The 54,470-nt window shown below is 65.5% G+C and carries 62 protein-coding genes, 2 tRNA genes and 1 pseudogene (1 of these 65 cut by a window edge); 25 read left to right on the top strand and 40 right to left on the bottom strand.

From position 1 onward, the window contains the following. The 3 genes in view from ACFQB0_RS04355 to ACFQB0_RS04345 are tightly spaced (at most 46 nt apart) and all read left to right on the top strand, a layout consistent with a single transcriptional unit that may run on beyond the window. Positions 1-197, top strand: the 3' end of a protein-coding gene (locus ACFQB0_RS04355) for a mechanosensitive ion channel family protein (protein WP_386728028.1). The gene continues 832 nt to the left of window position 1, outside the view; the window shows 197 of its 1,029 coding nt (coding positions 833-1,029); its start codon lies off the left edge, out of view; it ends in the stop codon at positions 195-197. Continuing rightward, positions 198-653, top strand: a complete 456-nt coding sequence (locus ACFQB0_RS04350; RefSeq protein WP_386728025.1) for a globin — start codon at positions 198-200, stop codon at positions 651-653. It abuts the gene before it with no gap. A 46-nt stretch (positions 654-699) separates the two neighbouring features. Beyond that, a complete protein-coding gene (locus ACFQB0_RS04345; protein ID WP_386728023.1) occupies positions 700-2,370 on the top strand; it encodes an FAD-binding dehydrogenase in 1,671 nt (556 codons plus the stop codon). Between the two features lie 27 nt (positions 2,371-2,397). On the opposite strand, the gene ACFQB0_RS04340 is transcribed toward ACFQB0_RS04345, so the two are convergent. Further along, positions 2,398-3,075, bottom strand: coding sequence for a hypothetical protein (locus ACFQB0_RS04340; RefSeq protein WP_386728020.1), 678 nt, complete (start codon positions 3,073-3,075; stop codon positions 2,398-2,400). An 81-nt stretch (positions 3,076-3,156) separates the two neighbouring features. Here ACFQB0_RS04340 and ACFQB0_RS04335 point away from each other — a divergent pair, with 81 nt between their 5' ends. Continuing rightward, complete coding sequence (locus tag ACFQB0_RS04335; protein ID WP_386728019.1) at positions 3,157-4,032, top strand: acyl-CoA thioesterase; 876 nt, start codon at positions 3,157-3,159, stop codon at positions 4,030-4,032. Positions 4,033-4,300: 268 nt separating this feature from the next. Here the strand turns inward: ACFQB0_RS04335 and ACFQB0_RS04330 are convergent. Both ACFQB0_RS04330 and ACFQB0_RS04325 read right to left on the bottom strand, forming a co-directional pair. Beyond that, positions 4,301-4,411 (bottom strand): annotated as a pseudogene (locus ACFQB0_RS04330) (AAA family ATPase); the annotation flags it as partial. 21 nt (positions 4,412-4,432) lie between these two features. Continuing rightward, positions 4,433-5,269: an arginase family protein gene (locus tag ACFQB0_RS04325; protein WP_386728016.1), complete on the bottom strand. Its 837-nt coding sequence runs from the start codon at positions 5,267-5,269 to the stop codon at positions 4,433-4,435. Between the two features lie 69 nt (positions 5,270-5,338). Between ACFQB0_RS04325 and ACFQB0_RS04320 the strand changes: the two genes are divergently transcribed. Continuing rightward, positions 5,339-5,845, top strand: a complete 507-nt coding sequence (locus ACFQB0_RS04320; protein ID WP_386728014.1) for an Lrp/AsnC family transcriptional regulator — start codon at positions 5,339-5,341, stop codon at positions 5,843-5,845. 251 nt (positions 5,846-6,096) lie between these two features. Here ACFQB0_RS04320 and ACFQB0_RS04315 read toward each other — a convergent pair whose 3' ends face one another. The 5 genes from ACFQB0_RS04315 to msrA all read right to left on the bottom strand — a co-directional run bounded on the left by ACFQB0_RS04315 (position 6,097) and on the right by msrA (position 10,087). Continuing rightward, complete coding sequence (locus tag ACFQB0_RS04315) at positions 6,097-6,576, bottom strand: acyl-CoA thioesterase (RefSeq protein ID WP_386728011.1); 480 nt, start codon at positions 6,574-6,576, stop codon at positions 6,097-6,099. Between the two features lie 21 nt (positions 6,577-6,597). After that, positions 6,598-8,280, bottom strand: coding sequence for an energy-dependent translational throttle protein EttA (gene ettA, locus ACFQB0_RS04310; RefSeq protein ID WP_386728009.1), 1,683 nt, complete (start codon positions 8,278-8,280; stop codon positions 6,598-6,600). Positions 8,281-8,285: 5 nt separating this feature from the next. Next, the gene (locus ACFQB0_RS04305; RefSeq protein WP_386728007.1) at positions 8,286-8,768 is read right to left on the bottom strand and encodes a DUF6993 domain-containing protein; all 483 of its coding nucleotides are present in this window, start codon (positions 8,766-8,768) and stop codon (positions 8,286-8,288) included. A 35-nt stretch (positions 8,769-8,803) separates the two neighbouring features. Beyond that, entirely contained in the window at positions 8,804-9,340 is a 537-nt protein-coding gene (locus ACFQB0_RS04300) for a single-stranded DNA-binding protein (protein ID WP_386728004.1), read from the bottom strand. A gap of 222 nt (positions 9,341-9,562) precedes the next feature. Next, positions 9,563-10,087 (bottom strand): peptide-methionine (S)-S-oxide reductase MsrA, encoded by a 525-nt coding sequence (msrA, locus tag ACFQB0_RS04295; protein WP_386728001.1) that lies wholly within the window; start codon positions 10,085-10,087, stop codon positions 9,563-9,565. 17 nt (positions 10,088-10,104) lie between these two features. Between msrA and ACFQB0_RS04290 the strand changes: the two genes are divergently transcribed. From ACFQB0_RS04290 to ACFQB0_RS04275, 4 genes are all read left to right on the top strand, one after another. After that, entirely contained in the window at positions 10,105-11,112 is a 1,008-nt protein-coding gene (locus ACFQB0_RS04290) for an aldo/keto reductase (protein ID WP_386727998.1), read from the top strand. Positions 11,113-11,116: 4 nt separating this feature from the next. Beyond that, positions 11,117-12,070 carry an EamA family transporter gene (locus tag ACFQB0_RS04285; RefSeq protein ID WP_386727996.1) on the top strand — a complete coding sequence of 318 codons (954 nt, stop codon included), beginning with the start codon at positions 11,117-11,119 and terminating at the stop codon, positions 12,068-12,070. Positions 12,071-12,147: 77 nt separating this feature from the next. Beyond that, positions 12,148-12,405 (top strand): hypothetical protein, encoded by a 258-nt coding sequence (locus tag ACFQB0_RS04280; protein WP_386727995.1) that lies wholly within the window; start codon positions 12,148-12,150, stop codon positions 12,403-12,405. 75 nt (positions 12,406-12,480) lie between these two features. After that, the gene (locus tag ACFQB0_RS04275; RefSeq protein ID WP_386727993.1) at positions 12,481-13,212 is read left to right on the top strand and encodes a hypothetical protein; all 732 of its coding nucleotides are present in this window, start codon (positions 12,481-12,483) and stop codon (positions 13,210-13,212) included. 9 nt (positions 13,213-13,221) lie between these two features. Here ACFQB0_RS04275 and nadE read toward each other — a convergent pair whose 3' ends face one another. Beyond that, the gene (nadE, locus tag ACFQB0_RS04270; protein ID WP_386727991.1) at positions 13,222-14,043 is read right to left on the bottom strand and encodes an ammonia-dependent NAD(+) synthetase; all 822 of its coding nucleotides are present in this window, start codon (positions 14,041-14,043) and stop codon (positions 13,222-13,224) included. 299 nt (positions 14,044-14,342) lie between these two features. On the opposite strand from nadE, the gene ACFQB0_RS04265 reads away from it, so the two are divergent. Further along, positions 14,343-14,729, top strand: a complete 387-nt coding sequence (locus ACFQB0_RS04265) for a hypothetical protein (protein ID WP_386727988.1) — start codon at positions 14,343-14,345, stop codon at positions 14,727-14,729. Between the two features lie 9 nt (positions 14,730-14,738). On the opposite strand, the gene ACFQB0_RS04260 is transcribed toward ACFQB0_RS04265, so the two are convergent. After that, entirely contained in the window at positions 14,739-15,503 is a 765-nt protein-coding gene (locus ACFQB0_RS04260; protein ID WP_386727985.1) for a hypothetical protein, read from the bottom strand. Positions 15,504-15,752: 249 nt separating this feature from the next. Between ACFQB0_RS04260 and ACFQB0_RS04255 the strand changes: the two genes are divergently transcribed. Together ACFQB0_RS04255 and ACFQB0_RS04250 are read left to right on the top strand one after the other, a co-directional pair. Next, complete coding sequence (locus tag ACFQB0_RS04255) at positions 15,753-16,259, top strand: arabinofuranosidase catalytic domain-containing protein (RefSeq protein WP_386727983.1); 507 nt, start codon at positions 15,753-15,755, stop codon at positions 16,257-16,259. A 144-nt stretch (positions 16,260-16,403) separates the two neighbouring features. Next, complete coding sequence (locus tag ACFQB0_RS04250) at positions 16,404-16,544, top strand: hypothetical protein (protein WP_386727980.1); 141 nt, start codon at positions 16,404-16,406, stop codon at positions 16,542-16,544. Positions 16,545-16,634: 90 nt separating this feature from the next. Here ACFQB0_RS04250 and ACFQB0_RS04245 read toward each other — a convergent pair whose 3' ends face one another. The 5 genes from ACFQB0_RS04245 to ACFQB0_RS04225 form a co-directional block, all read right to left on the bottom strand. Next, on the bottom strand, positions 16,635-17,816 hold the full coding sequence (locus ACFQB0_RS04245) for a Gfo/Idh/MocA family protein (RefSeq protein ID WP_386727978.1): 1,182 nt from the start codon (positions 17,814-17,816) through the stop codon (positions 16,635-16,637). A 69-nt stretch (positions 17,817-17,885) separates the two neighbouring features. After that, on the bottom strand, positions 17,886-19,388 hold the full coding sequence (locus ACFQB0_RS04240; RefSeq protein ID WP_386727975.1) for a glycoside hydrolase family 36 protein: 1,503 nt from the start codon (positions 19,386-19,388) through the stop codon (positions 17,886-17,888). 75 nt (positions 19,389-19,463) lie between these two features. Then, positions 19,464-20,804, bottom strand: coding sequence for an ABC transporter substrate-binding protein (locus ACFQB0_RS04235; RefSeq protein WP_386727972.1), 1,341 nt, complete (start codon positions 20,802-20,804; stop codon positions 19,464-19,466). Positions 20,805-20,863: 59 nt separating this feature from the next. Further along, entirely contained in the window at positions 20,864-21,817 is a 954-nt protein-coding gene (locus ACFQB0_RS04230) for a carbohydrate ABC transporter permease (protein WP_386727970.1), read from the bottom strand. Positions 21,818-21,826: 9 nt separating this feature from the next. After that, on the bottom strand, positions 21,827-22,753 hold the full coding sequence (locus ACFQB0_RS04225) for a carbohydrate ABC transporter permease (RefSeq protein ID WP_386727967.1): 927 nt from the start codon (positions 22,751-22,753) through the stop codon (positions 21,827-21,829). A gap of 163 nt (positions 22,754-22,916) precedes the next feature. Between ACFQB0_RS04225 and ACFQB0_RS04220 the strand changes: the two genes are divergently transcribed. Then, positions 22,917-24,119, top strand: coding sequence for an ROK family transcriptional regulator (locus ACFQB0_RS04220; RefSeq protein ID WP_386727966.1), 1,203 nt, complete (start codon positions 22,917-22,919; stop codon positions 24,117-24,119). A 47-nt stretch (positions 24,120-24,166) separates the two neighbouring features. Here ACFQB0_RS04220 and ACFQB0_RS04215 read toward each other — a convergent pair whose 3' ends face one another. Then, positions 24,167-24,757: a nucleoside hydrolase gene (locus ACFQB0_RS04215; RefSeq protein WP_386727963.1), complete on the bottom strand. Its 591-nt coding sequence runs from the start codon at positions 24,755-24,757 to the stop codon at positions 24,167-24,169. A gap of 2 nt (positions 24,758-24,759) precedes the next feature. Then, the gene (locus ACFQB0_RS04210) at positions 24,760-25,812 is read right to left on the bottom strand and encodes a sulfatase family protein (protein WP_386727960.1); all 1,053 of its coding nucleotides are present in this window, start codon (positions 25,810-25,812) and stop codon (positions 24,760-24,762) included. A 187-nt stretch (positions 25,813-25,999) separates the two neighbouring features. Between ACFQB0_RS04210 and ACFQB0_RS04205 the strand changes: the two genes are divergently transcribed. Then, positions 26,000-26,722, top strand: a complete 723-nt coding sequence (locus tag ACFQB0_RS04205; RefSeq protein WP_386729645.1) for a DNA methyltransferase — start codon at positions 26,000-26,002, stop codon at positions 26,720-26,722. A 42-nt stretch (positions 26,723-26,764) separates the two neighbouring features. On the opposite strand, the gene ACFQB0_RS04200 is transcribed toward ACFQB0_RS04205, so the two are convergent. Then, a tRNA-Arg gene (locus tag ACFQB0_RS04200) sits at positions 26,765-26,837 on the bottom strand. A gap of 40 nt (positions 26,838-26,877) precedes the next feature. Then, entirely contained in the window at positions 26,878-27,138 is a 261-nt protein-coding gene (locus ACFQB0_RS04195; protein WP_386727957.1) for a thioredoxin family protein, read from the bottom strand. 234 nt (positions 27,139-27,372) lie between these two features. Between ACFQB0_RS04195 and ACFQB0_RS04190 the strand changes: the two genes are divergently transcribed. The 4 genes from ACFQB0_RS04190 to ACFQB0_RS04175 all read left to right on the top strand — a co-directional run bounded on the left by ACFQB0_RS04190 (position 27,373) and on the right by ACFQB0_RS04175 (position 30,113). After that, positions 27,373-27,996 (top strand): LysE family translocator, encoded by a 624-nt coding sequence (locus ACFQB0_RS04190; RefSeq protein ID WP_386727954.1) that lies wholly within the window; start codon positions 27,373-27,375, stop codon positions 27,994-27,996. A gap of 553 nt (positions 27,997-28,549) precedes the next feature. Next, positions 28,550-29,359 carry an SGNH/GDSL hydrolase family protein gene (locus ACFQB0_RS04185; RefSeq protein ID WP_386727952.1) on the top strand — a complete coding sequence of 270 codons (810 nt, stop codon included), beginning with the start codon at positions 28,550-28,552 and terminating at the stop codon, positions 29,357-29,359. A 9-nt stretch (positions 29,360-29,368) separates the two neighbouring features. Continuing rightward, positions 29,369-29,989, top strand: a complete 621-nt coding sequence (orn, locus tag ACFQB0_RS04180) for an oligoribonuclease (protein WP_386727949.1) — start codon at positions 29,369-29,371, stop codon at positions 29,987-29,989. A gap of 48 nt (positions 29,990-30,037) precedes the next feature. Beyond that, positions 30,038-30,113, top strand: a tRNA-His gene (locus ACFQB0_RS04175). Here the strand turns inward: ACFQB0_RS04175 and ACFQB0_RS04170 are convergent. Beyond that, entirely contained in the window at positions 30,092-30,709 is a 618-nt protein-coding gene (locus tag ACFQB0_RS04170) for a hypothetical protein (RefSeq protein ID WP_386727947.1), read from the bottom strand. The genes ACFQB0_RS04175 and ACFQB0_RS04170 overlap by 22 nt on opposite strands. 101 nt (positions 30,710-30,810) lie before the next feature. Here ACFQB0_RS04170 and ACFQB0_RS04165 point away from each other — a divergent pair, with 101 nt between their 5' ends. Next, positions 30,811-31,602 carry a hypothetical protein gene (locus tag ACFQB0_RS04165; RefSeq protein ID WP_386727944.1) on the top strand — a complete coding sequence of 264 codons (792 nt, stop codon included), beginning with the start codon at positions 30,811-30,813 and terminating at the stop codon, positions 31,600-31,602. A 37-nt stretch (positions 31,603-31,639) separates the two neighbouring features. Here the strand turns inward: ACFQB0_RS04165 and ACFQB0_RS04160 are convergent, their stop codons facing one another. The 5 genes from ACFQB0_RS04160 to ACFQB0_RS04140 all read right to left on the bottom strand — a co-directional run bounded on the left by ACFQB0_RS04160 (position 31,640) and on the right by ACFQB0_RS04140 (position 35,118). Further along, on the bottom strand, positions 31,640-32,512 hold the full coding sequence (locus ACFQB0_RS04160) for an alpha/beta hydrolase (protein ID WP_386727941.1): 873 nt from the start codon (positions 32,510-32,512) through the stop codon (positions 31,640-31,642). A gap of 117 nt (positions 32,513-32,629) precedes the next feature. After that, positions 32,630-33,739 carry a PucR family transcriptional regulator gene (locus tag ACFQB0_RS04155; protein WP_386727939.1) on the bottom strand — a complete coding sequence of 370 codons (1,110 nt, stop codon included), beginning with the start codon at positions 33,737-33,739 and terminating at the stop codon, positions 32,630-32,632. A gap of 158 nt (positions 33,740-33,897) precedes the next feature. Beyond that, positions 33,898-34,185 carry a helix-turn-helix domain-containing protein gene (locus ACFQB0_RS04150; RefSeq protein ID WP_386727936.1) on the bottom strand — a complete coding sequence of 96 codons (288 nt, stop codon included), beginning with the start codon at positions 34,183-34,185 and terminating at the stop codon, positions 33,898-33,900. A 262-nt stretch (positions 34,186-34,447) separates the two neighbouring features. Then, positions 34,448-34,804 carry a DMT family transporter gene (locus ACFQB0_RS04145; RefSeq protein WP_386727933.1) on the bottom strand — a complete coding sequence of 119 codons (357 nt, stop codon included), beginning with the start codon at positions 34,802-34,804 and terminating at the stop codon, positions 34,448-34,450. Then, positions 34,804-35,118, bottom strand: a complete 315-nt coding sequence (locus ACFQB0_RS04140) for a DMT family transporter (protein ID WP_386727930.1) — start codon at positions 35,116-35,118, stop codon at positions 34,804-34,806. Before ACFQB0_RS04140 ends, ACFQB0_RS04145 begins: the two co-directional genes overlap by 1 nt. 117 nt (positions 35,119-35,235) lie before the next feature. On the opposite strand from ACFQB0_RS04140, the gene ACFQB0_RS04135 reads away from it, so the two are divergent. Further along, on the top strand, positions 35,236-35,562 hold the full coding sequence (locus tag ACFQB0_RS04135; RefSeq protein WP_386727927.1) for an antibiotic biosynthesis monooxygenase family protein: 327 nt from the start codon (positions 35,236-35,238) through the stop codon (positions 35,560-35,562). 282 nt (positions 35,563-35,844) lie between these two features. Here ACFQB0_RS04135 and ACFQB0_RS04130 read toward each other — a convergent pair whose 3' ends face one another. From ACFQB0_RS04130 to ACFQB0_RS04115, 4 genes are read right to left on the bottom strand one after another with little or no spacing between them, the layout of a single operon-like run. Then, positions 35,845-36,744 carry a dihydrodipicolinate synthase family protein gene (locus ACFQB0_RS04130; protein WP_386729642.1) on the bottom strand — a complete coding sequence of 300 codons (900 nt, stop codon included), beginning with the start codon at positions 36,742-36,744 and terminating at the stop codon, positions 35,845-35,847. A 5-nt stretch (positions 36,745-36,749) separates the two neighbouring features. Further along, on the bottom strand, positions 36,750-37,982 hold the full coding sequence (locus tag ACFQB0_RS04125; RefSeq protein WP_386727924.1) for a trans-sulfuration enzyme family protein: 1,233 nt from the start codon (positions 37,980-37,982) through the stop codon (positions 36,750-36,752). Positions 37,983-37,994: 12 nt separating this feature from the next. Further along, a complete protein-coding gene (locus ACFQB0_RS04120) occupies positions 37,995-38,714 on the bottom strand; it encodes a B3/B4 domain-containing protein (protein ID WP_386727921.1) in 720 nt (239 codons plus the stop codon). Next, a complete protein-coding gene (locus ACFQB0_RS04115; protein ID WP_386727919.1) occupies positions 38,698-39,306 on the bottom strand; it encodes a helix-turn-helix domain-containing protein in 609 nt (202 codons plus the stop codon). Before ACFQB0_RS04115 ends, ACFQB0_RS04120 begins: the two co-directional genes overlap by 17 nt. A 276-nt stretch (positions 39,307-39,582) precedes the next feature. Between ACFQB0_RS04115 and ACFQB0_RS04110 the strand changes: the two genes are divergently transcribed. After that, complete coding sequence (locus ACFQB0_RS04110; protein ID WP_386729639.1) at positions 39,583-39,939, top strand: metallopeptidase family protein; 357 nt, start codon at positions 39,583-39,585, stop codon at positions 39,937-39,939. Between the two features lie 64 nt (positions 39,940-40,003). Beyond that, positions 40,004-41,242: a D-alanyl-D-alanine carboxypeptidase family protein gene (locus ACFQB0_RS04105; RefSeq protein WP_386727916.1), complete on the top strand. Its 1,239-nt coding sequence runs from the start codon at positions 40,004-40,006 to the stop codon at positions 41,240-41,242. A 42-nt stretch (positions 41,243-41,284) separates the two neighbouring features. Here ACFQB0_RS04105 and ACFQB0_RS04100 read toward each other — a convergent pair whose 3' ends face one another. From ACFQB0_RS04100 to ACFQB0_RS04080, 5 genes are read right to left on the bottom strand one after another with little or no spacing between them, the layout of a single operon-like run. Next, the gene (locus ACFQB0_RS04100; RefSeq protein WP_386727913.1) at positions 41,285-41,545 is read right to left on the bottom strand and encodes a hypothetical protein; all 261 of its coding nucleotides are present in this window, start codon (positions 41,543-41,545) and stop codon (positions 41,285-41,287) included. Between the two features lie 9 nt (positions 41,546-41,554). After that, positions 41,555-42,175, bottom strand: coding sequence for an ATP-binding protein (locus ACFQB0_RS04095; RefSeq protein WP_386727911.1), 621 nt, complete (start codon positions 42,173-42,175; stop codon positions 41,555-41,557). Then, positions 42,162-42,944, bottom strand: a complete 783-nt coding sequence (locus ACFQB0_RS04090; RefSeq protein ID WP_386727909.1) for an energy-coupling factor transporter transmembrane component T family protein — start codon at positions 42,942-42,944, stop codon at positions 42,162-42,164. Before ACFQB0_RS04090 ends, ACFQB0_RS04095 begins: the two co-directional genes overlap by 14 nt. Then, a complete protein-coding gene (locus tag ACFQB0_RS04085; RefSeq protein WP_386727907.1) occupies positions 42,941-44,449 on the bottom strand; it encodes an ABC transporter ATP-binding protein in 1,509 nt (502 codons plus the stop codon). Before ACFQB0_RS04085 ends, ACFQB0_RS04090 begins: the two co-directional genes overlap by 4 nt. Before the next feature lie 8 nt (positions 44,450-44,457). After that, positions 44,458-45,096 carry an ECF transporter S component gene (locus ACFQB0_RS04080; protein ID WP_386727904.1) on the bottom strand — a complete coding sequence of 213 codons (639 nt, stop codon included), beginning with the start codon at positions 45,094-45,096 and terminating at the stop codon, positions 44,458-44,460. A gap of 134 nt (positions 45,097-45,230) precedes the next feature. Here ACFQB0_RS04080 and ACFQB0_RS04075 point away from each other — a divergent pair, with 134 nt between their 5' ends. Then, entirely contained in the window at positions 45,231-45,464 is a 234-nt protein-coding gene (locus ACFQB0_RS04075) for a hypothetical protein (protein WP_386727901.1), read from the top strand. A gap of 36 nt (positions 45,465-45,500) precedes the next feature. Here the strand turns inward: ACFQB0_RS04075 and ACFQB0_RS04070 are convergent, their stop codons facing one another. Beyond that, on the bottom strand, positions 45,501-45,830 hold the full coding sequence (locus ACFQB0_RS04070; protein WP_386727898.1) for a hypothetical protein: 330 nt from the start codon (positions 45,828-45,830) through the stop codon (positions 45,501-45,503). 166 nt (positions 45,831-45,996) lie between these two features. Between ACFQB0_RS04070 and ACFQB0_RS04065 the strand changes: the two genes are divergently transcribed. After that, on the top strand, positions 45,997-46,350 hold the full coding sequence (locus ACFQB0_RS04065; RefSeq protein ID WP_386727896.1) for a YciI family protein: 354 nt from the start codon (positions 45,997-45,999) through the stop codon (positions 46,348-46,350). 105 nt (positions 46,351-46,455) lie between these two features. On the opposite strand, the gene ACFQB0_RS04060 is transcribed toward ACFQB0_RS04065, so the two are convergent. Next, on the bottom strand, positions 46,456-47,691 hold the full coding sequence (locus ACFQB0_RS04060) for a DNA polymerase IV (protein ID WP_386727893.1): 1,236 nt from the start codon (positions 47,689-47,691) through the stop codon (positions 46,456-46,458). Between the two features lie 153 nt (positions 47,692-47,844). Between ACFQB0_RS04060 and ACFQB0_RS04055 the strand changes: the two genes are divergently transcribed. Beyond that, positions 47,845-49,161, top strand: coding sequence for an acyltransferase family protein (locus ACFQB0_RS04055; protein ID WP_386727891.1), 1,317 nt, complete (start codon positions 47,845-47,847; stop codon positions 49,159-49,161). A 3-nt stretch (positions 49,162-49,164) separates the two neighbouring features. Here the strand turns inward: ACFQB0_RS04055 and gatB are convergent, their stop codons facing one another. Genes gatB through ACFQB0_RS04035 form a run of 4 tightly spaced genes read right to left on the bottom strand, consistent with a single transcriptional unit; the run spans position 49,165 to position 54,353 of the window. Further along, entirely contained in the window at positions 49,165-50,685 is a 1,521-nt protein-coding gene (gatB, locus tag ACFQB0_RS04050) for an Asp-tRNA(Asn)/Glu-tRNA(Gln) amidotransferase subunit GatB (protein ID WP_386727889.1), read from the bottom strand. Beyond that, positions 50,685-52,226 carry an Asp-tRNA(Asn)/Glu-tRNA(Gln) amidotransferase subunit GatA gene (gene gatA / locus ACFQB0_RS04045; protein WP_386727887.1) on the bottom strand — a complete coding sequence of 514 codons (1,542 nt, stop codon included), beginning with the start codon at positions 52,224-52,226 and terminating at the stop codon, positions 50,685-50,687. Before gatA ends, gatB begins: the two co-directional genes overlap by 1 nt. Next, complete coding sequence (gatC, locus tag ACFQB0_RS04040) at positions 52,223-52,522, bottom strand: Asp-tRNA(Asn)/Glu-tRNA(Gln) amidotransferase subunit GatC (RefSeq protein WP_386727885.1); 300 nt, start codon at positions 52,520-52,522, stop codon at positions 52,223-52,225. The genes gatA and gatC overlap by 4 nt, the downstream gene beginning before the upstream one ends. Positions 52,523-52,562: 40 nt before the next feature. Then, positions 52,563-54,353: an alkaline phosphatase family protein gene (locus tag ACFQB0_RS04035; RefSeq protein WP_386727882.1), complete on the bottom strand. Its 1,791-nt coding sequence runs from the start codon at positions 54,351-54,353 to the stop codon at positions 52,563-52,565. Positions 54,354-54,470: the final 117 nt, after the last annotated feature.

Below are 54,470 nucleotides of genomic sequence, written 5' to 3'. Positions count from 1 at the left end.
TGCGCACCCGGCTCAAGAAGACCCTCGATGTCTTCGGCGTCCAGCTCCCTTCGCTCAACACGATCGTGCTGAGCGGTTTCGAGGGCGCCTCGAGCATCAGGGGTGCGCGTCCCCCGCGAACCAAACCCGTCTCCGTGGTGGAGAACACCGCTCCGCGCGCGCCGCGCAAGCCGACCAAGAAGGATCCGGAGGCTTAGATGCCGTCAGCGCCCGAGCCGCCCCCCGGTCAGACGATTCCGGTACGCCTCCTGACGAGCGAGACCGCTGCCACCACCACCTCGACGTTCTACGATCAGGTCGGCGGGCGAGCGACCTTCGAGAAACTCGTCGCCGAGTTCTACCGCGGCGTCGCCGACGATCCCGTGCTGAGGCCGATGTATCCGGAGGAGGATCTCGGTCCGGCCGCCGAACGGCTCGCCCTCTTTCTCGAGCAGTACTGGGGCGGTCCCGGCACGTACAGTGAGCGGCGCGGCCACCCGCGGCTGCGCATGCGGCACCTGCCATTCCGGGTCAACCCGAATGCCCGCGACCGCTGGCTCGCGCATATGCGAAGCGCTGTGGACTCGCTCGAGCTGTCGCCGTTGCACGAGGCCACCCTGTGGGACTATCTCGAGCGCGCAGCCCACGCCATGGTCAACACCTTCGACGAGTAAGCGGAAGACCGCCTCCCACCGCACGATCGAGGAAGGAGTCGCCATCATGACGGCAGTAAAGGCATTCGGAACTGATGCAGCAGACGCGATCGTCGTCGGGGCAGGCCTCTCTGGACTCGTCACCGCCGCAGAGCTCGTCGACGCGGGCAAGCGCGTGCTGATCGTCGATCAGGAGCCGGAGGCCTCGCTCGGCGGTCAGGCGTGGTGGAGCCTCGGCGGCCTCTTCCTCATCGACTCGCCGGAGCAACGACGTATGGGCATCAGGGACTCGCTCGAGCTGGCGACACAGGATTGGTTCGGTTCGGCCGGTTTCGACCGCGACGAGGACGCCTGGCCCAGACGCTGGGCCGAGGCGTACCTGGACTTCGCGGCCGGCGAGAAGCGCGCTTGGCTGCACGAGAAGGGCGTGCGCTTCTTCCCTGTCGTCGGCTGGGCGGAACGCGGCGGCTACACCGCAAGCGGGCACGGCAATTCCGTCCCGCGCTTCCACATCGCCTGGGGAACGGGGCCGGGCATCCTGGACCCCTTCATAGCCCACATGCGCGAGGGGGTGCAGAGGGGCCTCATCATCGCGAGACACCGTCACCGTGTCGACGAACTTATCGTCGAGGACGGAGCGGTCGTCGGCGTCCGGGGGCAGGTACTGGAACGCAGCGGAGCCGGGCGAGGCGAGGCGAGCGGTCGCGAGATCGTCGGAGACTTCGAGTTCCGTGCCGGCGCAGTGGTCGTCGCGAGCGGCGGCATCGGCGGCAACCACGACCTCGTACGCAAACACTGGCCCCAGCGCCTGGGAACGCCTCCGAAGACGATGCTGTCCGGTGTTCCGGCCCACGTGGACGGGGCTATGCTCGGTGTCGCCGAGACGGCCGGGGCCCACCTCATCAACGGCGATCGAATGTGGCACTACACCGAGGGGATCACGAACTGGGCACCCGTGTGGGACAAACACGGCATCCGCATCCTGCCCGGCCCGTCGTCGCTCTGGTTCGACGCGGCGGGCAAACGCCTTCCGGTACCGTTCTTCCCCGGATTCGACACCCTCGGAACACTCGAGCACATCGTCGCGACGGGCTACGACCACAGCTGGTTCGTACTGACCCAGAAGATCATCGAGAAGGAGTTCGCTCTCTCCGGCAGCGAGCAGAATCCCGACCTCATGGGGAAGGACCTGGGGCTGCTCGCGAAACGGGTCGTCCTGGGCGCGCCGGGGCCGGTCGAGGCATTCATGCAGAAGGGCGTCGACTTTGTCGTGGCGGAGACCCTGCCCGAGTTGCTCATCGGCATGCAGCGCCTCGCCCCGGAAGTCGAGCTCGACACGGCCCGCGTCGAACGGGAGATCGTGGCCCGCGACCGCGAGATGGACAACGACTTCGCGAAGGACCTCCAGGTCACCGCGTTACGCGGCGCGCGCAACTATCGCGGCGACAAGCTGATCCGGGTCGCGAGCCCGCACAAGATCCTCGATCCCAAGGCTGGTCCGCTCATCGCGGTGAAACTGCACATCCTCACCCGCAAGAGCCTCGGCGGCGTCGAGACGAACCTCGGCAGCCAGGCGCTCGACGCGAATGGCGAGCCGATCCCGGGGCTCTACGCGGTCGGTGAGGCCAGCGGCTTCGGGGGAGGTGGCGTGCACGGCTACCGATCGCTCGAGGGAACCTTCCTGGGCGGATGTCTCTTCTCCGGTCGACAAGCCGGGCGAGCGGTGTCCGCGCTCTAGCTTTCGGGTGCTCTGCCCCGACCAGCCCTACGCGCGCAACGTCCACGGCTTGCGTCGCACCAGCACGTGCCCCCGGCGCGTCGTCAACCGCGTCCAGGGTCCCGTCTCGAACAGCGACACGACGTCGTCGGCTGCGAGGAAACCGAGGCTGAACGCCGCGAACGCCGCTCCGGCGGGAACATAGTCGAGGCCTTCCACCGGTCGGCCCCACACCTCGGAGCGCACGCGCTGCACGAGTTGCTCGCCGGTTCCTGTGGGAATGCTCGCGGCGATCTCCTCGATCCCGTTCCTGGCCGCGGACTCCAGCGTCGCGGCATCCGTCGACCCCTGAGCATGCCAGCCGCCGCGCGGCGGCGAGATCCCCGCCCAGGTGACGGTGCTCACCTCGTGCGGAAGCGAGACGACGACAACGCCGACATCCGACTGCGGTTGTGACTCGACGCGGGCAAGGCGGTCCAGCAGCGAACGGCTCGGAACCACGGCGTCGAACGCTGCGGCATCGGCGAGGGCGAAGGTGCGTAGCCCCAGCACGGTCGGGCTTTCGTCGAGCAGGCCGCGCGGATAGAGGATCGCCGTGTAGGCGGCGAGCACTCCCGACCCTGCGATCAGTCGCACCGAGCCGTCCTCGACTCGGCCGGCACGGGAAAGATAGGTTTGGAGGTCGCCGACGGCGAGGCGGTCCACGAGAGAAAATGACTGGCTCATCTGCTGTCTAAACTACCTAAAGGAAGCGGTGGATTCCTACCGTTCTGACCCCCACTCCGGGCGCTTCACGATGGAGGCAGCATGAACGGGCCGATCGACGGGTTGCTGAGCACCCTGAGCCTCACCGACACAGGCGCACGCACGAGTGAGGACATCTTCACCGGTCCGTCGCAGTGGATGCCGCTCGGCCGGGTCTTCGGAGGGCAAGTGCTCGCGCAGTCGCTCACGGCGGCGATGAGGACGGTACCGGACGAACGCACGGTGCATTCGATGCACGGGTACTTCCTGCGTCCGGGTGACGTGAACCACCCCATCACCTTCTCGGTGGATCGCATCCACGACGGCCGCTCGTTCTCGACACGACGCACTCAGGCCTACCAGAACGGCCTGCCGATCCTCTCGATGATCGCCTCGTTCCAGGATGAAGACGAGGGTCTCGAACATCAGATCGAGATGCCGGCCGAGCTACCCGATCCGGAATCGCTGCCGACCACAGCCGATGTGCTTGGCCACGTCGAACACGATGTAGCGCGGTATTGGTCCGCCGAGCGGGCCTTCGACGTACGACACATGCCGTCACCGATCTACCTTCGTGTCGACGGCGATCACACAGCCCACCAGGCGGTGTGGATGCGGGCGATCGGCCGTCTGCCCGACGATGAGAACCTACACAGGGCCGCTCTCGCCTACGCAAGCGACTACTCCATTCTCGAGCCGGCCATGCGTCGCCACGGCATCGCCTGGTCGAGTCGGGGTCTCAAAGTCGCGAGCCTGGACCACGCGATGTGGTGGCACCGTTTCGGACGCGTCGACGAGTGGCTGTTGTACGTGCAGGACTCGCCGAGTTCCTCCGGAGGTCGTGGACTCTCCCGGGGCAGCATCTTCTCGCGCGAGGGAGCGCTGCTCGCGACGGTCGCCCAGGAGGGCATGATCCGGATGCCGAGGACCGACGCATAGCGACTGCCCACCGCTCATCTCGGCGGCGACCGCTTTCCCGATCGGGAGTGCTCTGAGCGGCTTCCGGTCGATGGAACCGATCACGTTAGTGCTGTCGCTTGGAACGAGTTCCGCGACGAGCTCAGCCCAGCTTGGGCGGCTGCGGGTGTGAACGTCACTTCGAAGACCAAGCCATGATCGATCCTTCCCTCGGGTATCGGCGAATCCGCAGGGACGAACCTGTGGAGTTTGACGCTTTCTGGCGGTGTTCTGTGATCGTTATGTGTCGCTAATTGCCGATGACAAGGATGCTGGCAGCAGCCTCGATGACGTCGTCGGTGATGATGTCGATCTGGTTGATTCTGAGTACCCGTTTGATTTGGGGGAAGAGTCGTTCGAGGAACTCCGCCAGGAGGGACCCTCAGGTCCGTGGGTCCTTGTGTTCGATGCTTTGGATCAGTGCTTCGAGCGCGCCGGTGATGAGCTGTGCGTCCTGGCGAGAACTGGACTGGTTCAGAACACTCGATTCGAGTTCTCCGATCTCCAGGCCGACGACCTCGCTTTGAGCGAGGACCTGAGCGCACGCTTGTAGTTGCGCGAGCGTCATGCCGTTGGCAATGCTGTAATCGGTGGGCACGATGCCCGGGTCCAGGACGTCGCAATCGATATGCACGTAAACGGGCCGCCCGGCCACGGCCCGGCGAAGCTCCTCTGCCATGCCGGGGCCGACGCGAACGAGTTCGACGCGGCCTTCCTCGAGGAGTTGGAGCTCGAATGGGTCGATGTCGCGCACTCCGACAAGGATGGTGTTGTTGTCAGAGAGTCCTTCTCCGAGACCGGAGGCCCAGAGCCCGAGAGGCCCGGAGAGAGCAAGGCCGCCGAGGTAGCCAGTCTCCGTGGAGTCGGGCGTGTTTAGGTCGGCGTGGGCATCTAACCAGACCACGACGGCATCCGGGCGATGGCGTGCGACGACTGGCAAAGTGGCGAGAGCGACGGCGCAACGACTGATAGCGGCGACTGGAGTCACCCGGTTGCCGAGCTGCGCGTCGTAGTGCAAGGCCATACTTTGCAGCGCGGGGCCAGCCTCCGCTAACTCCGCGACCCAATCCATCGGGCTCGACGGGCTCGGCTCACCAATCACTATGGGTTGTAGTCCGAGGCGCTCACCCAGCACCGCTGCCAGCACGGGTGACGCAGCCATCGCGCGGTCATTGTGATCGCCGGCACGTCCGGCGAAATGGGTCAACGTAGTCGTCACTGTGGGGTTCCCTCGTTGCTGAGTATGACTTCCTGCGGGTTGCAGTGACAACAACGCTAGGAACTGGCAATGTGGTCGTACAACAAGCGATGTGCTGTTCTTTTGGAACTTATCAAACAGTTTGCTGAGCCAGATTGGGCCTATTGCATGATTGATGACCTTGACCGTCGACTCATCTCACTCCTTCGAACGCAATCGAGGATGCCGGTCGCGGCGTTAGCCCGGGAACTGAGCGTTAATCGGTCGACAGTCGCGGCGCGGATCGAGAGCTTGACGACCTCGGGCGTGATCGAAGCGTTCACGATCCGACTCAGTGACGAAATTGATCGCGATGCGATTGGAGCCCTCACCCTGATCACCAGCGCTCCGAATCGTGGACAGGACGTCGTCAGGGCTGTACGAGGTTTTCCTGAGGTTGAGCGTTTGCACTCGACGCTTGGCACCTGGGACCTGGCTGCTCAGCTGCGCACATCCTCATTGACTGAATTCGATGCCGTCCTTGAGCGCATCAGAGCTGTACCTGGTGTCACGAACACCGACACCATCTTGCTCATGAATTCCCTTACTGGTCATTGAGATGTCAGGTGAGCGATCGGCTTGCGTCGAGTGACCTCGCCACAAAGCAATGACAGAACCCCGCCAGTAAGCGATCAACCTCACAGACGAACCTGAGCCCCTGGGCGCCTCCACCGAAAACGATCCCTTTCGAGACATCAAGAGACTCGGTTCCCACGCGCATCATCAGTGCACCCGTCAGGGTCTCGCCGATCGAACCTGTGGTGTACGCGTTGCCTGTGTTGAAGGTGCCGATGAAGCTCGGTCTTCGTTCAGCCCCGTTTGGCGAACTGCACCGGCTCGTCGATGTAGGGCGTCCAGGCCTCGCGCTCCTCGTCGTTGATGCGGCGGGGTCGCTCGGTGACGGCGTCGACGAGCACGATGGTCGTGCTCGCACGCGAATACAGGATCTCCGGTTCGACTCCGGCGGGGCTTCGGACCTCGTAGCAGACCTCGAGGCTCGCACCACCGAGGCGGCCGAGCCACAACTGCACGTCGAGAGGCTGGCGCTGATAGGGAATCGGTGCGAGGTATTCGATTTCCTGGCGGGCGATGAGAGTGAGCGTGGCCGCTCCCGGTCTCCCGTCGAGGACGGCGGTGCTCGCACCGACGGCGCTCTCCCCCGCATCCTCGGCCACCCAGAACGCCTGGATGCGCGCCTCTTCGAGGAGCCGCAGCATCTCGGCGTTGTTGACGTGACCGTAGGCGTCGAGATCCGACCAGCGCAGTCGGATCGGCACATGCAGCCTCATCGGGACATCTCCAGGCTCGGGCTAGTCGCGGGTGAGCTTGCGATAGGCGGAACGATGCGGCTTGGCGGCGTCAGGACCGAGTCGTTCGATCTTGTTCTCCTCGTAGGACTCGAAGTTGCCCTCGAACCAGTACCAGTTGGCCGGATCGTCCTCGGTGCCTTCATAGGCGAGGATGTGCGTGGCGATCCGGTCGAGGAACCACCGGTCGTGGGTGATCACCACGGCGCAGCCGGGGAACTCGAGCAATGCGTTCTCGAGGCTGGAGAGGGTCTCGACGTCGAGGTCGTTGGTCGGCTCGTCGAGCAGCAGCAGGTTGCCGCCCTGTTTGAGAGTGAGCGCGAGATTGAGACGGTTGCGCTCACCGCCCGAGAGCACACCGGCCTTCTTCTGCTGGTCCGGCCCCTTGAACCCGAACTGGGACACGTAGGCACGCGAGGGGATCTCGGTCTTGCCGACAACGATGTAGTCGAGGCCGTCGGAGACCACCTCCCACAGGTTCTTGTTAGGGTCGATGCCACCACGGCTCTGGTCGACGTAGGAGATGTCGACGGTCTCTCCGACCTTGAGCTCTCCTCCGTCGAGGGGTTCGAGGCCGACGATGGTCTTGAACAGCGTGGTCTTGCCCACTCCGTTGGGACCGATGATGCCGACGATGCCGTTCCTGGGCAGCGTGAAGCTCAGGTCTTCGATCAGGATGCGCTCGCCGAAGCCTTTCTTGAGTCTCTCGGCGTCGATGACCTGGGAGCCGAGGCGCGGTCCGACCGGGATCACGATCTCCTCGAAGTCGAGCTTTCTCGTGCGCTCGGCCTCGGTGACCATCTCCTCGTAGCGCGCGAGGCGAGCCTTCGACTTCGCCTGGCGGCCTTTGGCGTTGCTGCGCACCCAGTCGAGTTCTTCTGAGAGTCGTTTGGCGAGCTTCGCGTCCTTCTTGCCCTGCACCGCGAGGCGCTCGCGCTTCTTCTCGAGGTAGGTCGAGTAGTTGCCCTCATAGGGATAGAGACGTCCGCGGTCCACTTCGGCGATCCACTCGGCCACGTGATCGAGGAAGTACCGGTCGTGGGTGACGGCGAGGACGGCGCCGTGATACTTGCCCAGGTGCTGCTCAAGCCAGAGCACGCTCTCGGCGTCGAGGTGGTTGGTCGGCTCGTCGAGCAGAAGAAGATCGGGCTTCTGCAGCAGGAGCTTGCAGAGCGCGACACGGCGTTTCTCGCCACCGGACAACACGCTGACCTCGGAGTCGCCCGGCGGACAGCGCAGCGCGTCCATAGCCTGTTCGAGCTGCGAATCGAGATCCCAGGCATCGGCGTGGTCGATCTCTTCCTGCAGCACCCCCATCTCCGCGAGCAGGGTGTCGAAGTCGGCATCGGGCTCGGCCATGGCGGCGGAGATCTCGTTGAAGCGATCGAGCTTCGCCCTGACCTCGCCGACGCCCTCCTGCACGTTCTCGAGAACCGTCTTGGACTCGTCGAGCACCGGCTCCTGCATGAGGATGCCCACCGTATAGCCCGGCGAGAGCTTGGCCTCTCCGTTGCTCGGGGTGTCGAGGCCCGCCATGATCTTGAGGATGGTCGACTTTCCGGCGCCGTTCGGCCCGACGACGCCGATCTTGGCACCGGGCAGGAACGCCATGGTGACGTCGTCGAGGATGAGCTTGTCGCCCACGGCCTTGCGGGCGCGGACCATCGAGTAAATATATTCGGCCATATCGTCTACCAGTCTATGGGCCGCGTGGCGCCGACCAGGCAGGTTCCGGTACCGAGCATCGCCGCGACCTGACTGTGGTAGCCGCCGCTCGCCGGGCCGGTCTGCCCGATGAGGCATTCCCCCGTGAAACGCACGGCCCATTGCACGGAATCGGCCGCGAGGCCGACCGAGGTCTGATCGAGTGTGACCTCCATGTCAGCCTTCGTGAAGCCCGCAGCCACGAGGGCGTCGACGAAGTTCCGTCCGGTGGCCGCGGGGTTCTGCTCGAGTACCGCCGTGTTGACGAAGTCGAAATAGCTCAGGTTGTCGGAGGCGCCAAGCTCCGCTTGCAACACCGGATCCGAAGCCGGTGTCACCGACGGCGTCTGGGTCGGCGACGGACTCGCGTTCGACGGCCCGGGCGTACGCGCCTGCGCGGTGCATCCCGTCAGCAGCAGGGCTCCGATGCCCAGCGCGCCCAGTGTCGCCGCGAACGAGCTCCGATTCATCAATGACCCCTTTCCCCGCGCCCAAACGGTCGCGGCTATGAGTCTACGTCGGCGAGCCTCAACGCTTCCTGCGGCAGGAACTCCCGTGCCCCGTCCACGGATTCGGCACCTCCCGCCGCATCCGGACCAGCCGTCGCCCAGGCATCGAGAGGGTCGACGGTGCTCGGCTCGTGGCCGGTCGCGTCGGCATCATCCGCGGGAGAGGAGGACGCCGCAACGACCACGCGAGTGAAGGCCGCGGTGCCCCAGGCCAGGTCGGGGCCGAGCGCCTCGGCCTCCACCTCGACTGTGGTGCCGTTTCGTTCCCCGCTGTCCCAGGCGCGAATCTTGAGTTTGCCCGTGGCGACGATGCGATCACCCTTCTTGACCGAGGCGATGGCGTTGTAGGCGAGTTGGCGGAAGGCGCTGATCGTGTACCAGTTGGTCTCGCCGTCGACCCATGCGTTCTTGGCCCTGCTGAAATGTCGCTGGCTCGATGCGAGCCGGAACGAGGTGATGGCAAGCCCGCCGCCTGTCACGAAATGTTTCGGATCTGTCGCGACCAGTCCGGTCACGGTGATGGTGTCGCTCATACAGGCCTCCCAATGCTGCAGTCGATGCCACGGATGTGGCGAACACGCGGTCACGGTCCGACACTCGTGCCAGTCACGCCGACACCGTGACCGCGCTGCACCGAGTGTGCACGGACTTCCCCGAGCGTCGGCGCCAGCCATCCGAATCTGGGAGTAAGACCCGTCGGGTCCCCCTTGTGCAGGACGGACGAACAGGCGCTCAGTCCATGGAGACGGAACCGGTCAGGTGACGATGTAGTCCGAATAGCTCTTGCGGATCTTGTTGACCTTGGGCAGGGCGACGGCCATGCAATAGCCCTGACCCGGATTCTTGGCGAAGAAGTCCTGATGGTACTCCTCGGCCCGGTAGAAGGCGCCGAGCGGCTCGATCGACGTGACGATCTCGCCGTCCCACCACTCGGATGCCCGATCGCGTGCTGCCTCGAACAGCTCCTTCTGAGCATCGTCGGCGTAGAACATCGCTGAACGGTACTGCGTGCCGACATCGGCACCCTGCCTATCGAGCTGGGTCGGGTCGTGCAGGGTGAAGAACACGTCGAGGATGACGCTCGACGGGATCGCCTCGGGGTCGAATTCGACCGCGACAGCCTCGGCGTGGCCAGTGCGACCCGTGCAGACCTGCTCGTAGCTCGGCGCGACGACCGCGCCGCCGGTATACCCGGAGACGACGTCGGAAACCCCTCTGAGCACGCGGTAGACCGCATCCAGGCACCAGAAGCAACCACCGGCCACGACAAAGGTTTCCACAGCTCTAGAGTAATCGCATGACCTTCGCTGCCGCTGAGAATCGCTACGACTCCATGGACTACCGTCGCACCGGTCGGAGCGGCCTTCTCCTGCCGGCCGTCTCGCTCGGGCTCTGGCACAATTTCGGCCACGAACGCGGCATCGACACCCAGCGGGCGATCCTGCGCCGCGCCTTCGACCTCGGCGTCACCCATTTCGACCTCGCGAACAACTACGGTCCGCCTCCCGGCTCAGCCGAGACCAATTTCGGCCGCATCCTCGCCGAGGACTTCCGCCCCTATCGCGATGAGATGATCGTGTCGAGCAAGGCGGGATTCGACATGTGGCCAGGCCCGTACGGCGAGTGGGGATCCCGCAAGTACATGCTCGCCTCGCTCGATCAGAGCCTCGGCCGGATGGGACTCGACTACGTCGACATCTTCTACTCCCACCGTCCCGATCCGAGCACGCCCGTCGAGGAGACGATGGGTGCCCTGGCGACAGCCGTGCAGCAGGGCAAGGCCCTCTACGTCGGCATCTCCAACTACGATCCAGAGCAGACCGTCGCCGCCGTCGCAGCGCTCGCCGAGCACAAGATCCCGCTGCTCATCCATCAACCGCGGTATTCGATGTTCGATCGGCACATCGAAGAGGGCTTGTTCCCGGTTCTCGACGATCTCGGCGTCGGCAGCATCGTCTTCTCTCCGCTCGCGCAGGGACTGCTGACGGATCGCTACCTCGACGGCACGATTCCGGCCGGGTCCCGCGCCGCCACGAGCCGGTTCCTCCCGCCCGATCGCGTCAGCGCGAGCTACCTCGAACGGGCCCGGGCGCTCGAGAAGATCGCGGTCGGACGCGGCCAGACCCTCGCCCAGCTGGCCCTGAGCTGGGTGCTGCGGCAGCCGACCGTGACAAGCGCCCTCGTCGGCGCGAGCAGCGTCGCGCAGCTCGAGCAGAACGTGGCCACTCTGAACGCCCCGGAGCTGACCCCGACCGAGATCGACGCGATCGAACCGCACGCCGTGCACGGCACCGGACTGGATTGACGGATTGGGCTATCTCTATGCCTTCCTGGCCGCGATCCTGTTCGGCACTAACGGCTCCGTCACGAAAGTCGTCATCGAGGCGGGGATCACCCCGGCTCAGCTGACGCTCTCGCGCGTGGCGTCCGTGACGCTCATCGCCGGAATCTGGCTGCTCGTGGCGAACCGAGCGGCATTCCGCATCTCGAAGCGTCAGCTCGGCATCATGGCCGTGCTCGGCGTCGTGGGCGTGGCCTTGCTGCAGTGGACGTACGCCGTCGCCGTAAGCCTGCTGCCCGTCGGCATCGCCCTGCTGCTCGAATATCTCGCCATCCTCGCCGTCGCGGTGATCGCCCGCATCGTCTTCAAGGAACACGTGAAAGCCAGGCTCTGGGTGGCTATCACCCTCGTGCTCATCGGCCTCGCGGTCGTCGCTCAGATCGGGCAGAGCACCTTGTCCTCGATGGGCGTCCTGTTCGCGGTCACGGCGGCGGCGACCCTGACCGTCTACTTCGTGGTCGGCGAACGGCAGGTCACGGCTTCCTCACCCATGACGGTCGCATTCTGGTCCATGGCATTCGCGACGGCGTTCTGGCTCGTCTTCAGCGGTTGGTGGCAGCTCGACCCGACGCTGCTGACGTCGCCGATCTCGCTCGGCGGCACCCTCTCGAACGTCGTGATGCCGCTCTGGGTTCCTGTGCTCTGGAATGCGGTGCTGGGCTCGTTCGCCCCCTTCCTGCTCTCGTTCCTCGCGCTCAAACACCTCACGGCGACCGCTGCCGGGATCACCTCCTCGTCCGAGGTGCTCTTCGCGTTCGGCGTCGCGTGGTTGTGGCTGGGCGAGGGGCTCGACGCCTCGCAGGCCGGAGGCGTCGCCCTCGTGACCGTCGGCATCGTGCTCGCTCAGACAGCGCGCGTGAACAAGGTGCTCGACCCGGATCTGGCCATGCAACAACTCGCGAAAATCGAGAAGCTGCCCTAGCCGCCCCGACTGTCGGTGGTCGGGCCTACCCTGGAGCCAAGACATCAGGGCCGGCTGAGACACGTAAGGAGCAGCATGTGACCATCGCACCTCTCACACCGATCCGACGCACGAGCGGCCTCGGCATCGCGACACCAGGGCTCGCCTTCGTCGCCGTGCGCGACGCACTCTGGCGCGTAGTCGCCACCAGCGGGGTCGTACTCGGCCACATCGAGCGCATCACGACTCCGGCCGGCGACCGCTTCGCCGCGCGGCTTGCACTCGGTGGCGGCACCCGCGCCATGCCGCTCGGCGAGTTCTGGAACGCCGCGGACGCCGCGGACTGCTTCGTCTGATCCGTTTTTCGCCGAGTTCTGGCGCGCCGGATGAACTCCCGAGCCGAGACGCCCTTCAGAGGTAAAGTGCGGCACATGCAGTGGTTGAATGACTTCATAGAGTGGATTTCCTCATCGGGCGCCCGTCCAGTCGTCTTCTCGGCCGCGGTGATCGTCGTCGCGATCATCGCATCGGGCCTGCTCGCCGCCTGGATCGCGCGCGGTGCCACCCGGCACCTCATCAAGCAACGAGATCGCGAGATCAAAGCGGCGACCATCGCCGCCCTCATCGACGCCGCGACGGAAGCCTCCGTCTGGAACTCGCTCACCCCGCAGGAGCAAGTGCTCTCGGATCGCGCTGTCGGCCAGGCTGACATCCAGGTGCGGATGCTCCCGATCCGGGGTGCCGCAACCGCTGCGAACTGGGCCGCTCACCAGCTTCACGAGTTCAAGCGCTCGTCCGCGACGTTCGGCTACCAGCTCGACCCCGCAGTCGCCGAGTTCCGCGATCGCCTCGTCGAGTGGCAACGCAAGCCCTCTCGTGCACGCAAGATCTTCCAGAACGATCTCGAGCGGTGGAAGCTGCAGAGCAACGAGCGGGAGACGTCGCTCCTCGCCGAGCAGGACGCCTGGGTGGCGCAGCAACACCACGAGCAGTTCGTCGACTCTCCGGCGATCGCCCCGATCGCGCCCGTGTCGCTCGGCGGCACCGCGCCCCTCCGTGGCGCCCCGTCGACGGAGACGCAGAGGCTGCTCGACGACGTCGACGCGATCGAGGCACGCCGTCAGACGACGACCGGCTCGACTGAGACAATCACGACGCCGTAGCTGCGGCGTTCAACGCCACCACCCGTCGAACATCGTCACGGGCACCTGACGTTTGTGCTCGGTCGCAAGGTACCGTTTCTCGATCGCCTCCGCCGTCTCTTGCGCGATGTCATTGCCTTCCAGGTAGTTGTCGATGTCGGCGTAGACTAGCCCCAGGTTCGCCTCGTCCGTCTGCCCAGGATCCTCGTCGAGCAGATCCGCCGTCGGATCCTTGAGGAAGAGCCGTTCCGGCGCGCCGAGCTGCCGCAACAACTGTTTGCCCTGACGCTTGGTGAGGCCGGTGAGCGGCAGGATGTCGGCGCCGCCGTCTCCGTACTTGGTGAAGAAACCTGTGACGGCCTCTGCGGCGTGGTCGGTTCCGACGACGAGATAACCGCTCTGCCCCGCGATCGCGTACTGGGCGATCATCCGCGCGCGCGCCTTGACATTGCCCTTGGCGAAGTCGGACATCTCCGCACCGACTGCATCGGCATACTCCGCCTCGAGTCCGTCGACGCCGCGCTGGATGTTGAAAGTCATGAGCTTCTGAGGGCGGATGAACCGCAACGCGAGCTGCGCGTCGTCCTCGTCATGCTGCGCCGCGTATGGCAGCCGCACCGCGACGAAGTCGGCTTGCGTGCCCGCCTCGGCGAGTTCATCGACCGCCAGCTGGCACAGCCTGCCCGCGAGGGAGGAGTCCTGTCCACCGCTGATACCGAGGACGAAGCCGCGCGCACCGGTCCTGAGCAGATAGTCCTTGAGGAAGTCGACGCGGCGGTGCACCTCGGCGGCCGCATCGATCGAGGGGGAAACGTGCAATTCGGCGATGATTCGCGCCTGGAGGTCTCGCATCCCTCGAATCTATCGTGCCTCCGGCCCACCTACACGACCGGTGTTCCGGGGATCGCTATGCTGGCGATGTTACCGATGTTACCGCCGAGGACGCCACGATCCCTGATGGGTATTGGTGCGCTGGTATGCCAGCCAGACGAGCGGCTACGACGAGCGAGTCCGAAGTTCCAATACCATCCATTTGGCTGCATGTCGGAACTTCGGACATCGGGTGCCCCATACTAGACAACGTTCGAAAGTCGTCCCGTGCCCTGAACGCCTTGATTTCTCGGGCAAAGGCCGGGATCGAACTGGACCGTGTGCCGGGCACCTACACCCAGATTACTGACCCACGAGGACGTGTGGTCGCCGCGATTGAGAAGGTTCAAAACCCGGTCACCCCGCAGATGGCTGTCGACATGGTCGCCCGCTACGAGGCTGGTGCCTCGATACGCGAGGTCGCTGCAGCGTTCAACGTGCATCGCGAGACGGCGGCTCGTCACCTGCGATCGGCGGGAGCTCAACTGCGCAAGGCGGGCTTGACCAAAGATCAGACAGCTCGAGCCGAGGTGCTCTACTTGTCCGGCCAGACGCTCGCACAGGTTGGCGAGAAGTTCGGCGTCTCGCAGGGAACGATCGGCCGGTGTCTTCGAGAGCGTGGTGTGGAGCTTCGCCAGCCGCTGGTCCGCGCGCATGGCTCGGCCTGAAGCCTGTCGCTAATCCTTGGAGTGGTCCTGTCCTGCTCCTGTCGCGAAAAGGTCCGGATGCAACACATCGTCTTCTCCAAAACGGTATCTGTTGCGGAGAACCTCGATGATCTTAGGACCGTTCGGAGTTCGTGCATGCGATTGCAGACCGTACGAAGGAAGAACGAGGAGAGCCGCGAACTCCAACATGCTCTCGAGCCTCTCTCGCGTGAATGAGTCTCGTGGCAGTTCAGGATCCGACGGCAACTCTTCACGCCGAATAAGTTCGTTTGCACGATGTTGTTCGGCGGGTGGAGTATCTAGTCGAAGCTCAATACCTTCCCACGCTGGTCGAGCGTTTCCCACGATGGTGGTGATCGCCATCATAAGTTGCCAGTCCAGCCAGCCGTCGTCCTTCAAGGAGAGCAGATCTCGACTCACCACGGGATCTGCTGCCAGCCGGGGAATCGTGAAGCGAGCAATTGGCAGCGTTCTGTCGTATCGGAGCTGGATGTTCTCCAGTGACTCTTCGCGGTTGTAGCGGGGTGAGAGGCCTTGGCGGGTTCGAAGGGACTGGTGGACGACTGGCTCCTTACGAGGAATATCACTGCCTATCGGCCCTTCGGTGAGTTTGGCGATGGCTGTAACTTCTTCGTCAGACAGGAAATCTGCTGCCTCATCGTATGGTCGTCCTCCGCTCAGCTTATGGCTTAGCCCTCGCTCGAACGCTTTACGGACATGTTCGAAGAACTCGTCTTGGTTGAGCAGCGTGTGTTCAAGGAGAGCTCCTGCCACGATGCTGACTAGGTCAGGGAGGAAGTCGGTCTCATCTATGTCCTGAACCGGGGCCAGATGAACGATCCACCTGCTTACGGAGTTGTCTGGCAGACGTTCGCCCCCTTGACCCGTCGCAGTTCCGTCGAGGCGAACTTCAATATCGAACCGTCTCTGCTTTAACGTTTGAGCATTGCGTGGTTCCCTGGTTCAACGTTGGACAGACGGGCTACCGAGAAAAGCACTGGCGCTTGAAAGGAAGGTCGACCCGTGAAATCCGAGTCCTCAACGATCCCCCGGCGGCACCGGACGGCGATACTCAGCCTCCTCGCCCTCGTCCTCGCGATGATGACGGTGCCGCTCGGCGCCGCCTCCTCCGCGACGGCGGCCGCCGACGGGCCCTGCGACATCTACGCCGCAGCCGGTACCCCCTGCGTCGCGGCGTACAGCCCGGCGCGAGCCCTCTACGCGAGCTGGGTCGTGCTCATCGCGATCGTCGTCGCGATGCTCGTGGCCTGGATCCTGCGCACCTCGCCCGGCACCGGCAATCAGATCGCGATCTCGGCGATGCTCGTGCTCGCGCTCGGCTCCTCCAGCCCCGAATACGCGTTCGCCCGCATCGTCGAGACCCTGATCGGCGTCGCGATCGGCATCATCGTCAACGCGCTCATCGTGCCACCCGTGCTCGTCGCGCCCGCGCGCCGTGACCTCGGGCTGCTCGGGCACGAGCTGGCCGCGAGCCTCGACCGCCTGGCCGACGCGCTGCCCGAGCCGTAGACGCCCGCCCGGCTGCAGAGCTGATGCTCGAGGTCCGTCTGCTGCGGCCGATGAAGAACGTCGCCGAAGCATCCATCGCCGCCGGCGAGGAGTCGCTCACCCTCAATCCCCCGTCGCTCCACGCACCGGGCCGAGCTGCGCGAGATGCGGATGCTGGTCGACCGGCTCGCCCCGATCGTGACGCAGACGATCGGCATGACGCGCGCCTACTTCGACCACTACGACGACTCCATCGGCGAGGAGCCCGTGGTCGCCGCCATCGCGGAACAGCTCTCCCCGCGATGAAGAGCGCGACCATGGTCAGCCCGGAAGCGTTAGCGGCCACCCCGCGTTCGGCTGTCTCTCTGCCAGGGTGTCGAGCCCTCGGGCGCTCGGTCACGCCGGCTGTCCAGCGTCGAAGTAGGTAATGAGCTCGGGGTCCAGCAATGGCACTGGCAACAGACCGCCATCAGCGCGGATCGAAGCCGTCGCCTGCAGCGCAGCGGCGACCGCCTGCCGCGCGGCGATTGGTGAGGTCAGGGTCGGGGCGCCGTCTTGCGCGAAGGCGACAAACTCCGTGATCATCTGGGCATCCGCAGCGCCGTGTCCGCCCGCAGCCCCGTGTTCGCCCGCGGGGACCAGGTACGTCTCGTCGGGCGGAGCTGCGGTGCCGTGCCGGCGGTTCCATAGCCGGATCTCGGATCCTGGTGTGTCGCCGAGGTTCTCCAGACGCCCCTCCGTCCCTATCACGGTGTAGTTGCGCCAATAGTCCGGCGTGAAGTGGCATTGCTGATACGAGCCGAGTACTCCATTGTCGAGCACCAGGTTGACCTGCGAGATATCTTCGACGTCGACGATCGGATTGAGGCCGGTGGTGGCGGTGGGTGGCCAGTTGTTGAGGCTGAACCACTCGTCCATCCGCTCCGCGCTGTGGTCCCGTCGGTCGTCGATCGCCCCGTACACGGCAAGCGCGCCAACCCCACTCACGCGCGTCGAGTATCCGCCTGCCAGCCAGTGGATGATGTCCAGGTCGTGCACCCCTTTCTGGAGCAGCAACCCGACAGACCGCGACCGGTCGGCGTGCCAGTCCTTGAAGTAGTAGTCGCCACCGTTGCCGACGAAATGCCGGCACCAGATCGCCTTGACCTCCCCGACCCGGCCGTCGGAGATGAGTTCGCGCATCAACGTGATCACCGGCATGTGGCGCATGTTGTGCCCCACGTACAACCGGGAACCGGTGCGACGGGCGGTTTCGAGGATGCGATCGCAGTCATCAAGCGCGATCGCGACCGGCTTCTCGCAGAACACTGCGACCCCAGCCTCCAAGGCCGGGATGGCGGCGGCGGCGTGCAGATGGTCGGGGGTCAGCACCATGACGGCGTCGATGCCAGCGGCGAGGAGTTCCACGGGGGTCGCCGTCACGACCGCGTCCGGGAACGCCGCGGACGCCTCCTTTCGTGCCCGTTCGGCGGGGTCGTACACAGCGACCACACGGGAGCCGGAACCGGGACGATGGGCCTCACGGGCGAGCGAACCCCGGTTGCCAAAGCCGACGACGCCGATCCTCAGGTCTGTCATGGGTTCAACTTTCTCGCGGAGGGCAGTAGAAGGGCACGGCGGAAGTGTAGGTGCCCGTGCCTCAATGTCTTAGACGATGAGGGAGGCCGCGTTGGTCACAGCCGTGCCAGTCACGATCGGGGTCAGGTCGACATCGCGCCCGTCGATGCGGAAGGAGTACCTGCCGGTTTGCTCGATGACGGAGGTCTCCTGCATGTACCGAGTCAGGTGCTGGCGCTCGGTCTTGTTCAGCCAGGCGATCGGGTCGGAGGTCGACCGGAACTCCAGGATGGCGGCCGTGTCGCGCAAGGCTTGCCGTTCGGCGTCGTCGAGGAGGTTCCGGGAGCTTCGGAAGTAGACCGCGTCGGGGTCGACCTCGTAGAGCCGCTTCATCCAGGTCCTGTTGATGGACGAGACGATGGAATTGCGTGCCCCTACACCGGAGGGATCACCGACCCGCTCTGCATTGTCCCAGAACGCGCCGACGTCCGGTCCGACCCGGGCGCCGTCGAAGACGCCGACACTGGGGATCATTGGCACGCCGCATCCCAGCATGTACACCGAGTCCCCGACCACGGAGCGGATGTGCTGCACCGCGTCGCGATAGACGGCCTCTCTGTGGAGCGGGATGCTGCGCTGTCCCGCCACCGCGCCGGCGTACATGAAGTCCAGTTTGAGGTAGCGGTACCCCCAGCCGACGAGCCTCTCGAAAACCTCGCGCAGGTGATCCTTGACCTCGCCCTGAGTCGTGTCGAGGGAGTAGTAGTGCGAACCCCAATTATGCCCGGTGATCAACGGGCGCCCGTCGTCCCCTTGCACCAGCAGGTCGGGACGGCTGCGCGCGAGCTCGGAGCCGGGCAACGCAATCAAGGGCGCCAGCCAGAGGCCAGGCGTGAACCCGGCGCCGTCGATCGTGCGCGCAGTCGCCGCCATCCCAGACGGGAAACCGGGCCCAGCGACCCAGTCGCCGACGATCGGCTCCCATCCGTCGTCGAGCTGGAACACGTCGAACGGATAGCCGGCAAGATCGGCGACGGTCCGGGACACGAGCTCTTCGTCGATCCCTTCGAAGTACGAGTACCAGCTGCTCCATACGGTACCCGCGCGGCCGGTGCGCCGACCGAGGCGTTGCGACACGAGGTCCGCGTAGTCGGCGAACACCTGCCGCTCCGGCCCATAAGCGACGAACCAGTCGGCGGTGTCGTCCTCGGCACGCCCCCACAGCACGTTGCGGTCGGCTCCCACGCGCGGGGATCCGAGGCCGAGGGCGCCGAGCAGGAGGACGTCACCGTCGCTGCCCGCGACGGCTCCGACAGCCGACCCGGAATGACTGTGTGGCGTCTCGTTGGCCGCGTCATCCGCGGTCAGTAGCCGATTCGGGCTGTTCTTGATGCCGATGGTCTCACTGTCGGTACGCGCCCATCCCGACGGGCTCCAGGAGTTCCAGCCGTGGCGGTAGAACTCGGTGTCACCAAAGGGATGCAAGAGCGCAACGGGACCGGCCGGAACGACGAACCCGTTCGACACCGCCTCCGGTTGCCCCACAACGTTGGCCGGGATGCGGAGCCCGGCGAAATCGAAGGTGTACTGCATGCTCAGCTTTCTGGGAGAAAGGCCGTCGGGCGGGTCGGACGGACGGGGCGGCCCAGTGGACGCCCCGTCCGTGTACTACTTGAACAGCGCGTTGACCTGATCGTTCGCCTTGCCCAGCGCGGGCTTTGCGTCCTGCTGGCCGAGGGCGACGCTCTGGATCGCGTCCTGCACGATCTGGCTGATCTCGGTGCCGTGGTAGGTGATCGGGATGATGAACGTGCCGTCTTTGGCCCGCTGCTCGTCGAGGAAGACTTTGGCGTTCAGGCCGTCCTTCTCGCGCACCTCAGCAGACTTCTCCGAAGCCTCCTTGATGGCCGGGAAAACGACGCCGGTCGCGGCTACCGTGTTCTGGCAGTCCGCGGAGGCGAGATACTTGACCCACTTCCACGCCTCGTCCTTGTGTTTGCTTCCCGCGTAGATAGCGTCGGACAGTCCGTTGATCGCGGACTTCCTGCCCTCCGGGCCGACCGGGAGCGGGGCGAACCCGAACTGGTCGGTCTTGCCCTTGTACGCCGAGAGGTTGAACGAGCCAAGGGTGGTCAGAGCCCCGCCGTTGTTGGCGAGCACCTCGGAGCGCGCAAGCGTCGATTGGACGTCGAGCTTGGGCGCGTAGCCCTTGTCGGCGAGGTCAGCGAGCCACTGCACGGTCGCGGTGAGCTTGGGATTGTCGTAATGGAACTTCGTGCCGAAGGGGTTCTTGTCCGCGTAGGTCCACCCGTTGGAGTACGCGAAGTTGCCCCAGCCGTTCTGGCCTTGCGATCCGTCGGCCCACTCTGGCAGGAAGCCGTAGACCTTGACGTTGTTCTTGTCGAACGCGGGATCGAGACCATTGTGGCCGTTCTTGTCGACGGTCAGCTTGGCGATGGTCTGCTCGAAGGTGCCGCCGTCCTGCGGGTTCCAGGTGAGGCCGGCCAGCGACGCCTCGTCGATGCCCGCGGCCTTGAGGTCGGCCTTGTTGTAGACGAGCCCCATCGTGTCCCAGTCCTTCGGCAGACCGTACCGGGCGTCCCCGACCTTCCAGAGGTCCGCGAGGCCGTCGACGTACTGACCGAGGTCGATTTTGTCCCTCTCGACCATCGGTTGGATGTCCACGATCTGCTTGTCCTGGACGAACTGCGGGTAATACGAGGCCTGGTCCACCCACACGTCCGGGGCGCTGCCGGCGGCAATCTGGGTTGAGAGATTCGTCCAGTACTGGCCCCAGGCCGACTGGCTGATCTTGATGGTGATGTTCGGGTTCTCCTTGGTGAACTGCTCGGCGCACTGCTGGTAGGCGGGCACCTGCGTGTCGTCCCACATCCAGTACTGCAGGGTCACCTTGTCATTCGAGCCGGACCCGCCGGACGAACACGCGGTGATTCCGGTGAGCAGTGCGGCGGCGGCGGCGATGGCGGCGACGCGACGGACGTTGGTCATTGGTTTCTCTTTCTGTATGAATGGTGCATCGGGATGGGCGGTTCAGACGGTGGGGCTGGTCATTTGATGCCGGTGAAGTTGAGCGACTCGACGATGCGGCGGCCGAGGAAGACGAGCAGAATAAGGACAGGGATGACCGACAGCGTCGAGCCGGCCATCAGCCCGGTCCAGTCGGGCTGGGTGTTGGGCGACTGCTGCAGGTATACGCCGAGGGCGACGGTCATCGTTCGCACGCTCTCGTCGCGCCCGATGAGCAGCGGCCAAAGGTAGTCCTTCCACGCCCAGACGACGGTGATGAGGCCGATAGTGATGAGCGGGCCACGGCTCATCGGGAGGGCGATGCGCCAGAAGACCTGAGCCTTGCCTGCTCCGTCGAGCATCGCCGCCTCCTCCACGTCCACGGGGATGTTGAGGAAGAACTGGCGCAGGAAGAACAGCGCGAACGGCGTCATGAGAAGGCTCGGTGCGACCATCCCGAAGATGTCGTTGAGGAGGCCCAAGTCGCGGACGAGCACGAAGTTCGGTAGCAGCGTGAAGATGCCGGGGACCATGAGCGCGGCGATGAGGATGGCGAACAGGACGTTGCGTCCCGGGAAGCGGAGCCGCGCGAACGCGTATCCTCCCATCGCGCAGAACAGTGTCTGGAAGAACCCGATGAGCGCGCAGTAGATGATCGAGTTCCACAAGTAGAGGAGGAAGTTGATGGAGGCACCGGATCCCCCGGCGGCCTGATCCTGAGCGGGAGAGAGGAAGCCGAGCACGCGCGCGAAGTTGATCAGGGTTGGGCTGCCGGGGAAGAGCGCACCAGAGTCCCTGATGACGTCGGCGGCGGGCGTCAGGGCTGTCTTCAGCATCCAGTAGAAAGGGAACAGGGTCAGGACGAGGGAAATGATCAGGACCGTCCAGCCGAGGGCGCGGCCGATCGAGAAGCGGTGGCGGGTCGCGTCGTGTGTGGGCCGGGAGGGCTGCTGCGTGGTGGGGAGGATGGGGGTTGCCGGTTGTGTCATGGTCATGCGATGTCCCTAGGCGAGCTGGGATTCGGAGGCGCGGAGGAGGCGCAGTTGGACGGCCGTGGGAACACCGAGGATGATCACCAGGACGATGGCCATGGTCGCTGCGTAGCCCATGTGGAAGAAGGTGAACGCTTGTTGGTAGATGTAGTAGTAGATGACCCGTGTCGCGTTGACCGGGCCTCCCTTCGTGGTGATTGCTACCGTGTCGAAAATCTGGAACGAGCCGATCAGCGAGACGACCAGCACCAAGGCCATCACCGGGCGGAGCAGCGGCAGTGTGATACGGGTGAACAGGCGCCACTCTCCCGCGCCGTCGAGTGAGGCGCTCTCGTACAGATCGGCGGGGATCTGCAGCATCCCCGCATAGAACAGCAGCGCCGTGTAGCCGGTGAAAGCCCACGTGTTCACGATCGAGATCGTCGGGATCCCCAGGGCTGGGTTGGTGAAGAACCCGATCGCGGGCAGTCCCATCGCAGTGATCAGGTGGTTGACGAATCCGAGGTTGGTGTCGAGCAGCCACAGCCAGACCAGCCCGACGGTGACGTTGGGCACCAGCCACGGCAGCAGCAGCGTGGTGCGCAGCATCACTGAACGGGTGAGCCGGTGCATGAGCGCGGCGAGGAGCAGCGCGAGGACGGTCTGCGTCGTCACGTTGACGAGCACATAGGAAAGCGTGACGCCCATCGAGTTCCAGAACTCCTTATCCTGGAGCACGGCGGAGTAGTTCTCCAGGCCGACGAACGCGGGGTCGCCCAGGAGGCTGTAGTCCGTGAAGGACCACCACACCCCGCGGACCGTCGGATACAGGTAAAAGACCGCGAATCCGATCAGGACCGGAGCGATGAAGAGCCAGGCGACTCGGCGGTCGTCCCTCCGCCGCCGCACCGCCGGCGCGCCACCCATCCGATGCGTGGCTCTCCGGAGCAAGACTGTCATGGCATCCTCTCAGCGCCACCGGTGCACCGCCGTCGTTAGCGCGACAACGGTGGCGCGGCGCGCGCGCGATTCGCGGGCCGTCGGTTCGTTCATCCGCGGTAAAGTCGGGTGGACAGGTTAATTATGCAAGTTGGCGTTATAAAGCACAAGAGTGAGGATGAAAGTGACTCGAGAGGCCCTTATTCGCGGTATCGAACCGGTCATGGGCAGCCGCTCTCTGCTGCGGCGCATGAACTCGTGGGGCATCCTGCGCGCAGTGCTGGAGCACCCCCAGACCATGCGCGATCTCGCCGCAGAGTCGGGCCTATCCCGCACAGCCATCGATGCAATCATCAGCGACCTGACCGATGCCGGCTGGGTCGTCGCGTCGGATAGCGCCCCCGCGGGCCGCCTGGGACGGCCGGCCGCCACCTATCGGCCAGCTCCCGGGCTCGGCCACTTCCTTTCGCTCGACATCGGCGCCAACCACATCTACGCCGTCGTCACCGACCTGACCGGTCACGTGCGCGGGCACCGTGCGGAGACGACGGCGGAATCGGAAGCCGCAGAGACCCGGATCGCGACGGCGCTCCGAGCCGGAGACGACCTGCTGGATGAACTCGAGCTGACGCGGGCCGACCTCTGGGTGGTCACCATCGGCTCCCCAGGCGCCATCAGCACCACGGGGCAGGTGCTACACTTCGGCGGCACCGGCATGCCGGGGTGGATCGGGCTCGACCTGCGCGAGCGGTTCCGGCGCGAGTACGAAGCGGCCGTCCTGATCGAGGGGGATGTCGCCCTCGGAGCCCAAGCGGAGCTTGCGATCGGAGCGGCCCACGGCCATACGGACGTCGTATATGTCCTCTGCGGTGCACGAACCAGCGGCGCCTCCATCGTGAACGGGCGGGTCCACCGCGGCGTCCACGGCGCAGCGGGCATCGTCGGCGAGATGCCGGAAATGCGCTGGGCGGAACTGAACGAACGGTACGGAGCCGCGGTCCTGGGAAGCCCACGTCCCAGCCGGGAACGGGTCTTCGACCTGGCACGCTCTGGGGACCCCGCGGCGGTCGAGGCCGTACGGGAGTTCGCTGACGACTTGGCCACCGGTGCGGCCGCGATGACTCTGGCGCTGGATCCGGAGCTGCTGGTGGTCGGCGGCGGCAGTTCGCCAAGCGCCGACATCTTCCTCCCGCGGTTCGAGGAGTCCCTGCGGTCGATTGTGCCGCTCGCGCCGACCGTTGTTGCCTCCACGCTCGGCTCCGAGGCCGTCGCGATGGGCGGGATCAGCCTCGCCGCAGACCATCTCACCGCCGTGCTCGACGGAGCTGCCCGCGAGCGCGAGTCGTTCCCGAACCCGGCGGAGACGCAGGAGTTGCTTCGAGGCTGAGAGGCGACGGCCCTGGGTGCGTGTGCATTCCAGGGCCGCCGTCATGGTCAGTCAGTGGTGACGCGATCGATGTCGGGCGCCCAGTTCGTTGGGTTCGCGATCGTGATCATGTGTCCGCCGCCAGAAGGGATGGCCAGGTTCACTACGGACATCGTTCCGCCCATGAACATGATGCGTTCGAGTCGGGCTGCGATGTCGGGATAGCACCGGATCAACAGCGCGACGTTCGTGAGAGGGCCGAGGGCCAGGAGGGTCACCGGTTGCGGTGAGGTGAGGATCGTGTCTCGCATCAACTCGATCGCGTGCGGTGGGGACGCATGTTCGCCCGTGCGACGGAGTTGTATGCCTCCAAGGCCGTCCGTCCCGTGGAATCCGTGCGCAGGCCGGGTCTGACCCAGTAGGGGCCCGGACGAGCCGCGCCCGATGGGCGGCGGCGACGCCAACCCTAGAGCGTGGAGCACGGTGGCGGTGTTGGATACCGCGTTGTCGACGCTCGTGTTCCCCGCGACACAGGTCACCGCGAGCAGCCGCACTGCCGGCTCTTGTGCGAGGAAGGCGAGCGCGAGGGCATCGTCGAGTCCGGTGTCAACGTCGACGATCACGGGAACGGGGGCCGATCGAGTCGCGGGATTCGGCATCGTCACCAGCTCCCCACCTGGAACAGGTGCAGCGGCGAGTTGGGGTATGCGTCTGTGGCGGTGGCCTCTGCGAGGTCCGCGAGCAGCACTTCTCGGATGTCCCGGTAGCGCTCGTCGTACGCCAGGTTGTTTTGCTCGTCGGGATCCTCGATGAGATCAAACAGCTGCTCCCCGCCGCCGGCGAGGTGACGCGTGTACCGGTAACGTGTGGTCCTGATGGTGCGCGCCCAGCTGCGCGGCGACGCCTCCACATGGCTGTTGTTGGATTGGATGAACACATGAGACCGCGCCATATCTTCGTCCTTCCCCGTGGCGACCGGGACCAACGAACGGCCGTGCAGCATCGGCATCCCCTCGGTATCTGCCGCTCCCCATACGGGCAGGGCGGGAGCCGGTAGCCCGGCCCAGTGATAGATCGTCGCGGCAATATCCGTGTGCTCAGCCAGTTGCCGGTAATGGCCCGGTCGTACTCCGGGCATCCCAATGACGAGGGGAATGCGGATACACGGGTCGTAGTGGCGTTCCCATTTGCCGAGCAGTCCGTGGTCATGCAAGAGCTCACCGTGATCGGACGTGAAGATGAAGAGACAGTTCTCCAGTCGGCTTGCGCGCGCGAGCGCTTCCCGTACTCTGCCGAGTTCGTGGTCAAGGTGTGCGAGGTCGGCGAAATAGAGTGCCCGCTCTCGCCTCCAATCTGCGATCTCGTAGCTGGGCTCCGCGTAGCGCGGCTGTTCGTAGTAAGGGATCGGGGCGTTCTTCCATTCCGCCGAGGTCGGCTCCGGGATCGCATCGATGTTGACCAGATCGACGTACTCCGCGGGTGGTGAGAACGGATTGTGCGGTTGGATGTAGCTGATCTGCGCGAAGACATCGCCCTCGGCTGTGTCCAAGAACTCACAGGCTCGATCGGTGATCCACGCCGTTTGGGACACGTCGGCGGGGAAGGGGAGTTCGTAGGCCTCTCGGGTGCTTTCCGGGAACAACGCCTGGGCGGCAATGATCTCCGCCCGGAGATCTTCCCGCGCCGGTCCGTACTCCCGGAGTTCGGGGACCATCGTCATCCATAGGTGGACTGCGCCGCCTGATAGTGCTCTGGATGGTTCGCCTTGACCCAGTCGAGCCATTCACCGGCGCGCGAGTCTTCGGTGTTACACACGATGTCGAAGCCGTATGGCCGGTAATCCGGGGCGAGGGTCTCAATCTGTGGCGTAAAGTGCAGCTTCCCGAAAGCACCGGTGCACCATCCCGCACCCTGAAGAGAATGCAGGGTTCGAGATCCGCGACCAGATTGCGTGGCTGCACACCACCGGGATGCCCAAGAGCATGGATCTCTCGCACGCGATCGATAAGCACCAGGGCGTGCAGCGCACGGATCGGATCGTGCAGCAGAGCGAGCACGAGGGCGTTCTCGGCGCAACCCGCACCGTGCTCTCGAGAGGCACCCCGGTCACCGAGGACGCTGCACGGTGGGAGGGATGGGGCACCGCACTGCGTCCCGCGTTCGAGCCGATCATCATCGCCCGCAAACCCCTCGACGGCAGCATCGTCGGCAACGTGCTCGAGCACGGCGTCGGCGGGATCAACATCGATGGCACCCGCTTCGCAGGCGATCGGTGGCCCACGAATGTGGCGTTTGATGCGGCGCAGGCTGATGCGCTGGATGTGCTGACGGGGACGTGGCAGGAGGGGTCGTTGTCGCGGAAGTTCCCGATCTTCCGGTTCGAGCACAAACCCTCTCCGGGCGAACGTCCTCGCGCCTACGGCATCTCGCACACGACAGTGAAACCCCTCGCGCTGCTGCGATGGCTGGTCACGCTCGTCACCCCGGTCGGCGGGGTCGTGCTCGAACCGTTCGCCGGATCCGGGACGACCGTGGAGGCGGCAGCAGCCGCGGGGTTTCGCGTGGTGGCGATCGAGAAGAACACTGACTATCTCCCGCTGATCCGCTCACGCATGGAGCAGTAACCGCTCGCATCGACCTCTCACGCACCGCACCGGTTCGGGCGGTGCCCTCGGCAGGAATCGAACCTGCGACCAAGAGATTAGAAGGCTCCTGCTCTATCCGCTGAGCTACGAGGGCTGACGCATTTCCACGATACCGTAGGCGCTCCTTGTCCCGGTCATACCGCCTTCGCGGCAGCCACGAGCACCTGACTGAGCGTCGGCACGCCCGTCGCACGGAAGACCTCGGTTCCGCCGGCGTCCACCACGACGACCGTCGGCGTGGAGCGGATGTGGGCCGCCTCGGCGACATCCGTGTGACGCGCCACGTCGAACTCGACGACGGACGCAACGGGAACGAGGCGAGCCGCCTCGGCCAAGACCCCTCGGGTCTGCAGGCACGGCTCGCAGAAGGCCGAGGTGAAGAGCACGAATTCCATGGCCTTAGCGGGGCTCCGCCGCGATGGCCGTTCGGAGAATGCGGGGTGACCAACTCATGCTCTCAAGTGTACGGATCGCGAAATCCTCACGGCGGGTCTCCGAGAGCAGTCGGCGCCACTTCCACGCGGTCGCGGTCGGAGAAGCCACGTCCGAATTCCGCGAGCGCGCCTCCTCTCGGCGCCGAATGCTTGGGTCATGCACATCTCCGAGACCTCAAGCCCGAGGCGAGAGCAGTGACGATCGAGACGTTCGTGGCGCTCATCGCCTTCTTGTTCCCCTTGGCATACAGCCCCGGACCCGGAAACACGTTCTTCGCCGCGATCGGAGCGTCGAAAGGGCTCCGCCTCGCCATCCCCGCACTGGCCGGCTATCACGTCGCGACGTTCGTGGTGACCGCGGCGATCGGACTGGGGCTCGGCATGACAGTGCTCAACGAGCCGGTCTTCGCCAAGATACTCAGTGCGATCGGATCGTGCTATGTGCTCTGGCTCGGCATTCAGTTTCTCCGCGCAGCCCGCGCCAAGAGCTCGGGCGAAGCCCGCCAGGACTCGCCTGCTCCGGGACTGGGTTTCAAGGACGGCGCCGTCGTTCTCCTTCTCAACCCGAAGGCCTATTACATCATCGGGCTGCTGTTCACGCAGTTCCTGCACCCAGATGACGAGCGGCTCTGGCAGGTCTTGAGCATCACCACGGTCTTCACTCTCAACAACCTCCTCGCCTTCATCGCCTGGGCGCTCGGAGGCGCCGCTCTCACACATCTGTTCCGCGGCGCCAACGCGGGAAAGTGGATCGACTACGTATTCGCCGCGAGCCTCATCGGCGTAGCCATCTGGATGGCCGTGCCACTGTTCGCCTAGAGTGCGGGACGACCGATGCGTCGGCGCGCTTGCTCATGAGACCACGGGGAACGTCAGACCGATCCTGGCCGAACATCGTGTGTTGGAGCTCCTGGCTGGATGAGATTCCAAACTCGCGTCACCCGCTGAGATCGTTGCTATTCCGGGCGAAGGCTGGACGGCAAAACGGTCGAGATCCAATCGAACAGTTGACCGCGGGCTAGCCTGCCGCGTGGATGTGAGGCCGTGTTGGAAAGCTGCGACGCGACCTCACGTCGTGTGAAACTCGACTACTGATCGGAAGTCGTGAGGTGGGACTGACACCAGTTGAGAACGGACACGACATCGTCGGCATCCGTGACGTCCCATTCGTCAACAATCCAGGCCTCAGTCAGATTGCCCTTCGTCCAGGATCGAATTCGGCATCGAACCGGCGCGCCGGCAGCGCGACTCCGAGAACGCAGGGTGACCAACTCATGCTCTCAGGTGTACGGATCGCGAAATCTTGGCGGCGGGCGGATGACGAATGCCGTGTTCCCAACCCGTCGGCACGGCCACTGGGGATGATCGAGACGTGAGCGTCACAGTCTGGAAACGTTTCGTGGCCGTCGGGGACTCGATCAGCGAGGGCCTCTGCGATCCTGCGCCGACGACGCTCGGCACCACCCCGGGGCCTGAATGGCTCGGCTGGGCCGACCGGCTCGCCGTCATCCTCGACGGCTCCGCCCACCTCAGCGGGCGGGAGATCGAGTTCGCGAACCTCGCGGTTCGCGGACGACGCATCGAACACGTCGTCACCGACCAGATCCCCGCCGCGATCAGGCTCGGAGCCGACCTCGTCTCGGTCATGGTTGGTGGAAACGACCTCATGAGCGCCAAAGCCGACCCCGACAAGCTGGCCGCACACCTCGAAGACGGCATCGTCAAGCTGCGGGAATCCGGAGCGGACGTGCTGCTCGCGAACTGCTTCGACCCACAGTTCGCATTCTTCCTCAAGCCTCTCCGCGGGCGGGCGGCCGTTTTCAACGCGAATATCTGGAGCATCGCGCGTGCCCATGGCGCGACCGTGCTCGATCTGTGGGGCATCGAAGAGTTTCGGCAGACATCGATGTGGGCGGCTGACCGGGTGCACCTCAGTGCCGAGGGCCACCGCCTTCTCGCCTCGCGGGCCGCGCACTCCCTCGGTGTGCCGTACGCCGAGGTGGCCGCGCGCAGCCTTCCGCCCGTGAGCAGTCTAGCCGTCGACCGCGACACCCACACCGTCGCGCAATGGTTCCGCCGCTACGCACTCCCCTGGATCGTCCGACGCGTGCGTCGGGTCTCAACCGGCGATGGCATCTCACCAAAGCTCCCGCATCCGGCTTCGGTCAGGGCCCACCACTAGAATCGCAGCATGACGAACTCGAGCGACCGTCTGGTCTGGATCGACTGTGAAATGACGGGTCTCAACCTCGAGGTCGACGAATTGGTTGAGATCGCTGTGGTCATCACCGACTACGACCTCAACCTCATCGATGACGGTTTGAGCATCGTGATCAAACCGGATTCCTCGGCACTCGAGTCCATGAACGACTTCGTACGATCCATGCACACGGATTCAGGCCTCATCGAGGAGATCCCCGACGGTGTGAGCGCTGCCGAGGCCGAGTATCAGATACTGGAATACGTGCTCAAGCACGTTCCTGCCGAACAGAAGGCGCCACTGGCAGGCAACACGATCGGCACCGACCGCATGTTCCTCTCCAAATTCATGCCGCGTCTCGACGCGCATCTGCACTATCGCAACGTCGATGTCTCGTCGATCAAGGAACTCGCCCGCCGCTGGTATCCCCGGGTGTACTTCAACGCGCCGGCCAAGGACGGCGGACACCGTGCGCTAGCCGACATCCTCGAATCGATCCGTGAGCTGGACTACTATCGTCGCGCGGTGTTCGTGGCCGACCCCGGACCGACGACGGAGCAGACACAGGCCATCGCGGCGACCGTGCTGGACGAGTTCGACTCCCGAATGTAATACACTTCTCTAGTTGTCTTCTTCGCGTTCTGATACAGGAGACGCATGGTGGGTATAGCTCAGCTGGTAGAGCGCCTGGTTGTGGTCCAGGAGGTCGCGGGTTCAAGCCCCGTTACTCACCCCAGATGGGCGAGGTTCAAACCCTCGACCAGAGTCCCCGCTCTGGTCCCGGTTTGAACCTCGCCCTTTTTCTTCGGCAGCCCAGTTCAGGGCGTTGGCCTGCACCTGCGGATCGCAGAGAGCGTCATATGGACGCTGGTAGGTGACGCGGGGCTCGCCGTCGTCATCGATGTAGATCGCGGTGAAGAACGCCTGGTTGCATAGCCGGCGGTTCGCGTCGTCGCAGCGTCGGTAGATGTCCGCGACGTGAGCCAGCAGCCCGAGCGAGTCTTCGAGGTTCGCCCGAGCGGCGGCGTACTCATCATGGTGAGCGGCGATGCGATTGTTGATCGTCTCCAGCTCGGCGCTGATCCGATCCTGCTCCTTCTTGAGCAGGTCCAACGGCACCACCCCCGCGTAGTGCGCTTGCAGCAGCTTCACTCGTTCGTGGTCCAGCCGGTCGCGGTCCTTGGTAAGCCGCGACAGTTCCTTCGTCTCCGATGCCATCAGTTGGTCGAACTCCGCGTGCAGCATCCCGGCGACGCTCTGCCGGGTCTCGCCGCTGATCTGGATCGTCTCGTAGTACGTCTCGATCAGATGCTCCACGTCCTCGATGAGCATGGCTTGCCGGGTGCAGTCGCCCTTGTCACCATGGCGTCCTGAGCACACGAAGTACGGGTAGACCTTGCCGTGACGGTTGCGGGCGGGCGTTGCCGGGCCATGTGCTGACAAGTACGCTGGGATCGCGACACGGGCCGCGTCGGTCGTGCCGAGCGCCTGCCATCCTGTGGAGCAACATCGGCCAACTCGCCGCCGAGTACGAGACCATCGCCCAAGCCGCCCAACACGACCGCTGGGCCACCCTCCTCGCCCACGCCGGGCTCACCAGCGACCAGGTCGATCTGGTGCTCGAATCCGACGCTTACCCGGCACTCTCGGCCGAGCTGCGGCACGCTGAAGCCAACCACCACAACCTTGACGCACTGCTGCCTCGACTGATCGCGGCACGCGGACTGGACGATGCTGACGACATCGCCTCGGTGATCCACTCCCGCCTCGCGCGGGCCACCGCCCGGCCCGCGGGGTCCGGTCGTACTCGCAAGCCACCGCGCCTCATCGCCGGACTCATCCCGCACGCTGGAGGGCCGATGGCCGACGACATGCGCCGCGCCCTGGACGAACGGCGCGACCTCATCGAGACACGTGCCGACGCCGTACTCACTGGCGCCCTCGCCGACAAGGACGCATGGACCATCACGCTCGGCCTGGCACCGAAGGACGAGAAGCAGCGGGCGGCATGGCGACGCGCCGCCACCGTCGTAGCCGCGTACCGGGACCGCTACCAGATCACCGACGACCGAACACCGCTCGGCTCCGCACCGCAGAGCACGCGGCAGAAGATCGACGCCTCACGCGCACATGCGGCCCTTGACCGCGCGCGTACCATCGCCAGCGACGCACCGATTCCTGAACCGGAACGGCCGGCGGCGGTGCGTCCGGTCCCAAGCCTCTGAACATCGAGGGCTGCGGGTGCGCGACGCCCGCCAGACTTTACTCGGCACGCTGCGCAGGGTTCGGGGAGGCGGGCGCGAACCGCTGGACGAAGCTGAGGGCGATGGCGGCGACGTCTTGCCAGCCGCTGTCGAAGACGAGTGAGTGGCCACGGCCCGGGACTTCGACCATCTCGGTCGTGGAAGGGTTGCGCTTCTGTTTGGCGAACGAGGCCCGGAGGATTGCGGGTGGAGCGATGTGGTCGTCGCCTCCGGTGATCATGAGCATCGGGCCGCGGTCCGGGTTCAGGCTGTCGACTGCGGCTTCGGTGCTCGGCTTGACGTTGGCGAACGCGGCTTGGAACAGCGGCATCCCCGAGCCGGGCACCGGGTAACGGTCGTAGAGTTCCCGTGCCTCTCGCTCCTCGATCGCGTTCGCGAAGGAGTACCGGAACTGCTCGAAGGTGAGCATCACCTGCCGCCGGTAGTTGCCGGGATTGCCGATGACCGGGAATGCACCCTTCAACGCAGAGAACGGCAACGGCAGAACGCCCCGAAACGGCGCACTATCGATAGCCACGGAGGCGATCGCGAGGCCCCGTCCGGCGAGCTGCTGGGTGATCAGACCGCCGAACGAATGGCCGATGATCACCGGCGGGCGACGCAGGGTTCGGGCGACTTCTTCATAGTGGTCAGTGATCATCGTGATGTGTTTGCCGGCGAACACGTCGGGGTGCGCGCGGCCCTCCTCGACCGTCGCAGGGTCGTCGGGCCAGCCCGGCGCGAGCGTCGCATAGCCCTGCTGGTCGAAAAACGACCTCCATGGCTGCCAGCTGGACGCCAGCATCCAGAGTCCGTGCACGAACAACACAGGAGTGCGTTCGGACTCGTTGGCGTGGCGGACCTCGTCCGCCTCCCACGCTGCAATGCCCATCGGGCCACCTCCATCATCGCGTTGTGGACCATCGTCCCCGTGATCACTCGGCGTGTCACTGTCTGGGGAGTCGAGCCTTTCGCGGTGCTCTTGTTCTGGCGAACAATCGTGGGCGGGTCACCGACCGAGCCCATCCTCGTCTTGCAGCGTCGCCAGGGCGTGCTCGACGGCGAGAGTGAGTTCGGTCAGCCCACGCGGATCACTCAAGGACCGGCCGGTCAGCTTTTCGACCCGCCGCAACCGGTACCGCACGGTGTTCGGGTGCACGAACAACCGTCCGGCGGCGCTCCGCAGGTCGCCGCCGCAGGTCGCCCACGTCCAAAAGGTCATCAGCAGCGTGGAGCGGTAGGGCTCCGGGCACGCGAGCAGATCACCAAGGACCGTCTGCGTGATCCGGGGCATCACCACCGCCGCCGTGGCGACCGTAACGGCGACCGGTTCGTTGTCGAAGACCACCACCCGCCGGACGGCGGAGGAACCATCGTGGGCGAGACGTGCCAGACGCATACTCTCCGGGACGAGTTCCAGCCGATCCACGATCGGCGAAACACCAGCGCGGACCCCGGCCTCACCAAGGACCTGGCTCAGGCTGGCGACGCCACCGGAGAGCACGACGATCCCCGAGGCCGATGTCGCCTGCGGCGACCACACCGATCGCATCCCGCGCCGCTCCAACTCGGCTGAGATCCGAGAGGTCAGCAGAGCGTCGCCCTCCGCCCGAGTGAGGACGACAGACACGAAGTCTCCTCGCGCCGACAAGCGCAACGACGACGCCGCCTCCGCCAACTGCGGGCCACGCAGGTCACCCGACAGCAGTGCCGCGATCAGCGCCGCCCGTACCTCGGCATCGGCGACAGCGCGTGCCGCCAGCGCCTCGCGGTACCCGCTGGTCATCTCCTGCGTGTACACGTCGAGCACCTGCCACATCTGCTGCGCCGCGCCGATAGCCGTTCCGTACGCCACGGCCGAGCGGACGGACTCCGCGGCCAACTCCTCCCAAAGCACCTGTGCACCGACGCGGTACGCCGCCATCACATCGGCCAGCGCGACCCCTCGGGCGGCACGATCAGCGCCATCGGCTCGACTCTGCGGCATGGCCAGCACGGCTGCCTGGCCGAGCGAGCCGTAGATCAACTGTGCGTTTTGCTCACACGCGCTGCGCAGAACGGACGCCGGCACCGCTCCACCCCTATACGCGGCTACCTCGGCAACGATCCGGTCCTGCATCCGGACCACGATCCGCGGCGAGTCTGACAGGAGCCTCTCACCCAACGCTCGAAGTTCCGCCGGCCCATCGAAACGATCCGCACCGCCGTTGGGGGCTGCTGATCGATCCCCGCGCTCGCTGACCATTGCACCATTGTCGCTGAATACAATTGATGCGCCTAGCCCTGCATTGGTTCACTTGGCTCGCCGCGCGCCTGACAGCGGCTGATCGCGCGATACTTGCTCGGCGTGACGCCAACGCTGCGTCGGAATTGGCGTGCCGCGAAGTCCGGGTCACCCCACCCGACCTCGCGGGCGATCACCGCAACTGGACTGTCCTTGGTTCGCAGGAGCCCGGCCATCCGCTCCGTGCGCAGCATTGTCAGATACGCGATCGGCGACTTCCCGAACGCTTCCACGAACAGGCGACCGACTTGCGACTTAGACAGATGCAGCTCATCCGCCAATAGACCATCGGCTCACAGGCTCACAGGCTCATAGGCTCATAGGCTCATAGGCTCATAGGCTCATAGGCTCACAGGCTCACAAACAGTGCGGGTACGCGCCATGAGCGGCGCATAGTTTTGGAGGCCATGCTCCTGCGCCGGGAGTAGCCCGTTTGGCATGTGCCTGGGGTCTCGGTCCGCCATTGTCCTCAGCCCCGAACGAGGCGCAAATATTCAGCCGTCGCTGACGCTCAGGATCGGACAGCGTCGATGGTCTCGGCGGTCACCGGCGGTCCGCAGGCTTCGTGGCGTCGGGTTCCGGGGCTTTGTGTGCAGCCTTGAGACCAATCACGCATGCCACGATGCCTGCGATGAAGAGGGGCTTCCAGACGGAGACAGGTTCTGCGCCTGTGATCATTGCGACGATGACTGTGAGAGATGCGCCGATGCCGACCCACACGGAGTAGGCGACTCCGATCGGGATGGCCTTCATTGCATAGCTCAGGCCGCCAAGGCTGATCAACAGGGCGATGAGGAACAAGATGCTGGGGAGCAGCTCGGTGAGCCCGTTCGAGTGCCCGAGAGCTGTCGCCCAGACCGCTTCGAACACGGCGCTGATCACCAGGATGAGCCAGTGCATCAGTGCACCAACTTCAAACCGACAATGCACGCCACGAGCCCGAGCAGGAGGAGCAGCTTGGCGGTCGTCGCCTTCTCTTTGCCGCTCAAGATCGACCAGAGGACGGTGAGCGCGGCGCCTATGCCCGTCCATACTGCGTAGGCGGTCCCGGTCGGGATAGCGCGCATCGCGACGGCCAGGCCGACCAAACTCAGCACGGACGCGACCCCGAAGATCAGGCTGGGCTTCCACTTCTTCAGGCCGTTGGACTCGGCGAGAGCGAGCGCCCACACAGCCTCCATCGCTCCGGCGGATATGAGGATCACCCACTCCATCTGTTGGCCTCCTGGCCTTCCTCCGGATGAGTTGTGGAGGAACCTAAAAAGGCACTATAGTGCACCTAATAGTGCACTGCAACCCGGTGACCTACTCGATGATGCGCGGAGGCATCGATGTACACATCCACCTTCATCTTTGAAGCGAAGCCCTACGACGACGAGTTCCATCGCCTCGACAACGAGATCGCAGAGCGAGCGCACGCGATCCCAGGATTCCTCGGCGAGGAGGAGTGGTTCAACCAGGAGACCGGCCTGTACTCGGAGGTCTACTACTGGGAGACCCGCGAAGCGATGCAGCAACTCATCGGCCTGCCCGTCCACCGGGAGGCGAAGAGACAGCATGACAAGTGGATCGGCAGCTACCGTGTCGTGCTCGGCGAAGTCATCGCGACATACGGCACCCCGGGACTCGGCCTCGCCCACACTCCCACCCCGGCCTGAGGCCCTCAACCCTCGGGCTGGTCGCCCGATGCTCTTCGGCCTGCCGCAAAAGTGGAAAGCGAACCGATGATTCCTGTGCTCGAGGCGCTGCTCTCGAGCGGCTTCTGGGGTGCCTCCGACTTCCTCGGTGGCATCGCGGCGCGCGGTTCAACGGCGAGAGCGGCGCCGTGCAGCGCGACAGCCGCGACCCCACCGCCGTCCGAGGTGCGGGCCAGGTCGCGGCAAGCACATATCGGGCCGGGCTCCCACGCGCCACGACCGAATGCGGACGGGTGTGCGCAGTCATCGCGCCGGATGCAGCCCGAGGCACTCGATCACGTCGGCGACTTCCGTGCGGGCCACGTCGTCGAGTCCGCGGATCGGCAGCGGCAAGCAGCCTCGGGCCACCAACTCCTCACGCTCGGCGATCGCAGCAACGACGCGCAGGCTCCCGAAGCGCGCGAACAGCGCCCACAACGGTGCCAGGCGGTCCGATTCCGCCGTCGCAGCGGCCGCCTCCCCGCCAAGGGCGGCGCGGGCGATGGCCAGTGCCGGCTCGGGCAGTGTGCCAGCGATCACGGAGTACCAGGCATCGCACCCGGCATTCAGGCCGGTTGCAGCGGCCGCATCCCCGGACACCCCGATCGTGACAGATGCCGGGATGCTATCCCGGATCGCCGCGACCCGGTCTGCCGCGGCATCCGGATCGGCGGGGACGCCGGGGATCTTCACGGATGCCACATTCGGCAACTGCGCGATCCGGCCGTAGAGCTCGTCAGTGAAGGTGAAGTGCGTGGTGCCCGGGTTGTCGTAGACGATGAGGGGCACGGACAGGTTTCGGGTGACGTCCTCGTACAAGCCGAACACGTCGTCGGGAGTGTGCGCCTGGTATGTCAGCGGGGCGAGCAGCACGGCGCCGGCTCCGGCCTCCTGCGCGTCGTCTGCGAGAGCCCGCACATGGCTCGTGCGCAGCGAGCCGATGCCGACGAAAACCGGCACCCCGCCTGCGTTCTCTACCGCGATCCGCACTGCGGTGCGGCGCTCCTCGCGCGACAGGTACGCGTACGAGCCGGTCGAGCCCAGCACGGTGATCGAGTCGACCCCGGATGCCGCCACCCGGCGCACCAGCGCCGCAAACGCACCTTCGTCGAGCACGTCATCCCGAAGCGGGGTCAGCGGGAACGCGCTCACGCCCGAGAACAAGCCGGTCATGACCCCGCGTTCGGTGAGCCGGTGAGTTCCGTGTGGTCGAGGGCGGCGCGGATGTCGGCGATGAGATCGTCGGGGTCTTCGAGCCCGACGGACAGTCTCAGGTGGCCGTAGGTGAGGAACGATTCCGGGTAGCTTTCGCTGCCCCCGCGGGCATCCGGCCCGACGTGGACGATCAGGGTTTCGTCGTGGCCGAGCGAGACGGCTGAGGTGATGACGCGCAGGTTCGAGACGAACCGGTTCTGCGAGTCGGAGTCGCCATCGACGGCAAACGCCATCATGGCGCCGTAGCCGCGTCCACCGAACTGACGGACCGCCAGCTCGTGCTGCACGTGGGATGCGAGTCCCGGGTATTCGACGAACGCGATGCGCGGGTCGGAGTCGAGGAACGCGGCGACCTTCTCCGCCGATGCCAGGTGTCGTTGCAGGCGCAGCGGCAAGGTGACGGATCCGCGCATGATCATCCATGCGTTGAACGGTGAGATCACCCCGCCGACATCGACGAGAGCATCGTGACGGATCCGCTCGACCAGCTCGGTGCTGCCGATGACAGCACCGCCCATGGCGTCGCCATGACCGTTGATGTACTTGGTCAGCGAGTGGACGACCAGGTCGGCTCCGTCCTGCAGCGGGCGGTAGAACGGCGGCGGGGTGAAGGTGCCGTCGACGGTGAGGAGCGCGCCCGCGGCGTGCGCGATGTCCGTGATCGCCCGGACGTCGGCGACCTTCGTTGTCGGGTTCGCGATCGTCTCCACGTGCACCAGCTTCGTGTTCGGGCGCACTGCGGCACGGACCGCGTCGAGGTCTCCGACATCGACGAACGTGGCCTCGATGCCGTACCGCTCGGGCAGCAGCTCGGCGAACAGACGCCACACGGCCTCGTACGTCACGTTCGACACGACGACGTGGTCACCGGACTTGAGAAGGGTGAAGAACACGGCGTGCAGCGCTGCGACGCCCGTGGCGAAGCAGGCGGCAGCCTCGGCGCCATCCATCGCCGCAAGCTTGCGTTCCAGCGCTTCCTGGTTCGCGCCACCGTTGCGGGTGTAGGTCAGCACGTCGGTGGCGGACCAGTCCATCGAAGCCGGGTCCTCGGGCAGGGCGTACGAGTTGGCCATGATCAGCGGAGCGCGAACGGCGCCGGTGCCGGCGTCGACATGGTTGCCGCCGTGGACCGCCCACGTGGCGAAGGCGACGGATGCGGGGTCGTGCTTGTCGGGTCGGTTCGTCATGGTGTCCTCGTGTCAGTTGTTGGTGATGAGGCGGCGGACGATGATCACGTTCGCGCCAAGCACGCGCAGGTGAGTGGTGAGTTCGTCGGCCGCAGCCGCGAGGTCGTCGTCGGTGGCGGGGTCGAGCACATCGAGGATGAACAGGGCCGCACTGGTGTCGTCCGTCAGCTGCATGCGGCGGCACTGACGCCAGTTCCAGCGGCGGCAGGTGACGCCGCTGCTGTCCGCCCAGACGACTTCACCCGCGTCGGGGTGTTCGATCACGGTTTCGCCGCCTGCCGTCGTGTCGAACGGTTCCGTGCCGGCGGCGCGGATCAGGTGTGGCGCACTCGTGTATGCGTCGAGATCCTCGCCTCCGAGCGGCAGCTGGTGACTGACCGAGATCGCATTGTAGATGTCGGTCAGCCGGTTCACCCGCGGCAGACCATTCGCCGCCCGGCGTGTGAGGGCTTCGAGGCTATTGCGGGTGCGCTGCGGCTTCGCCCCGAAGGCTCGATAGACGTCTCGCCACGCGGCGATGTGCGGCAGCTCCTCGACGGGCCGGTCAGCGAGCCGGGCGGCCGCGCTCGCTTCCGCCCGGATGAGAAGCGCTTCGCTCTCATCGTCGCTCGCGGCGGGCTCGATCCCGTCCACGGCGAGCAGCAGGGCCCGGTAGTCGGGGCGCAAGGCGTGCACCTCGTCGGCGACGGTCGCCCCGGCGAGGAAGTCTTCGAGTTCATGAATGTCGCGCACTCGCGGCTCCGTTCTCTCGTGATCCAACGTTGGGTTCGAACACGGCCAGCACGAAGCGCACCGTGTCCTGGTCGACGTTCGTGTAGGAATGGGGCAGATCCCCGGAGAAGGTGATCGCGTCCCCGGCGGTCAACCTGAACGCTTCATCACCGACGACGATCTCGGCAGTACCGGAGAGCACCTGCAGCAGCTCCTTCGTCCCGGCCATGTGTTCCTCGCTCACGTGCGTGTCGCCGACGTTCAGTGTCCAGTCCCACAGCTCGAGCACGTCCGGTTTCTGCGTGCCCGCGACCAGCACCCCACGCCCGCCGTGGTCGCCTTGCCACAACGTCGATCCCTCGTCCTTGCGTGTGACGCGAACACCTGAACGGGCCGGCGGCTCCACGAGCGCCGGCAGCCCGATGCCGAGGGCATCGCTGATCCGCAGCAGGGTGTTCACGCTCGGATTCGCTGCACCGTTCTCGACATTCACGATCATGCGTCGGCTGACACCCGCGACCTCAGCGAGCTGATCCAACGTCCAGTGTCGAGTCTTGCGCTCCTGCTTCACCCGGGCGCCGATCGCCGCCGCCAAAGCGTTCGCTTCCACCATAAGTGCATCATAATGCACTTATTGGGGCACTGCAATCCTCGCAGCGGGAGAGGGCGAGGAATGTGGAGATCGCGGATCGATCACGAAGTTCTGAATCGCATGAGCGACCGGGCGATGATCGCCCGCGTGCGACCACGGTGTTAAGTCGTGGGGTAATGTTGCCGAACGTGCTTCGAAGGAACGCCAAGAGCGCCTGGTCGCCGTACAGCGCCACAAACAGGATCACGGGCACGAGCCCCGTCGCCCACTCCAGCGATTTTCCGAGCGAAAGGTGCGATCGTGCCTCTTGACCTGGACGCAGACGGGTTCGAGAGACTCGTCGTCGATGAGCTGGACGAGCTTCCAGACGACATGGTCGACGGTCTCGACAACGTGGTGTTCGTCGTGGAGGATCGACCGGAGGACGGCTCCCTCGGGCTGCTCGGCCTCTACCACGGCGTCGCTCTGACCGAACGCGGTCAATACGGCTTCGGGGAGATGCCCGACCGCATCGTGCTCTACCGAGAGCCGCTGCTCTCGATCTGCGACAGCGTCGACGAGCTGCGCGACCAGATCCACATCACTCTCGTACACGAGATCGCCCACTTCTACGGCATCGACGACGACAAGCTGCATGAGCTCGGCTGGGGATGACGGTGATCCTCTCGTCGCGGCGCGCTCTCCGAACGCTTCCGGCCTGTCGAGCTAGCCTGGCCCCATGAGAACTTTCCGACCGGGGCGCTTCTTCGGCATCCTGGGCGGAACCGTCGCGATCCTGACACTCGGCGTCTACGGCCCGGCCACCCTGCTCGGCCCACTGCCAGCCGTCACGAGTGCCGTGTCGATGACTCCCGAGCCTGAAACGACATCGAGCCCGCCGGTCTTGCCCGCTGAGGGTGCGAGCGCCGTCATCGTCGATGGCGACACCGCTCCTGTCGCCGTCTCGGGCACAGCCGACCCGATTCCCATCGCAGGAATCGCGAAACTCGTCACGACGCTCGTCGTCCTGGACACGAAACCCGTCGAAGCCGGCCACACCGGACCGTCCGTCACGATCGGGCCTGCCGACTACCAGGGCTATATCGACTACAGCTCCGCCGACGCCCGCGCGGTAGCCGTGTTTCCCGGTGAGAGCTGGACAGAACGTGAGCTTCTTCAGGCGACCATCCTCGGATCGAGCAATAACCATGCGGATACGCTGGCACGCTGGGCGTACGGATCCGTGGACGCCTATCTCGGGGCCGCGAACGCCTGGCTCGCCGAACACGATCTGAGCGGGATCCACGTCGTCGACACGACCGGACTCTCCGAGCGGAGCGTGGGAACGGCGAGCGATGTGGCGCGACTGGCCACACTCACGACCGGAAACCCCGCCATCGCCGAGATCCTGGCCAATCCGGCATCCGCCCTCGTCAACGATCGCGGTGTCGAGAACACGACCTCCTACCTGCAGAGCGAAGGCATCACGGGGATCTCCCGCAGCTTCACGGACGCCGCAGGGGTCTGCCTGCTCTTCAGCGCGACGGTCGGCGAGGGCGACGCCACCATGGCCTTTTCTGCGGCGTTCCTGCGCGAGCCGGACTATGACACCCTCGAAGCCGATATCCTTGCCCTGATCACCAGCGCCCGCAGTGGGGCGGCACCTGTTCCCGTCATCGCCGCGGGCTCGGAGTATGCAACGTTCCGCGCTCCGTGGGGTGACTCCGCAGCGGCCGTCGCGGCCGTCGAGAGAACGCGTCCCGGGTGGGCAGCGCACTCCGGAATGTCCCGGGTGGAGCTCGACGACATCGGCGCGGCCAGGGTCGGCGCGGTCGTCGGTCGTGTCACGGTGACTTCGCCGGGTGGCGACGTCTCGTCACCGCTCGAACTCGATGCGGCCATCGGCGACCCCGGTCCGGGATGGCGGCTGCTCAACCCGATCCCCATGATCGGGTCGCTGTTCACCAGCTGGGGATGAGGTCGATAACAGAACCGAGGTCGGGAAGCGAGCCCTCCGGCTTCAATCGTTCTCTTCGCTGGCTTCTACCGGGTCTGAGTCGCCACGGTCGAACCGGTAACGCACATGCAGCTGGCCCTGCACTTCGCGGCTGTCGATCGCGTTGTACCAGAAAAGGGACTCCAATCCCTCGACGGCCGCGACCATCCCCACGCGCTCCTCGAAAGTGCCCCCGAGGAGAACTCGACGCTCGGTCTCGCCTTCGAGGGGGCCGTCGATGAACTCGGCGATGTACAAGACGCTCTGCGGCTCTGCGTTGGTCATGCAACCACGCTAGACCCATTCGCCGGGATTCGGCCCGAGCAATCGCGGTTTCTCAGCTGCGTCGAGGTCGGCATCGATGTGGAAACCGGCGAGCTCCTCGGGCCGTTCCCGCGCCACGAACCGTTCCCATTGGGCCTGCCAGCTGTCCCAGTGGGCGTCGAAGCTCCCGCCGTCTCGCGCTAGAGCACGAACCTTGCGTACGGCGTCGTCTGCTGTGATCCAGATCCGGATGTCCGCGAATGCCGAGGAACGGATGCTCAGCGCCCCGCACCCTTCCACCAGCAAGGAACGGGCAGGATCGATCTCGTGCCATTCCGCTGGCCGGTCGGCTGCCCAGTCGAAACGTCGCCAGCCGGCAGAGGCCCCACGCGAGCGTGGCTCGAGTAGCTCGTCGACGAGAAGCTCGGACGCCGCATCGAGCCCGTCCCAGCCGGGGTAGATGTCATCGAGGCGCACGAGCTGGGGTCGTGCTCCGGTCGGCCACTCGTCCACGAGCCTGTCGGCCAGTGTGCTCTTTCCCGCACCACTCGGTCCATCGATGAGCACAACCGGCGTCCCGCCGCTCTCTTCAACCGCGCGCTTCAGAGCGCGGATTCCAGCGATGGGCGGCCAAAGTTCACGCGAGGACAAAGTTCCAGCTTCCGGCAGCGACTGCGACACCGATCGCGACGGCCGCGACCGCGACACCGACCGCGATGACGGCGATCTCCGCAGCGCCGAAACGCGACGCGCGCGCCCAGGTGCGCGGGCTGCTGGAACCAAAACCCTTCGCTTCCATGGCGGTCGCGAGCTTGCTGCCACGCCGCACCGAGATCACGAGAAGGGCGAATGCCTGCCCGAACAGGCGACGGATGCCTCCATCGTCTGCGACCCCACGAGCACGCCGAGCGAGGCCGAGCGAACGCCAGTCCTGGATTCCGAGACCGACGAGCCGAAGACCGGCAAGGCCGCCCAGCACGAAACGTGCCGGCAGTCGGAACACCTGACCGAGCCCATCGGCCAGATCTGTCGGATCGGTGGTCGCGAACAGCACGATCCCGGGCAAGCCGATCGCGAGAACGCGCAACGCGATCGCGAGGCCGAGGGTGAGTGAGCCCTCCGTCACCGATATCCAGCCCAATTGCCAGATCACGGCGCCCGAGTCCTCGCCGTAGAGCACCGTAGTCAGCCCGGCTAACGGAGCGGCGACCCACACAGGGAGCGTCCGGTGCCAGAACTGCCGGGCGCTGAGGCCGCTCCACGCCAACAGTACGCTCTCGAGTGCCAGCGCGACGGCGGCCGAGACGACATCGATCGACAACAGAAGTGCAAGGCTCACGGTGAGCGCGACAATGAGCTTCGCCACAGGATTCACCCGTGCGATCGCGCTGTCTCGAATCTCGGGGGCGATGAAGCTCATCCGTTCACCGCCTCGAGCCGGTCTGCACCACGGCTGAGCACGTACTCGACGTCGGCGATCGCGTCGACGACGAGGCGGTCGTGGGTGGCGGCGAAGATGGACGTGCCATCGTCGAGCAGTTCCCCGAACAGAACAATGAGCTCGTGCCAGGTACGCGCATCCTGCCCGAAGGTGGGCTCGTCGAGCACGAGCAGCTGCGGGCGGGTGGCGAGGGTCGTCGCCACCGAGAGTCGCCTCTTCTCGCCGCCAGACAACGTGAAGGGGTTGACCGCGGCCAGACGTGTGAGTCGGAGACGCTCGAGCAGTTCGTCGGCGCGGCGAGCGGCTTCGCCGTGGTCCGTTCTGAGCACCCTGGGTCCGAGCAGCAACTCGTCGCGCACGGTCCCGGTGAGGAACTGGTGCTCGGGATCCTGGAAGACGACACCGATACGTGTGAGCAGCTCACGGCTGCGCCACTGCCGCGGACTCGCTCCCCTGCCACGGGCGAGCGCCTCGCTTGCAACGATATCGCCGCCGGCCGTCGCCAACAGGCCGGCGATGGTGAGCGCGAGGGTCGACTTTCCTGCCCCGTTGACTCCCGTGACCGCCATCGCCACTCCAGCCCTCAGCTCGAACGAGATCCCGGCCGCGACAACGTCCGGCCGACGCGCTGCGAACGGGGTACGTCCAACGGAGACGTCTGTCGCGAGGAGCAGCCGTTCACCGGCCACAGGCGAGCGTGCCGGGGTACGCGGAGGGCGACCAGGCACCCATACCCCTGCATCGGCCAACCGCTCCCCCTCTGCACCGAGAACGGCATCCGGGCTGCCGTCGGCAAGCACCCCGCCGGCTGGGTCGAGCACGACGACCCTGTCGACGAGATGCTGCCAAACAGCGACACGATGTTCTACGACGATGAGAGTCGCCGACGACTCCGCGAGCACTCTGGCGACGGCGTCGCGTACCTCGCTCACCCCCTCTGGGTCGAGGTTCGCCGTCGGTTCGTCGAGGAGGACGAGTCCCGGGCGCATGGCTAGCACCCCGGCGAGGGCGAGACGTTGCTTCTGCCCTCCCGACAAGGACGAGCTCGGGGTCTCGAGCGGCAGATTCAGCCCGACCGCGTCGAGAGCCTCGCCGACACGTCGCCAGATCTGCTCACGAGGGATGCCGAGATTCTCGCAACCGAAAGCCACGTCGTCGCCGACGCGCGCGAGGACGACCTGGGAGTCCGGATCCTGCAGCACGAGACCGACCGATCCGCGGGCGTCTTCCGGTCTTCGACCGTCGACCAGGAGCTGACCGAATTCCTCGCCTTCGTCGCTGCCGCCGAGCACGCCGGCGAGGGCATGCAGCAGCGTGCTCTTGCCGGCCCCGGACGATCCGAGCAGGAGGACGCGCTCGCCCGGCTCGATCTCGAGATCGAGCCCGGCGACCGCCATCGAGCGACGGCCCGCGTGACGCCATCCCCACCCTCGAGCTGAGACACGGGTGCCAGCCGCGTCGCGAGTGCTGCGCTGGTTCGGCATGCCGCGACCTAGGCGGCGTCCCCGGCCTCGGTGGTTCGCACCTCGCGGCCTGCCGCGAAGCGGTTGAGAGCACCGGCCGATGCGAGTCCCCGCATCACAAGCCACGAGAGCAAGCCGGCCAGAACGACTCCGGACACGACCTCGGCAACGAAATAGATGGCCTTGTAGCTGAACTCGAGCGCCGCGTAACTCGAGAACGTGGTGTCCAGAAAGCCGACCGCTACGCCTGCTCCTGCACCGGCCAGCAGTGCGGCTCCGAGGTTCCAGGTGCGGTAGAGGAAGATCGCGAAGACGATCTCGGCTCCGAGCCCCTCGATGAGACCCCAGATCAGAGTCGAGAAGCCCCATTGGGTGCCGATCAGCATCGAGACGATCGCGGCGATCACCTCCGTATAGACAGCGGCACCCGGCTTGCGAATGACGAGACCGCCGAGCACTCCGGCGAACAGCCATCCGCCGGCCAGGAGACCCTCGAGACCCGGGGCGAATGCGAGGAGACCGCTGAGCGGAGACCACGCTTGGCCCCAAGCCCAGAAGATGACCCCGCTTGCCACGCCGATGACGCTCGCGACGACGATGTCGACGACCCGCCAGCTGTGGTTCCGCTGCACGGTCGATGAGGCGGATGAGGTGGTTGTCGCGTGCACTGTCGTGCCCTTTCAGCCGGTGAAAAGAGGGCACGGGTATGAGATGAGCAGCCTCCCTGCGCTGGCATGATCCAGATCGGGTTTGACGGTCGAAGGTTGAGAACCTTCCTCTCAGCCCGGCTCACCGGACTCCCGTGTTCGAGATCGAGTATAGCCCTGTAGCATCGCTCTATGACCGCCACGACGAGCAGCCACCCGGGTGCGACAGGGTGAGCGTCGGCATCCTGCTGTCACTCTCGGCGCTTCTGCTGCTGCTTCTTGGTTCGTTCATCCGGCGACGACGCAGGCTCGCGTCCGGCAAGCCTCTTCGCCCCGCCTTCTATCGTCTGCGCCTCATCATGCGCCGTCGCGGAAAGCCGATGACCTGAGTCACCACATCGGTGTCGAGGCTCGGTCCGTTCGAGTCATCGTTTGAGCGCGTGGATGACGCGTGCCAGAGCATGTCCTGCGACGCAGACGAAGGGGATACCGACGGCGAGCAGCGAGATCACATTCGGTTCGAAACGCAGCGCACCATCACGTTTGACATATGCGCCGATCGGAATGGACAATCCGCCACCTCCGCCACCAGAACCGGCGTCCGCCCCTTCGTCAGCCGAGCCGCCGCCGAAGCCATATTGCACCAGGGCAACGGGCATGACAGTCACACCATCGACTTCCACGGGTTCGCCGTAGACGGATTTCACGCCGATGGAGCGAACGGATTCTGCGAGCTGAAGGGCCACGTTGGTCATACAGCCACGCTACCCGGAGCGAGGGTCGACGGCTAGGCCTGCACGACACGACGCTCCACTCCGCCGCTTCTCGCCGCTTCTCGCCTCAGCAGCATGTCCGGTGGGAGAATCCTCCTGTCGGCTGTTGATTCGGCAACAGCCGTTCGGAGCCGAGGAGGAATCCAGAATGACGCAGTATCTGCTGAGCGTATTTCAGCCGGAAGGCGAGCCGCCTTCACCTGAGGTCCTGGCCGCGATCATGGCCGATCTCGAAGCGATCAACCAGGAGATCCGGGCTGCAGGCGCGTGGGTGTTCGCAGGCGGCCTGCTCGCTCCGAGCACCGCGACCGTTGTGCGTCTGCGCAATGGAGAGATTCTCACGACCGAAGGTCCATTCGCCGAGGCCAGGGAGTATCTGGGCGGGATCTCCATCATCGAAGCTCCCGATCTCGATGCCGCATTGAACTGGGCACGCAGGATCACCCGGGCGATCACGCTCCCGATCGAGGTGCGACAGTTCCAGGAAGAGCCAGAACGATAGTCAGGAACATCCGCCCGCTCGCCTCGAGATCGAGAGCGTCTCCTTAGGTGCCGAGTGCGTCCCGCGCGGTCTCGGTCCCACGATGTCGCCTGCCCGCATAGCCACTCAGTCGGGCAATCGTCCTTCCTCCCGTGGCGCTCGCACAACGAGCGAGGCCGGGCGCACCGTGCCTTTGCCGAATCGGGCGGACACCTCGTCGATCGCGAGTTCGGCATCGCGCCACTCCTCGTCGGGATCCCACAGACCGAGCGACGAGCCGCTCTCGCCGAGCTGTTCCACGCGTACTCCGATGAGGCGAATCCGTTTGCCGACCCCGAGCACATCGAAGGCGGCGACGGCCTCCTCGTAGATGCGGCGCCCGACGTTCGTCGCCTCGGGGAGCGTGCGCGAGCGGGTGACGGTGGTAAAGTCAGCGTGTCGCAGCTTGAGCACGACCGTTCGACCGACGAGGCCCGTCCGACGCAGCCGAGCGGCGACGTCGTCGGCCTGACGCAATAGCGCCCGCCTGATCTCACGCGGATCGGTGACGTCGTAGGAGAACGTCACCTCGTGGCCGACGCTCCTCTCCTCTCGCTCCGTCGATACGGAGCGGGGATCGACGCCGTTGGCGAGGTTGTGCAGCCTCGAACCAAGGGCTGCGCCAAGCATGCTCTGCAGTGTAGGCAGCGGCGTCTGCGCCAGATCTCCGATCCGGGTGAGCCCGAGCTTCGCGAGGGATTGCTCTGTGGCCTTGCCGACACCCCAGAGCGCGCTGACGGGTTGCGGATGCAGAAACTCGAGGGTCTTGTCGGCTGGAATGACGAGCATGCCGTCCGGCTTCGCCCGGCTCGAAGCGAGCTTTGCGACGAACTTGCTCGCCGCGACTCCGACAGAGCAGGTGAGCCCGGTCTCATCGAACACGCGCCCCCGCAGCATCCGGGCGATCGTGCCGGGCGAGCCGAGAAGCCTGGTCGCACCGGATACGTCGAGGAATGCCTCGTCGATGCTGAGCTTCTCGATGAGCGGGGTCATTTGCTCGAAGATCTCCATGACACGTTTCGAGTGCTCGAGGTAGAGCTGCATCCGCACGGGCAGCACCACCGCGTTGGGACAGCGCCGGAGCGCGAGTGCCATGGGCATCGCCGAGTTGACGCCATAGCGTCTGGCCTCGTAGTTGGCGGCGGAGACCACCGAGCGCGGCCCGAGACCTCCGACGATCACGGGTCTTCCTCGAAGCTCGGGGCGACTGAGCAACTCTACAGAGGCGTAGAAGGCATCCATGTCGACGTGCAAGATCGTTGCGGAGCCATCGTCGACCGGTGATTCGGTGATCTGCCTCCCGCTTCCGTCTTGCTTGCTCACATCTCAGACCATAACTCCAACCACCGGCATCCGGCTGCACGATCGCCGAGCCTCACCCGAATGAGAGAGGTCAAATTCCTCGCCGAAGTGCCACACTGGGAGAAGTGCCACACTGGGAATCGAGCACCATGCTCTACACGAGTCGGAGACGCCATGAACAGCGGATCAACTCCACCCTCGACCGGATCGGTCCCTGAAACAGACGCGGCACGCGATCCGGTGATGGATCTCGTGCGGGTTCTCTGCGTCGTGCTCGTCATCGTCGCGCATCTCCTCATGATCGGCGCAGTCATCGAACCGGGGGTCGGACTCGTCATCCGGCGCCCCCTGCTCGAGCAATCCTGGCTCGCGCCGGTGACCTGGATCGCGCAGATCATGCCGTTGTTCTTCGTCGTCGGCGGTTTCGCTGGGATCGGGGCCTGGACGCGTCTCGAGACGTCGGGCGGAACTGCGTCGGAGTTCATCCGCGCCCGGCTGCTGCGCCTGGCACGCCCCGCCGTGCCTCTCTTCGCCTTCTTCACGGTCGGCATCTTCGTGCTGTATCTCACAGGTGTCGCCCCCTCGTCGGTCGCGGCCATGGCCGCCGGAGTCGCCTCGCCGCTCTGGTTCCTCGCCGCCTACACTTTCGCGCAGGCATATCTGCCCGGAATGGCCACGCTCCACAAGAATCGTCCGCTCGGAACGCTGCTGACGCTCGCCGGCTGCGCCGTCGCGATAGACGCCCTCCGCTTCGCCAGTGGAATCGAAGTGCTCGGCCTGCTCAACATGATCTTCGTCTGGCTCTTCGTTCAGCAGTTGGGCTTCTGGGTGGCCGATGGATGGTTCGCACGCCGATCCAGATGGACGATCCTCGGGATCGGCGCCGGCAGCTACCTGCTGCTCTTCCTGCTCGTCACGAGCGGCTACCCCGAGAACATGCTCGACAATCTCAACCCGCCGACCGTAGCCATCCTCTCGCTCGCGATCGGACAGACCTGCCTGCTCGTCCTCGCACATCCCGCCCTCGCGTTGCTCATGCGTTCGCGGATATTGCGGCGCATCGTGGGCATCGTGGGCGGACACCTCATGACACTTTATCTCTGGCACCTACCCGTGCTCGCGCTCGTCATCGGCCTGCTGCTACTGACGCCGCTGCCGACTCCGCAACCGGGCAGCGTCGCCTGGTGGTGGACGCGACCGCTGATCCTGGCCTGTGCGGCGCTCGCACTCGGCGGACTCGCGCGGCTGCTCGGACGTTTCGAACAACCGATGCCATCGCACGACGAGGACGGACGACTGATCAAGACGAGCAACTGGAGCGTCGGCCTGTCGGCATCCCTCATGGTGATCCCGCCGTTCACCGTCATGCTGTTCGGACTCGACTTCGCGATCGCCGTCGTGAGCACCGCACTGCTGGCGGTTGCCGTCGCCGTGCAGAAACCGATTGCCGCGCCGGAGCCGGACACGGGGGCCAGCGCGATCGCGTCGTAGCTCCTAAGCGTCGCCCGACGCACGCTCCAGAACGAGTTCGCGCACGCGAGCGGCGTCTGCCTGCCCCCTCAGAGTCTTCATGACGGCACCGATCACCGCGCCGGCCGCCTGCACTTTTCCGTCTCGGATCTTCTCGAGCACGTCCGGCTGAGAGGCCAGAGCCGCGTCGATCGCGGTAATGAGCGCACCATCGTCGGAGACGACCGCCAGTCCACGGGAGTCGACCACCTGTTGCGGAGTCCCCTCCCCCGCCACGACTCCTTCGAGCACCTGGCGAGCCAGCCGGTCGGTCAGAACGCCCTTCTCCACGAGCGCGGCGAGCGCGGCGACGTCTGGCGGCGAGACCAGACTCGCAGCATCCGTCTCCGCGGCGTTCGCCAGTCTGGCGATCTCACCCGTCCACCACTTGCGCGCCGCGGCCGGGCTCGCGCCGGCTGCTACGGTCTCGGCCACCTCAGCGAGCAGACCAGCGTTCGCGATGTCCTGAAACTCGAGGTCGGTGAAGCCCCATTCTGCCTTCAACCGGCGCCGACGCATCGCCGGGGCCTCCGGAAGCGCCGCACGCAGCTCCTCGATGAGCTCCGGCGACGGAACGACGGGGAGCAGATCGGGTTCGGGGAAGTAACGGTAGTCGTCGGCATCGCTCTTCGGGCGCCCCGCGGAGGTCCTACCCGTGTCCTCGTGCCAGTGCCGTGTCTCCTGAGTGATGCGTCCTCCGGCGGCCAGGATCGCAGCCTGCCGCTGAATCTCGTAACGCACGGCCCGCTCCACGGAACGCAAGGAGTTCACGTTCTTCGTCTCGGTACGGGTTCCGAGCGGCGCCGGATCCTCACCGGGCGTGCGTCGCGGACGCAGCGACACATTGGCGTCGCACCTCAGGTTGCCCCGTTCCATGCGCGCATCGGAGATCCCGAGCGAGACGACGATGTCGCGGATGGCGACGACATAGGCCCTGGCCAGTTCGGGAGAGGCATGCTCAGCACCGTAGATCGGCTTCGTCACGATCTCGACCAGAGGGACGCCTGCACGGTTGTAATCGACGAGCGAATACTCGGCACCCTGGATGCGCCCGGTCGAGCCGCCGACGTGAGTCAGCTTTCCGGCGTCCTCCTCCATATGGGCGCGCTCGATCGGCACCGTCGTGATCGAGCCGTCGGAGAGTTCGACCTCGACAGACCCCTCGAAGGCGATCGGCTCGTCGTACTGCGAGATCTGGTAGTTCTTCGGAGTGTCAGGGTAGAAGTAGTTCTTGCGCGCAAAACGGCTCGACTCTGCGATCGAGCAGCCGAGGGCGAGGCCGAGGCTGATGGAGTAGCGTATCGCTTGCTCGTTGACGACGGGGAGCGAACCGGGCAGGCCGAGACAGGTCGGCGTGACATTGGTGTTGGGTTCCGAACCGAATTCATTGGGGGCCGACGAGAACATCTTGGTCTTGGTGTTGAGTTCGACGTGCACCTCGAAACCCATGACGGGTTCGAAGAGTTCGAGCGCCTTGTCGAAATCCATCAGTTCTGGGCGGACCATCAGCGGACGCCTTCCTCGGCCAGGGCCGCGACGAGTTCGGTCAGATCGGGTGCCCTCCCGAGCAGCGGACCACCCCACTGTTCCTCGAGCAGACGCTCGAGAGCCCCGCCGATGTTGTAGAGACGGGCGTCCTCGCGCGCCGGCGCGAGGAATTGGATTCCGACCGGTAGGCCGTCTTCATCGGCGAGACCCGCCGGAAGCGAGATCCCCGGGATGCCTGCGAGGTTCGCAGGAATCGTTGCGATGTCGTTGAGGTACATCGCCATGGGGTCCTCCAGCTTCTCGCCGAGCTTGAACGCGGTCGTCGGGGCGGTCGGCGACGCGAGCACGTCCACCCGGTCGAACGCCGCATCGAAATCGCGCTGCACGAGGGTGCGCACTTTCTGCGCGCTGCCGTAGTAGGCGTCGTAGTACCCGGCCGACAGGGCGTAGGTTCCCAGGATGATGCGACGCTTGACCTCCGGTCCGAAGCCGGCTTCTCTCGTCGCAGCCATGACCTGCTCGACGGTGCCGCCGTCGGCGGGGTTGACTCGGAGGCCGAAACGCACCGAGTCGAACTTTGCGAGATTGCTGGACGCTTCGGCCGGGAGGATCAGGTAGTACGCGGCGATGGCATATTCGAAGCTCGGCGCGCTGATCTCGACGATCTCGGCGCCGTTCCGTTCGAGCAGCGCGAGCGCCTCGTGAAAGCGGGCGAGCACACCCGCCTGGAAACCTTCGCCGTCGAGCTGCGTGACGATGCCGATCCGCAGGCCGCTCACGTCGGCACGGCGCACGGCATCCGCCATGGACGGCCACACGTCGCGCAACGATGTCGAGTCGTGCTTGTCGTGCCCGGCGATGACATCCTGCAGCAGGCCGGCGTCGAGCACAGTGCGCGTGACGGGTCCGATCTGGTCGAGAGAGGAGGCGAGCGCGATGGCTCCGTACCGGCTGACCGCGCCATAAGTGGGCTTGACGCCGACCGTTCCCGTCACGTGCGCCGGCTGACGGATCGATCCACCGGTGTCGCTGCCCAGCGCGATAGGGGCCTCGTAGCTGGCGACCGCCGCCGCAGACCCGCCACCGGACCCGCCGGGGATGCGGTCGAGCGCCCACGGATTGTGGGTGGGACCGTAGGCGGAGTGCTCGGTGCTCGATCCCATGGCGAACTCGTCCATATTGGTCTTGCCGAGGGGGATGAGGCCGGCCTCGCGCACCCTGCGCACGACGGTCGCATCATAGGGCGGGATCCAGCCCTCGAGGATCTTCGAGCCGCTCGTCGACGGCATGTCCTTCGTCACGAGCACGTCCTTGACCGCGATCGGCACGCCGGCGAGCGGGCCGAGCACCTCGCCGGCCGCTCGCCTGCGGTCTATCTCGGCCGCAGCGGCGAGCGCTGCGTCGGGGGCGACGTGCAGAAAGGCGTGAACAGCCTCATCGACGGCGGCGATCCGATCGAGGTGCGCCTGCGTCACCTCGACGGACGACACATCGCCGGTGGCGATCCTGTCGGCCAGCTCTGCGGCGCTGAGCCGAATGATCGATTCGGCGACGCTCACTGCTCTTCCCCCAGGATCGCGGAAACCTTGAACCGGCTGCCGTCGCGCTCGGGCGCACCGGAGAGCGCCTGCTCGACCGTGAGCGTCTCGCCGACGACGTCTTCGCGGAACACGTTCTCCAGCGGAATCGGGTGACTCGTCGCCGGAACCTCCGGCGTCGCCACCTCGATGACCTTCGCGACGGAGTCGACGATCTGGTCGAGCTCGATCGTGAGGCTGGCAATCTCGCTCTGGCTGAGGTCGATACGTGCGAGTCGAGCGAGGTGCGCGACCTGCTCTGCACTGATTCCGGACATGCGACTCCGTCTGTAGCTTCGTTGGGGGTTCCAGACAATCCTACTTTGGTGTGCCGACCTGCTTTGGTGCGCCGAACAGTCCGGCTCCGTAGCGGCGCAGCTGCTCGTAGGCCTCCCCATACGTCTGCGGCTCCTCCACGCCGGGGCCGGCGTATTTCGCGATCAGGAGTCCGAGCAGACCGCGCGCAGGCGGACTCAGGGGTTTGTCCTTGTGCGCGTGCCCCGGATGCGGTGCCGTCGTCTGCGGGTTCGGTGGAATGTACTGAGGGGTCGGCGACGGCCACGTAGACGGGTGCCGGGGGCTGTCGAGGTTGACGGCGTTGAACATGTCGTTCGCACCGGCGTCACGCCGAGTCAATGGCTTCAGGCCGTGCAACCGAGCGAGCGTCGCGATGACGGAGCCGTGGTGCATCTCATCGTTGATGACGGTGCCTGCCCGCGTGTATGCCGAAATCGCGATCGCCGGCACACGGCATCCGAGCCGATCGAATTCGAACCCCATCTCGCCCGGACCGCTGTCGTCAGGAGGGGTCGCACGCGGCGGCGGAACATGATCGTAGGTCCCGCCGTGCTCGTCGAAGGTGATCAGCAGCATGGTGTTCACGGCGTTCGAGCCCGTGCTGCTCGCGCTCGTCTTCACCGCCGTGTAGATGTCATGGATCAGCGCCTCCCCCGCTCTGACGTCGGAGACCGCGCTGTCGACAACGGTCTGCCCGTCGACGACGCTCTCGCGAAGCTCGCCGAACGGCGGATGGAAATCATTGTGGTTGTAGGTCATGCGCGGTTCGATGAAGGCGTACGCGGGGAGTCTGCCAGTACGCGTGTCGTCGTAGAACTGCTGCATCGTGGCAAAACGCTCGGTCCTCCAGTACTTCTGCAGCGAAGGCGCATGGAGCACCCCGGTGAGCGACACGAGCTGCGTTTCGTCGAAATACACGCGCCAGCTCAGTCCAGCCTCCTCGAGGCGGTCGAACACCGTCGGGACGACTGGAGCGTCGAGCCATTTTCCGTAGCCGCCGCCGTGCTTGTTGGTGACGAAACCGTGCGAGGTCGAGGCGTGCAGAAAGGAACGGTTGCAGAACGTCTGAGACGGCACGGCGCAGAACCAGTTGTCGTAGACCGCGAAGTTGCGTGCGAGCGAACTCAAGACGGGGAGCATGTCCGGGGTGAAGGACCCCATGATCGTGGAGAGCTCCTCCGTCGTCGGCGACGCATTCTTCTTGAGCCTTTTGTAGTTCACGAGGTAATCGGTGACGAAGCCGTCCATCGTCGGGCCCTGGCCAGGGGCGGGCGCGTTGTACGGCACCTCCATCTGCTCGACGAGGAGGTCTGCGTTCGCGGCAGGGTCGATCCGATTGAACAGCTGGGTGTTGACGTGCGGATACTCCTCACCGGGATCCGGCGAGGGCTGCTCCATGATGTGGTCGGTGGTTCCCTCGTACGGATGCGCGGCGATCGTCGAGCCGTCGACACCCGGATTGCTGTATTCGCCGAAGTCGAGTCCGTCGAAATGGGCTCCATCCGGCAGGTTCTCCCTGGAGTAGAGGTAGCCGAGCAGATTGTCGAACGAGCGGTTCTCGCCCATGACGACGACGAGATGGTCGAAGCCAGGTTTGGCGCGCGGGTCGAGAGCTACGAAGTCGTCGTGAGCCTCGCTCACCCCGAGCCCGTGGCCGATCACGGCCCCGACGGCACCCCCCGCTGCTCCCCCGACGACGACTCCGGCGGCCGCGATACCGCCCGCCTGCAGAAAACGGCGCCGGGAGGTACCCGGATCGTCGGTGTCATGTCTCTGCCCCTCTGCGGGCTGCCGCCGACTCTTCTTAGCCACATGCCCTCCTTCCCATGAGCCACAGCCACAGCCACAGCCACAGCCACAGCCACAGCCACAGCCACAGCCACAGCCACAGCCACAGCCACAGCCACAGCCACAGCCACAGCCACAGCC

This window comes from Luethyella okanaganae (assembly GCF_042660285.1).
GTDB lineage: Bacteria > Actinomycetota > Actinomycetes > Actinomycetales > Microbacteriaceae > Luethyella > Luethyella okanaganae.
The sequence above is the reverse complement of the archived record's forward strand: the minus strand, read 5'-3'. Positions and strand labels throughout refer to the sequence as shown.

Excerpts from the sequence above, each read along its gene's own strand:
- ACFQB0_RS04350 (WP_386728025.1), top strand. The coding sequence starts at position 198 with ATGCCGTCAGCGCCCGAGCCGCCCCCCGGTCAGACGATTCCGGTACGC.
- ACFQB0_RS04345 (WP_386728023.1), top strand. The coding sequence starts at position 700 with ATGACGGCAGTAAAGGCATTCGGAACTGATGCAGCAGACGCGATCGTC.
- ACFQB0_RS04340 (WP_386728020.1), bottom strand. The coding sequence starts at position 3,075 with ATGAGCCAGTCATTTTCTCTCGTGGACCGCCTCGCCGTCGGCGACCTC.
- ACFQB0_RS04335 (WP_386728019.1), top strand. The coding sequence starts at position 3,157 with ATGAACGGGCCGATCGACGGGTTGCTGAGCACCCTGAGCCTCACCGAC.
- ACFQB0_RS04320 (WP_386728014.1), top strand. The coding sequence starts at position 5,339 with ATGTGGTCGTACAACAAGCGATGTGCTGTTCTTTTGGAACTTATCAAA.
- ACFQB0_RS04315 (WP_386728011.1), bottom strand. The coding sequence starts at position 6,576 with ATGAGGCTGCATGTGCCGATCCGACTGCGCTGGTCGGATCTCGACGCC.
- ettA (WP_386728009.1), bottom strand. The coding sequence starts at position 8,280 with ATGGCCGAATATATTTACTCGATGGTCCGCGCCCGCAAGGCCGTGGGC.
- ACFQB0_RS04305 (WP_386728007.1), bottom strand. The coding sequence starts at position 8,768 with ATGAATCGGAGCTCGTTCGCGGCGACACTGGGCGCGCTGGGCATCGGA.
- ACFQB0_RS04300 (WP_386728004.1), bottom strand. The coding sequence starts at position 9,340 with ATGAGCGACACCATCACCGTGACCGGACTGGTCGCGACAGATCCGAAA.
- ACFQB0_RS04290 (WP_386727998.1), top strand. The coding sequence starts at position 10,105 with ATGACCTTCGCTGCCGCTGAGAATCGCTACGACTCCATGGACTACCGT.
- ACFQB0_RS04275 (WP_386727993.1), top strand. The coding sequence starts at position 12,481 with ATGCAGTGGTTGAATGACTTCATAGAGTGGATTTCCTCATCGGGCGCC.
- nadE (WP_386727991.1), bottom strand. The coding sequence starts at position 14,043 with ATGCGAGACCTCCAGGCGCGAATCATCGCCGAATTGCACGTTTCCCCC.
- ACFQB0_RS04250 (WP_386727980.1), top strand. The coding sequence starts at position 16,404 with ATGCGGATGCTGGTCGACCGGCTCGCCCCGATCGTGACGCAGACGATC.
- ACFQB0_RS04245 (WP_386727978.1), bottom strand. The coding sequence starts at position 17,816 with ATGACAGACCTGAGGATCGGCGTCGTCGGCTTTGGCAACCGGGGTTCG.
- ACFQB0_RS04240 (WP_386727975.1), bottom strand. The coding sequence starts at position 19,388 with ATGCAGTACACCTTCGATTTCGCCGGGCTCCGCATCCCGGCCAACGTT.
- ACFQB0_RS04235 (WP_386727972.1), bottom strand. The coding sequence starts at position 20,804 with ATGACCAACGTCCGTCGCGTCGCCGCCATCGCCGCCGCCGCCGCACTG.
- ACFQB0_RS04230 (WP_386727970.1), bottom strand. The coding sequence starts at position 21,817 with ATGACCATGACACAACCGGCAACCCCCATCCTCCCCACCACGCAGCAG.
- ACFQB0_RS04225 (WP_386727967.1), bottom strand. The coding sequence starts at position 22,753 with ATGACAGTCTTGCTCCGGAGAGCCACGCATCGGATGGGTGGCGCGCCG.
- ACFQB0_RS04215 (WP_386727963.1), bottom strand. The coding sequence starts at position 24,757 with ATGCCGAATCCCGCGACTCGATCGGCCCCCGTTCCCGTGATCGTCGAC.
- ACFQB0_RS04210 (WP_386727960.1), bottom strand. The coding sequence starts at position 25,812 with ATGGTCCCCGAACTCCGGGAGTACGGACCGGCGCGGGAAGATCTCCGG.
- ACFQB0_RS04195 (WP_386727957.1), bottom strand. The coding sequence starts at position 27,138 with ATGGAATTCGTGCTCTTCACCTCGGCCTTCTGCGAGCCGTGCCTGCAG.
- orn (WP_386727949.1), top strand. The coding sequence starts at position 29,369 with ATGACGAACTCGAGCGACCGTCTGGTCTGGATCGACTGTGAAATGACG.
- ACFQB0_RS04170 (WP_386727947.1), bottom strand. The coding sequence starts at position 30,709 with ATGCTCATCGAGGACGTGGAGCATCTGATCGAGACGTACTACGAGACG.
- ACFQB0_RS04160 (WP_386727941.1), bottom strand. The coding sequence starts at position 32,512 with ATGGGCATTGCAGCGTGGGAGGCGGACGAGGTCCGCCACGCCAACGAG.
- ACFQB0_RS04155 (WP_386727939.1), bottom strand. The coding sequence starts at position 33,739 with ATGCAGGACCGGATCGTTGCCGAGGTAGCCGCGTATAGGGGTGGAGCG.
- ACFQB0_RS04145 (WP_386727933.1), bottom strand. The coding sequence starts at position 34,804 with ATGCACTGGCTCATCCTGGTGATCAGCGCCGTGTTCGAAGCGGTCTGG.
- ACFQB0_RS04140 (WP_386727930.1), bottom strand. The coding sequence starts at position 35,118 with ATGGAGTGGGTGATCCTCATATCCGCCGGAGCGATGGAGGCTGTGTGG.
- ACFQB0_RS04135 (WP_386727927.1), top strand. The coding sequence starts at position 35,236 with ATGTACACATCCACCTTCATCTTTGAAGCGAAGCCCTACGACGACGAG.
- ACFQB0_RS04125 (WP_386727924.1), bottom strand. The coding sequence starts at position 37,982 with ATGACGAACCGACCCGACAAGCACGACCCCGCATCCGTCGCCTTCGCC.
- ACFQB0_RS04115 (WP_386727919.1), bottom strand. The coding sequence starts at position 39,306 with ATGGTGGAAGCGAACGCTTTGGCGGCGGCGATCGGCGCCCGGGTGAAG.
- ACFQB0_RS04105 (WP_386727916.1), top strand. The coding sequence starts at position 40,004 with ATGAGAACTTTCCGACCGGGGCGCTTCTTCGGCATCCTGGGCGGAACC.
- ACFQB0_RS04100 (WP_386727913.1), bottom strand. The coding sequence starts at position 41,545 with ATGACCAACGCAGAGCCGCAGAGCGTCTTGTACATCGCCGAGTTCATC.
- ACFQB0_RS04090 (WP_386727909.1), bottom strand. The coding sequence starts at position 42,944 with ATGAGCTTCATCGCCCCCGAGATTCGAGACAGCGCGATCGCACGGGTG.
- ACFQB0_RS04085 (WP_386727907.1), bottom strand. The coding sequence starts at position 44,449 with ATGCCGAACCAGCGCAGCACTCGCGACGCGGCTGGCACCCGTGTCTCA.
- ACFQB0_RS04070 (WP_386727898.1), bottom strand. The coding sequence starts at position 45,830 with ATGACCAACGTGGCCCTTCAGCTCGCAGAATCCGTTCGCTCCATCGGC.
- ACFQB0_RS04065 (WP_386727896.1), top strand. The coding sequence starts at position 45,997 with ATGACGCAGTATCTGCTGAGCGTATTTCAGCCGGAAGGCGAGCCGCCT.
- ACFQB0_RS04055 (WP_386727891.1), top strand. The coding sequence starts at position 47,845 with ATGAACAGCGGATCAACTCCACCCTCGACCGGATCGGTCCCTGAAACA.
- gatB (WP_386727889.1), bottom strand. The coding sequence starts at position 50,685 with ATGGTCCGCCCAGAACTGATGGATTTCGACAAGGCGCTCGAACTCTTC.
- gatC (WP_386727885.1), bottom strand. The coding sequence starts at position 52,522 with ATGTCCGGAATCAGTGCAGAGCAGGTCGCGCACCTCGCTCGACTCGCA.